Genomic DNA, 54694 nt, shown 5'->3' on the forward strand with positions numbered 1-54694 from the left:
TGCCTGGATCGAGCTGGCGGCCCGTCGTCGTGCGGCGTTCCTGGCCGCGGCGCTGCCGGCCTGGATCGGCGCCCTGGCGGTGTTCGTCGGCCTGGAAGCGGTGCCGCTGATCCTGCTGGCGCTGTCCACCGCCGTGCTGTTCTACCTCTACCGCATTCCGCGTCAGCTCGGTTGATGTCTCGCTGGCTGGCAGTCCTGCTGCTGGCCCTCGGCGGCCCGGCGCTGGCCGTGGAGCGCGTGGTCAGCCTGGCGCCTTCACTGTCGGAAATCGTCGTCGAACTGGATTCCGCCGATCTGCTGGTCGGCGTGCTGGATGCTGGCGAGCGTCCCCCTCAATTGCACAACCTGCCGTCGGTGGGCCGCTACGGCCAGCTGGACATGGAGCGGCTGCTCAGCCTCAAGCCGGATCTGCTCCTGCTCTGGCCCGGCAGCGTCGGCCCGGCCCAGCGCGAGCAGCTCAGCCGGCTGGGTATCCCGACCCTGGTGGCCGAACCCCACAGCCTCGACCAGCTCATCACCCAGATCGAAACCATCGCCGCCCGGCTAGGGCGCCCACAACGCGGCCTGGAACGTGCCCATACGTTACGGCGGCAGTTGGCCAACCTGCGTCAGCGCTATGCCCGCAGCGCGCCTCTGGCGGTGTTTTATCAAGTCTGGGATCAGCCGCTGTACACCGTGGGCGGCGGGCAAATCATCAGTGATGCCTTGAGTGTGTGCGGCGCGCGCAACGTGTTTGCCGACCTGCCGCTGCCGGCGCCCCAGGTCAGCGTCGAGGCGGTGCTGCAGCGCAACCCTGAAGTGATCCTGGCCAGCACCCAGGCCCAGCTGGATGCCTGGAAAGCCTGGCCGCAGCTGAAGGCTGTGGCCCAAGGCCGGTTGTTGCTGATCAGCGATAAAGGCCTGGAGCGGCCGAGCGGGCAGATGATCGCCGCGACGGCCAAGCTCTGCCAATTGCTTGATCCTGAGTAGCCGCGGCTAGCGCATCGCGGGCAAGCCTCGTTGAGTCTGTAGGAGCGAGGCTTGCCCGCGGGCGCCCTCACTGGCGCCGCATGACTAAAGCTCCGGCGTCCAGGTCACCCCGAACATCCAGGCCCGGCCTGGCTCCCGATACCCGTATTGCGCGCCGTCATGGCTGTACAGCACCCGGCTGTAGGACTTATCCAGCAGATTGTCGACCTTCAATTCCAGCCGGACCTCGCGATTCAGCGCCCAGCTGCTGCGCAAGCCCAGCAGGGCATAACCGCCGAGGCGTTGCTGGTTGGCCAGGTCGTCATAGCTGCTGCTCACCGCCTGCCAGCTGGCGCCGAGGCCCAGGCGGTCGAACTGCCGGTCCAGGTCCAGGCTCAGGGTGCGCCGGGCGCGGCGGGCCAGGGTGTGGCCGGTGTCGCGGTCGCGGGGATCGATGATTGCCAGCCCCAGATTGCTCTGCCAGCCAAACAGCTCCTGGCGCAGCGCCGCCTCGAAGCCGTTGATGCGTGCCGAGGCGACGTTCTGCGGGCGCGAGTTGCTGCCGAAGATAATCGCGTCTTCCAGGTCGGTGCGGTACAGCGAGGTTTCCAGGCGCGTGCTTTCGCTCAACTGGCTGCGCCATTGCAGCTCGTAGCTTTTCGAGGTCTCGGGCTTGAGGTCGGGGTTGCTGAAGTCGGGGTAATACAGGTCGTTGAAGGTCGGGGCGCGGAAGCCTTCGCTGTAGGTCAGCAGGACATCATTGTCGGCATTCAGCGGCAAGGTGAGGGTGCCGCTCCAACTGTTCTGGCCGCCGAACTGCTGGTTCTGGTCGCGACGCAGGCCCAGCTCGGTGGAGAAACTGTCGGCCTTGAAGCGATGCTGGACAAAGGCCGCGCGGTTCCAGCGGCTGTCCTCGGCGAAGGCGGTGCTGCTATTGACCCGGTCTTGATACCAGTCGCCGCCGACGATCAGGCTGTTGCGTTCGTCGAGGGTCAGGTCGTTCTGCCAGTTGACCGAGTCGCGATAGGTGTTGAACACCGTGCGTTCGTCGCTGAGCTTGTCGAAGGTCTTCTCGCGGTTCTCGCTGTGGCCCAGTTCCAGGCGCGACTTCCAGGCTTCGTCGATGCGGCCGTCGATATAGCTGCTGAAGCTGCTCACCGCGAATTCGCTGTAGGGCTTCTGGGGGAAGCTCTCGAAGGTGCGGCTGTCGAAGCGCCCGAAGGGGTTGTCGAACTCGCTTTTGCCGCGGTTATCCAGCAGGTTCAGGCCGGCTTCCCAGTCGTCGTTGAAGGCGTGGCTCAGGCTCAGGCTGAGGGCCTGGTTGCGGTAGGCGTCATCATCGCGATCGCTGGCATAGGACTCATGGGTGCGATTGCTCCCGGCCGTGTCGTCGAGGCTGGCGCCCAGGTTGAAGCGGGTCTGCTGGTCGCCGCCGGACAGGCCGATGCTGCGTTCCCAGCTCTGGTGGCTGCCCACCCCCAGGTGCAGGCGCGGTTGCAGGCCCTGCTCGGCGCTGCGCCGGGTGAAGATCTGGATCACCCCGCCAATGGCATCGCTGCCGTAAATCACCGAACGCGAACCGCGCAGCACTTCTACCCGTTCGATCTGCTGGATATTCAGGTGCTGCAGGTTGCTGTCGCCGGAGCTCGAACTGCCGATGCGCTGGCCGTCCACCAGCACCAGGGTCTGGGCCGACGAAGTGCCGCGGATATAGATCCCCGGCACGCTGCCCCGGCCGCCGCTCTGCGCCACCTGCACGCCAGGCACCCGTTGCAGCAGGTCGGTGACGCTGGAGGGTTGCAGGCGGTCGATATCGTCGCGGGTGAACAGGGTGTTGGCGGCGCTGCTGTCGTTGCGCGCCTCTACCTGGCGGTTGGCGCTGATCAGGGTGTCGGGCAGCTTGAGGGCCTGTTCGCGATCGAGGTTGTCGGCCAGCAGTTGGCCGGTGGGCAGCAAGGCAAGGGGCAGGGCGAGGAGGGCGGGTTTCATCGACAATCCGTGGCGCTTGGCGAGCGAGGCAGGGGCCGGGGATAACTCCTGTAGCCGCTGCCGAAGGCTGCGATCGGCCCCGAAGGGCCGTCGCTTTTGAGGCTTACAGGCCGAGCAGGCGCAGGCGTTCCCGCACGGCGGCTTCGATGCCGGCTTCGTCCAGGCCGCATTCGGCCAGCATCTGCGCAGGCTTGGCGTGCTCGACATAGAGGTCCGGCAAGCCCAGGTGCAGGATCGGCTTGAGGATCGCCTCGTGCGCCAGGAACTCGCTGACCGCGCCGCCGGCGCCGCCCATGATGGCGTTCTCTTCGACGGTCACCAGCAGTTCGTGGCTGGCGGCGATCTCGCGCACCAGGGCTTCATCCAGCGGCTTGACGAAACGCATGTCGACCACGGTGGCGTCCAGCTTGTCGGCGACTTTCAGCGCCTCGGCCAGTTGCACGCCGAACACCAGCAGGGCGACTTTGCTGCCCTGGCGGCGCACCACGCCCTTGCCGATCTCGATCGGCTGCAGGTCTTTCTCGATGGTGGCGTTCGGGCCGGTACCGCGCGGGTAACGCACGGCGGCCGGGCCGTTGTACAGGTGGCCGGTGCTGAGCATCTTGCGCAGCTCGTTCTCGTCGCTCGGGGTCATCACCACCATGCCGGGGATGCAGCGCAGGAACGACAGGTCGAAGCTGCCGGCGTGGGTCGGGCCGTCTTCGCCCACCAGGCCGGCGCGGTCGATGGCGAACAGCACGTCGAGGTTCTGCACCGCTACGTCATGCACAAGCTGGTCGTAACCGCGCTGCAGGAAGGTCGAATAGATCGCCACCACCGGCTTGGCGCCTTCGCAGGCCATGCCGGCCGCCAGGGTCACGGCGTGCTGCTCGGCAATCGCCACGTCGAAGTAGCGCAGCGGGAAACGCTCGCTGAAGGCCACCAGGTCCGAGCCTTCCTTCATCGCCGGGGTAATGCCCACCAGGCGCGGGTCGGCGGCGGCCATGTCGCACAGCCATTCGCCGAACACACCGGAGTACTTCGGCCCGCCGGCCTTTTTCGGCGCGGCGGCGGGACTGTCCAGGGGATCGAGCTTGGTGATGGCGTGGTAGCCGATCGGGTCGACTTCCGCCGGGGCGAAACCTTTGCCCTTTTTGGTCACCACGTGCAGGAACTGCGGGCCCTTGAGGTCGCGCATGTTGCGCAGGGTGGCGATCAGGGTCGGCAGGTCGTGGCCATCGATCGGGCCGATGTAGTTCCAGCCCAGTTCTTCGAACAGGGTGCCGGGAACCAGCATGCCTTTTGCGTATTCTTCGGTGCGGCGGGCGATTTCCCAGGCGCCGGGCAGGCGCGACAGTACCTTCTTGCTGCCTTCGCGCATGCTGGCGTAGGTGCGGCTGGAGAGGATCTTGGCCAGGTAGTTGGACAGGCCGCCGACGTTACGCGAGATCGACATGTCGTTGTCGTTGAGGATCACCAGCATGTTGGCGTCCACTTCCGGCGCGTGGTTCAGCGCCTCGAAGGCCATGCCCGCGGTCAGGGCGCCGTCGCCGATCACCGCGATCGCCTTGCGCTCGCTGTTCTGCAGGCGGGCGGCAATGGCCATGCCCAGCGCCGCACTGATCGAGGTGCTGGAATGGCCGACGCCAAAGGTGTCGTACTCGCTCTCGGAACGCCGTGGGAAGGCGGCCAGGCCGTCCTTCTGGCGCAGGCTGGCCATGCGCTCGCGGCGACCGGTGAGGATCTTGTGCGGATAAGCCTGATGACCCACGTCCCACACCAGACGGTCGTCCGGCGTGTCGAAGACGTAATGCAGCGCGATGGTCAGCTCGATGACGCCCAGGCCGGCACCGAAATGCCCACCGGTCTGGCCGACCGTATAGAGCAATTCCAGGCGCAACTCATCGGCCAGGGTTTCCAGCTCGGCTTCGCCTAACCGGCGCAGGCCGTCCGGCGTGTTGGCACGGTCGAGCAGGGGCGTGGTCGGGCGCTTGCGGGGAATCTCATGAAACGTCGTGGGCATCAGGCGAATCGTTATAGGTATAAAAGAGGCGGCAGTTTACCTTATGCATCGCAAGCTGCCCACGCAGAGCGCGGAACTTGGCCGATATGCGGTCTGCCGCGCCGGGGTCGATCAACTGCGTCGTTCGACGATATAACGCGCCAGCTCCCGCAGGGGCTCGGCGCCCGCGTCAAAGGGTCGCAGTGCGTGCAGGGCCTGATCGCGCAGTTCCAGGGCATAGGCCTTGGCCGCTTCCAGGCCAAGCAGGGCCGGGTAGGTCGGTTTGTCCCGCGCGATGTCGGCACCCTGGCGTTTGCCGAGGGTCGCGGTATCGCTTTCCACGTCGAGAATGTCGTCCTGCACCTGGAACGCCAGGCCGATGGCCTGGGCATAGGTCTGCAGGGACTTGAGCTCGTCTTTTTCGGCCCGGCCGCTGGCCAGGGCGCCGAGCTTGACGCTGGCCTCGATCAGCGCGCCGGTCTTGTGCCGGTGCATGTATTCCAGGGCTTTCTGGTCGAGCTTGAGGCCCACCGAACCGAGGTCGATGGCCTGGCCGCCGACCATGCCCGCCGGGCCCGCCGCCAGCGCCAGGGCGCTGACCATCTGCAGGCGGATCTCGGCGCTCGAATCGCTCAGGCGCGGGTCGAGCAGGGCGCTGAAGGCCAGGCTCTGCAAACCGTCGCCAGCGAGAATCGCGCAGGCTTCATCGAAGGCTTTGTGGGTGGTCGGCTGGCCGCGACGCAGGTCGTCGTCGTCCATCGCCGGCAAATCGTCGTGCACCAGGGAATAGGCGTGGATCAGCTCCACCGCGCAGGCGGCGCCGTTGGCTTGCTCCGGCCGGGCGCCGAGGGCTTCGCAGGCGGCGTAGGCCAGCAGCGGGCGTACGCGCTTGCCGCCGTTCATCACGCTGTAGCGCATGGCCTCGTAAAGACGGGCCAGCTCCGGGCTTGGCGCGTGGAACAGGGTTTCCAGTGCAGCATTGACCCGGGCCTGACTGCTGGCCTGATAGGCCGCGATCATTCTGGCTGTTCCGCGTCGAAGGGTTCTTCGGCCAGCTCGCCATCGCGTTCCAGCAGGATCTGCACCTTCTGCTCGGCCTGGGCCAGCGCCGCCTGGCAATCGCGGGTCAGGCCGATGCCTTGCTCGAAGGCGGTCAACGAGTCTTCCAGCGACAGCTCGCCGTTCTCCAGACGCTCGACCAGCGTTTGCAGGTCGGCGAGGGATTGTTCGAAATCTAAGGCAGCTTTTTTGCGGGCCATGGCGGCTATCCCGGTTGACGTTAAACCGGCGCGACACTAGCAGACATGGGGGTTTGGGGCAAATGAGCGGCGCCTGCCGAACGGGTCGAGAGGGCGATTTTCTGCCCTGGGTCAGGGGACGGTGCGCGGGTTGACCTTCTGTCGCCATTTCTTGCTTTACGACAAGGAAAGTTGCGCGCACTTGCCTTGCAATGCCCCATCGTTGATTGGCAAGGAGAAGCTGCAATGAGTGTTTTTCGAAGTGTATTGGGGGCCTGTGTGCTGCTTGGCAGCTGTGCCAGCAGCCTGGCGCTGGCCGGTGGGGCCGAGGGTTTGCAGCGGGTGAAGGTCGACCTGGTCGCGCCGCCGCTGGTGCATCCCCATGAGCAGGTGGTCAGCGGGCCGCCCAAGGTGGTGCAGTTCCGCATGAGTATCGAAGAGAAAAAAATGGTCATCGACGACCAGGGCACCACGCTCCAGGCCATGACCTTCAATGGCTCCATGCCCGGCCCGACCCTGGTGGTGCACGAGGGTGACTATATAGAGCTGACGCTGGTCAATCCGGCGACCAACAGCATGCCCCACAATGTCGACTTTCACGCGGCCACCGGCGCCCTGGGCGGGGCGGGCCTGACCCAGGTGGTGCCAGGGCAGGAAGTGGTGCTGCGCTTCAAGGCCGACCGCAGCGGCACCTTTGTCTATCACTGCGCGCCGCAAGGCATGGTGCCGTGGCACGTGGTGTCGGGCATGAACGGCGCGCTGATGGTGCTGCCCCGTGACGGCCTGCGCGACCCGCAGGGCAAACCCCTGCATTACGACCGCGTCTACACCATCGGCGAGTCCGACCTGTATATCCCCAAGGACAAGGACGGCCACTACAAGGACTACCCGGACCTGGCGTCCAGTTACCAGGACACCCGCGCGGTCATGCGCACCCTGACCCCGAGCCACGTGGTGTTCAACGGCCGTGTCGGCGCCCTGACCGGGGCCAACGCGCTGACCTCCAAGGTTGGGGAGAGCGTGCTGTTCATCCATTCCCAGGCCAACCGCGACAGCCGTCCGCACCTGATTGGCGGCCACGGCGACTGGGTCTGGACCACCGGCAAGTTCGCCAACCCGCCGCAACGCAACATGGAAACCTGGTTTATCCCCGGCGGCTCCGCGGTCGCAGCGCTCTATACCTTCAAGCAGCCGGGGACCTACGTGTACCTCAGCCACAACCTGATCGAGGCCATGGAACTGGGGGCCCTGGCCCAGATCAAGGTGGAGGGGCAGTGGGACGATGACCTGATGACCCAGGTGAAAGCGCCGGGTCCAATCGTCGAGCCCAAGCAATAGGAAGAGGGGCGGGGATATTGCTCAGGTCTTGATCATTTCGTAAAAGTCCGTAATATCCCCGCCATGCTCATCGATCAAATCAAAGCGCTGGCCAGCGACATCCGCATGCAGATGCTTGAATGGCTGAAGGACCCGGAAGGCAATTTTCCGCCCCAGGGGCATGACGCGCCGAAAGAAATCGGCATCTGCATGACTCACCTGCAGCACAAGGCCGCGCTTTCGGCGTCCAGCACCTCCAGCCATTTGGCGATCCTGCAGCAGGCGGGTCTGGTCGAGGCCACGCGCATTGGCAAGTGGACTTACTTTCGCCGTAACGAAGCCGCTATTGCCGCCCTTACCGAGCAACTGAAGCGCGAACTCTGAGTTTTTTTACTTGAACATTTCGTTATTTTTCGAAATGAAAAGGCAACCCAGGAGGATCTGTTCATGAAAGCAATCTACGTACAACCCGGTGGTGGCTACGATAAAGTAGTGGTCGGCGAGGCTCCGGCCGCGGCGCCACAAGCGGGCGAAATTACCGTGCGCCTGCGCGCCAGTTCCCTCAACTACCACGATTTCGCGGTGGTCAGCGGCATGTGGGGCCCGACTGAGTCGCGCATCCCGATGGCCGATGGCGCCGGCGAAGTGATCGCCGTGGGCGAGGGGGTCAGTGAATTCGCCGTTGGCGACTCGGTGGTCAGCACCTTTTTCCCCGAATGGTTGGATGGCAGGCCCAATGTCGTCGGCTTTGCCACGGTGCCGGGCGACGGCCTGGACGGTTACGCCCGTGAAGTCGTTACCGCTCGCGCCACCGCCTTCACCCGTGCGCCCAAGGGCTGGAGCCACGCCGAAGCCGCGACCCTGACCACCGCCGGTCTCACTGCCTGGCGTGCGCTGGTGGACGACGGCCGGGTGACTGCTGGCGACACCGTGCTGGTGCAAGGCACCGGCGGCGTGTCGATCTTCGCCCTGCAATTCGCCAAGATGCTCGGCGCCACCGTGATCGCCACCTCGTCCAGCGATGCCAAGCTGGAACGGCTGAAAGCCCTCGGTGCCGATCACCTGATCAACTACCGCGAGGACCCTACCTGGGGCGAAACCGTGCAGAAACTCACTGCCGGCCGTGGCGTCGACCACGTGATCGAAGTCGGCGGCCCGGCCACCCTGGAACAGTCGATGATCGCCGCCCGGGCCGGTGGCCATATCTCGGTGATAGGCATCCTGACCGGCGTGGCGGGTGAGTTCCCGATCGTCACCGCGCTGGTCAAGCAACTGCGCCTGCAAGGCGTGCTGGTGGGTAACCGCCGGCAGCAGCAGGACATGGTCCGCGCCATCGATGCCAACGGCATGCATCCGATCCTCGACAAGCATTTCGCCCTGGAGGCGATAGTCGATGCCTTCCGCTACCAGGAAAGCAACCAGCACTTCGGCAAGATCATTCTCGATATCTGACCCTGCCTGGCCGGCCGCTGCGGATCACTCGCTCTGATCCGTGGTGGCCAGCACCTCGTTGATCTTCCAGCAGCCTTTGTCCTTGACCAGCAGCAGGTCGACGATCTGCGTGGTGTCCGGCGTATTGCCCAGGGTCACCGACTCGCGCGCCGAGGCGCCTTGCACCTGCGGTTCGCTGACCTTGATTTGGGTCAGCCACTCATCCATGTAGTCCTGGGTCTTGAGGAAGTAGTCCTCTTCCAGCCCTTCGGGGCTGCTCATCTGCTTCTTGATCCGTTCGATCAGCGTTTGGGTGACGTACTGCTGCAGGTGCGGCAGGTCATCGGTGATCGGGTCTTTTTCGTTGCTGAAACTTTCCAGGTACCAGTTGTAGAAGGCCTCGGCCACCGGCTTGGGCGAGCTGGCGCAGTCGGCGAGGGCGAGGGGTTGATGGAAAGCCGCGGCGAGGAGCAGCAGGGGGAACAGCTTTCTCATGGGGACGTCCTTACAAGGAGTTAAGACATTGAGCCGTTGAGACATCAGGTTGTGGCCGAGTGCTCGATTTCAACACGCTGTGGCCCGGATCGCTATCGGCCTGTGCGCTGGCAGTGCCTTGCAATACAAATACGCTTTCAAATGATGTAGTCTTTAAACTACGGTCGCGGCATGATCGAGATCAAACAGATCGCGACCTTTATGGAGTGGGAAAACAGGCTCAAGGATCCCAGAGCCAGGGCGTTGATCGCTGCGCGGATTTTTCGCCTGGCCAACGGCCTTGCCGGTGACGTGTCTCCGGTGGGCGAAGGCGTCAGTGAGTTGCGCATCCATTACGGGCCGGGCTACCGGGTTTACTTCCAGCCGTGCGGCCTGCAACTCGTCATCCTGTTATGCGGCGGCGACAAGAGTCGCCAGAGCCGAGATATCGAACTGGCCAAACACCTGGCCCGTCGTTGGAGCCGATCATGAACGAACCGCTTTTCGACTATGACCCCGCCACGGCCTTGCGCGACCCGCAAGCCATTGCCCTGTTCATGGCGGACGCCTTCGAGACCGGCGATGCCGGCTACATCGCCAAAGCCCTGGGCGTGGTGGCGCGGGCCAAGGGCATGACCGAACTGGCCCATGAAACCGGGCTGTCCCGCGAGCAGCTGTACCGCTCGTTCAGCGACAAGGGCAACCCGACCCTGAAGACCCTGCTGGCGGTGATGCGCGCCCTGGGGCTGGAGATGACGGCGCGGGTGCATGGGGCGTCTTGATGAGGGTGGCGGTCGCATCCAGCCCCATAAAGGTTTTACTTCAGGCTTGCAGAGGGCCGATCAATAAGAGCGCCTCTATAAAGAGGGGCGAATGAATATTCGCCCCGTTCCTGCCTTCGGCTACTTGAGCCTTTAACGCAAGGCCGTGGCCTCGGTCGGCCGATTGGCATCGAGCAGTGCGTTCACTACGGCATTGGCCATTTCCACCGAGTGGATCATCGACCAGATCAGCCCGCGTTCCACACCGCTGGCGCGTTCGCTGATTTCATCGCTGACCTGCACCGCGCAATCGAGCAGCAGCGCCACGTGGACCAAGGCTTCTTCGGCGCTGACGCCGGGGCGGACGTCGAACAGTGAGTCGTGGCCCACGACTGTCGCGGCTGTGTCTTTCAGGTTGTTGAGGATCGAGGGTCCAGGGTTGTTCGCGGCCAGGGCCAGGCGGATGCGTTGGGTGGCGAGGTCGTGTTCGGGGGTTCTGAATTGCCCGGGCAGGGGCATGGGTGGATCGGGGACGAGCTTTTTCATGGTTTAACTCCTAGTACAGATTAGGAGCCATCACCATCGCTGCTAAACGATAGGGTGGCAGCCGTTTGCAGGTTAGCAGACCGGTGACTAGGAAAACCGGCGCACCCGAGGGTGCCCTGCGCACGGCCACCATAAAAGCTTGGGCCGAATAAAAGCGCCTCGCTGAGGGGGCACTTTGCGCCTAGTCCGGTGGGCTGCTAAACCCGATCACTGAATTGGCAGTGACAGGCCGAGCCTAGGCAGCAGGTTTGGCAGGCGCAAGCGGGTTGGAGATTCTAGGAAAAGTCGCTCAATAGAAAGCGAAGAGCCTTACATCTGGACCTGGCCAAGCCAAAGGCCGCCTCGATGTTTCGAACGCTGCACGGGCTGCCAAAAGGCCAGCAACCCTCACCCCCGCCCCCCGCCGTCACAGATAAAGTCAATGAACGCCCGCAGTTTCGGCGTCAGGTGGCGGCTCGATGGCCATACCACCTGGATGTTCAGGGTGCGCTGCACCCGATCGGGCAGGATCGATTCCAGTTCGCCGGCATCCAGTGCCTCGCACACCGCGAATTCGGGGACGCAGGCGATGCCCAGGCCTTGCCTGGCCATGTGGATCAGCATGTCCAGGTTATTGCAGACCATGGTCGCCGGCACTTTCAGCTCGGCGCCTTCGGCGAGGCCCGTCAGCGGCCATTTTTCCAGCTTGCCTGTCGACGGCAGTTTGTAATGCAGGCAGTGGTGTTCCTGCAGCTGCTCGACCGTGGCCGGGTAGCCGTGGCTGGCAAAGTAGCTGGGGGCGCCCACCAGGTAGAAGCCGAAGCTGTCGAGTTTCCTGGCCATCAAGCGGGAGTCGTGCAACTGGCCGGTGCGCAGCACGGCGTCGAAGCCTTCCTCGACCACGTCCACCAGCCGGTCGGTGAAGTCCAGCTCCAGCTGGATGTCCGGATAACGCTGCATGAAGCGCGACAGGTGCATGAACAAAACGTTGCCCAGCAGCGGCAGGCTGATGCGCAGCTTGCCGCGTGGCGTCTCGCTGGAGCTGGAGAGTTCCTGCTCCGCGGCTTCCAGCTCGTTGAGCACCCGGCGGCAGCGTTCCAGGAACAGCGAGCCCTCGCTGGTCAGGTTGATGCTGCGGGTATTGCGGTGGAATAGCCGGGTGCCGAGTTTCTCTTCCATGCGGGCGATGCTCTTGCCCACGGCCGAGGCGGAGATCCCGAGCAAGCGGCCCGCCGCGACGAAACTGCGGCTTTCGGCGACCTGGACGAACACGGTGATGCCATTGAGCTTATCCAACACTCACTCCTTTGATTGCGGACAAAAATGTCCGTGGACCCCGGAATTGTAACCTCTGTTTCCCTACCGTGGCCGGTTCTACCATCGCTGCATCCAGTTCAACCATTCAGCAATTTGGGGTCAGCTATGTCAGTCAACGAACCGCTTCGCCCGCTACAGTCTCTTCGCTCGTTCGAGTCCACCCAGGTGGCCTCACGGATCGATGCCGTGCTCGAGCAGACCCTGCACGACCAGCGCCTGGTGGGCGCCGTGGTGCTGGTGGCTCATCGCGGCGAGCTCATCTATCGCCGCGCGGCGGGCCTGGCCGACCGGGAAGCGCAAGTGCCGATGCGTGAAGATGCCTTGTTCCGGCTGTCTTCGGTCTCCAAGCCGATCGCTTCGGTGGCGGCGCTGGTGCTGGTCGCCCAGGGCAAGATCCAGCTGGACGATGACATCAGCCGCTGGTTGCCGTATTTCAAGCCAACCCTGAACGACGGCCAGCCCGCGACCATTACCCTGCGCCAGCTGCTGAGCCATACCGCCGGTCTTTCCTATGGCTTCCTGGAAAGCGCCGAGGGCGGCCCTTATCACGCCGCCGGGGTGTCCGACGGGCTGGAGCGCAGCGAGCTTTCGCTGGAAGAGAACCTGCGCCGCCTGGGCCAGATTCCATTGCAGTACAAGCCCGGCAGCAACTGGGGCTACTCGATCGCCACCGACGTCCTGGGCGGGCTGATCGCCGCCGTGCATGGCACGACCCTCGCCGTGGCGATCGATCAATTGGTGGTCCAGCCACTGCAGTTGCACGACACCAGTTTCAAGGTTTCAGACGTCAGCCGCCTGACCGCGGCGTACCTGAACGATCAGCCACGGCCGCATCGTATCGAGGCGCTGGAAGTGGTCCCGGTCTTCGAGGGCACCGCGGGCATCAAGCTGGACCCGGCCCGGGCCCTGGACCCGCATGCCTATGACTCCGGTGGCTCGGGCCTGATCGGTAGCGCCGGTGAGTTCCTGACGCTGCTCGAAACCCTGCGCAAGGGTGGCGCGCCGCTGCTGCCTCAAGCCCTGGTCGATGAAATGACCAGCAACCAGACCGCCGATCTGGAGCTGGAAAACTGGCCCGGACGCGGCTTTGGCCTGGGCTTCACGGTGCTCAAGGACCCGGCGGCGGCGCAGACCGCCGAGTCGGCCGGCAGCTGGCGGCTGGGCGGCGCCTATGGGCATTCGTGGTTCGTCGACCCGGCCGAGCAATTGACGGTGGTCGCCTTCACCAACACCGCCTTCGAAGGCATGTTCGGGCAGTTCACCGTAGACCTGTGCAACGCCGTCTACGGCCAGTGAACAGGTGCCGGCCCCTGCCAGCTGGGGGCCGGCACGCAAACATCGAATAAAGACGGTTCGCTCAGCGATCTGCATTGCCGTACCCCTCGCAACATTGCCTGCAAGTTCGCAACGCCATTGATGGTTTTTATCGGGAGCACGCTCGGCACGCGCACGCGTCGTCGGGCGCGCCGTGACTCTATGGGGATCGGATAATGAAAAAAGCAGAGTTCTACCATTCGCATGTGCACAGCAAACTCGATTCGCTCACGGGAATACGCTTTTTCGCCGCGGCTATGGTGTTCATGTTCCACGCGTCGCTGACCCGGATCATCGGTTTCAACCCCTACGCCGACAGCGATGTGATCGATGCCTTCCAGCGCATCTTCAGCGGTGGCGGCTGGCTCGGCGTGTCGTTCTTTTTCGTGCTCAGTGGCTTTGTCATCACCTGGTCGGCGCGCAAGGGCGACAGCCTGACCGGCTTCTGGAAGCGCCGCTTACTGAAGATCTACCCCAACCACATCGCCACCTGGCTGCTGGCGATGCTGCTGTTCAGCGTGCCGGCGGCCAGCGTGGCGATCTGGCTGCCCAATCTGTTGCTGGTGCATTCCTGGATTCCACGGATGGACACCTTCCTCAGCGTCAACGGCCCGTCCTGGTCGCTGTGCTGCGAGATGTTCTTCTATCTGCTGTTTCCCCTGGCGCTCAAGCTGGTCTGGAACATTGCCGAGCAGCGGCTGTGGCGCTGGGCCTGGGCGATGGTCGCGGGCCTGGCCCTGACGCAAGTCGCCATACGCCTGCTGGCCCCGGCCACGCCACTGATCAATGAGTACCCGATTTCCCTGAGCCAGTGGTGGTGGGCCTACTACTTCCCGCCCGCGCGGCTGTTCGAGTTCGTGCTGGGCATGCTCATGGCGCGGATCCTCATGGCCGGCCGCTGGATCGACCTGAGCGTGCCCTGGGCCTTCGCGCTGCTGGTCGGCAGCTACGTGGCGGCCATGTATGTGCCTTTCCAGTACAGCCTCAACCTGGTGACGCTGGTGCCGGTCGCGGCGCTGATCACCGCGATCGCCGCCAGCGACCTGAAGGATCGCAAAGGGTTGCTCAACACGCGCTGGATGGTCTGGCTGGGGGAGATCTCGTTCGGCTTCTACATGATCCACCTGCTGATCATGACCCTGGCGACCCAGCTGCTTGGCGGCCGCCTGTTCGATAACGGCACCGCCACGCTGATCGTCGCGCTCACCTTCGCGCTCTCCATCTTCGGCGGCTGGCTGCTGTTCAACTTTATCGAGCGCCCCGTCATGCAGCGTTGGGGCCGGACCGGCAAGGCCAGGGTGCTGGGCGGCAGCCTGGCCCAGCCCGAAGCCACGTCCTGACCCTCTCTCAACCGATGGCCTCATAACAGGGAAGTTGTTTTATGGACTCGATACGATCCGGGCGCTCGGGCAGCGCTCTCATGATTCGCGCCACGCTGGCCTGCGCCGTGGTGGTCGCGCTGGTAGTCGTGCTGCGCGGCGAACCGTCCACCACCGCGAAGGCCAGCGTGGCGCCGCCGGCCGCCGAAGTCGACGTGGCCATGGTGCTGTCCAGGCCCGTGACGGACTGGCAGAACTATTCCGGGCGGCTGGAGGCGGTCGAAAAGGTCGTCATCCGCCCCCTGGTATCGGGGACGATCGTCGCCGTGCATTTCAAGGACGGGGCGATCGTCAAGGAGGGCGACCTGCTGTTTGAAATCGACGCCAGGCCCTATGCCGCACGGGTCGAGGAAGCCCAGGCGAGCCTGGCCGCGGCCAAGTCGCGAAGCCAGTACACCGCCACCGACCTGGGCCGGGCCCAGCGGCTGATCAACTCCAATGCCATCGCCATGCGCGACCTGGACGAAAAGCAGAACGCCGCCAGCGAAGCCCAGGCCAATGTCAGGCAGGCCCAGGCGATACTCGACAGCGCTCGGCTGGACCTGGCCCACACCCGGATTACCGCCCCGGTCAGCGGGCGCATGTCCAATGCCCTGGTGACGACAGGCAATATCGTCAGCGCCGGTGAAAATGCCGCGCCGCTGAGCACCCTGGTATCGCTGTCGCCGATCTACGCCGCGTTCGATGTCGACGAGCAGACGTTCCTGCGCTACCTCAACCAAAGCAGTGCCCGGCCGGATGCGGTGCCGGTCATGCTCGGGCTGTCCAACGAAACGGATTTCCCGCGGGTGGGCAAACTGGCCTCGCTGGACAACCAGCTCGACCTGCAGTCGGCCACGTTGCGCGTGCGCGCCAGTTTCGACAACGCCGACGGCCTGCTCAGGCCCGGCATGCTGGCCCGGATCAAGCTTGGCGGTGGCCCTGAGCGCCAGGCGGTGTTGATCGATGACAGTGCGATAGGCACCGATCAAGACAAGAAATTCGTGCTGGTGGTGACCGCCAATGATCAGGTGGAGTACCGCCGCATCAGCCCCGGCAACCTGGTCGGCAATCTGCGCATCATCGATTCCGGCCTGCAGCCCGGCGAGCGGGTGGTGATCAACGGCCTGCACCGGGCACGGCCTGGGGATACCGTCAGGCCGCTGCTGGCCCAGCGCGCGGACGCGAGCACCCAGCCATGAATTTCTCCCGTTTCTTCATCGACCGGCCGATCTTCGCCGGCGCCCTGTCGACCCTGATCCTGCTGGCCGGGATCATCTCGCTGTTCCGCCTACCGGTCTCGGAGTATCCCGATGTGGTGCCGCCGCTGATCGTGGTCAACGCCCAGTACCCGGGCGCCAACCCAGCGGTGGTGGCGCAGACGGTCGCGGCGCCGCTCGAGGAGCAGATCAACGGTGTCGAGGACATGCTGTACATGCAGTCGCAGGCCAACAGCGACGGCAACCTCACACTCAGCGTCACGTTCAAGGTCGGCACCGATCCGGACAAGGCCCAGCAACTGGTGCAGAACCGGGTCTCGCAAGCGCTGCCGCGGCTGCCCGAGGACGTGCGCCGGCTGGGGGTGGTGACGATGAAGTCGTCGTCGACCCAGACGCTGGCCATCCACCTGGTTTCCCCCGATGACCAGTACAACGCTACCTACCTGCGCAACTACGGCATTCTCAATATCAAGAACCAGCTGGAGCGTATCCCGGGCGTCGGCGAGGTGCGCATCTGGGGCGGTGGCGACTACGCGATGCGCATCTGGCTGGACCCGCAGAAAGTCGCCCAGCGCGGCTTGAGCGCCAACGATGTGGTCGCGGCGATCCGCGAACAGAACGTCCAGGTGGCCGCCGGGGTCATCGGCGGTCAGCCGATGCGCACGGATGTCGCGCAACAACTGTCGGTCAATACCCAGGGGCGCCTGAAATCGGAAAAGGAATTCGGCGACATCATCCTCAAGAGCTCTGCCGGCGGCGCGGTGACGTTCCTGCGCGATGTGGCCCGGGTCGAACTGGCGGCTTCGGACTACGGCTTGCGCTCACTGGTCGACGGCAAGCCAGCGGTGGGTTTCGGGGTGTTCCAGATGGCTGGCGGCAATGCCCTGGCGATCTCCGCGCAGGCGCGCGAAATCATGCGCCAGGCCAAGGAAGACATGCCTGCCGGGGTCGACTACAAGATCGTGTTCGACCCCACCCAGTTCGTTCGCTCCAGCATTCTGGCGGTGATCCAGACCCTGCTCGAATCGACGCTGCTGGTGGTGCTGGTGGTCATCCTGTTCCTGCAGACCTGGCGCGCCTCGATCATCCCGCTGCTGGCCATGCCCGTGTCGATCATCGGCACGCTCTCGCTGATGCTGGCCTGCGGTTTTTCGATCAATGCGCTGTCGCTGTTCGGGATGGTGCTGGCCATCGGCATCGTCGTCGACGATGCGATCGTGGTGGTCGAGAACGTCGAGCGCAACATTGCCCTGGGTCTTACGCCCAAGGCCGCCTCCTATAAGGCGATGGACGAAGTCAGCAAGCCGATCATCGCGATCACCCTGACCCTGGTGAGTGTGTTCGTGCCGCTGGCGTTCATGCCTGGGTTGACCGGGCAGTTCTATCAGCAGTTCGCGTTGACCATCGCCATCTCGACCCTGATCTCGGCGTTCAACTCCCTGACCTTGTCGCCCGCCCTGTGTGCGCTGTTGCTCAAGGGCCATGACCAGCCGCGGGATCGGCTCAGCCGCGGGATCGACCGGCTGCTGGGGCCCTTGTTCAGCCGCTTCAACCGGCTGTCGGCGCGAGGCGAGCAGTCCTACGGCAATAACCTGGGCCGGGTCATCCAGCGCAAAAGCATGACCCTGGGCCTGTACGCCGTGTTGCTCGGCCTGACGGCCTGGCTCGGCCATTCGTTGCCCGGCGGTTTCGTCCCGGCCCAGGACAAGGAGTTCCTGGTCGGCCTGGCCCAGCTGCCCAACGGCTCCTCGCTCGAGCGCACCGAGCAGGTGATCCAGCGGATGAACGAAATCGCCCTGAAACAACCGGGCGTGGCCCACACCCTGGAATTTCCCGGCATGTCGGTCAATGGCCTGATGAACTCGTCAAGCGCGGGCATCATCTTTGTCATCCTCGAACCGTTCGCCGACCGGCACGGTTCGCAAACCAGCGCCACGGCCATCGCGGCGGCGTTGAACCAGCAATTCTCCGCCATCAAGGAGGCGTTCACCGGGGTCTTTCCGCCGCCTCCGGTGTTGGGGCTGGGGACCCTGGGCGGGTTCAAGCTGCAACTGGAAGACCGTGGCGCGCTGGGCTTCGAAAAGCTCGATGCAGCGGTACGCGCCTTCCTCAAGCAAGCCGCGCAGGCACCCGAGCTGGGGCCGAGCTTTTCCAGCTACCAGATCGACGTTCCGCAACTGAAGGTCGATCTGGACCGGATCAAGGCCAAGCAATCGAATGTCGCGATGACCGATGTGTTCGACACCTTGCAGGTCTATCTGGGCTCGCTGTACGTCAACGATTTCAACCTGCTGGGGCGGGTCTACCAGGTGCGGGTGCAGGCCGATGCGCCGTTCCGGGCCCATGCCGACGATATCGGCCAGCTGAAGGCGCGCAACGCCGACGGCAACATGGTGCCGCTGGGCAGCCTGGTGGAGGTCCATCCCACGTACGGGCCGGAAATGGTGGTGCGCTACAACGGCTACACCGCCGCCGACCTGAACGGTGGCCCGGCTCCCGGTTATTCGTCCGGCCAGGCCCAGGCCGCGGTGGAGCGAATTGCCGCCGAGACGTTGCCCAAGGGCATCAAGTTCGAATGGACCGAGCTGACCTACCAACAGATCATTTCCGGCGACTCCACCGTGTGGATCCTGCTGATCTGCATGCTGCTGGTGTACCTGGTGCTGGCGGCGCTGTACGAAAGCCTGCTGCTGCCGGTGGCCATCCTGCTGATCGTGCCCATGGGCATCATGTCGGCGCTGCTGGGTGTCTGGCTGACCCAGGGCGACAACAACATCTTTACCCAGATCGGCCTGATGGTCCTGGTGGGGCTGGCCAGCAAGAACGCCATCCTGATCGTCGAGTTCGCCCGGGAACTCGAACTGCAGGGGCAGGGCATCGTCCGCGCCGCCGTCCAGGCCAGCCAGCTGCGCCTGCGCCCGATCCTGATGACCTCCATCGCTTTCATCATGGGCGTCGTGCCCCTGGTGCTCTCCACCGGCGCCGGTGCCGAGATGCGCCATGCCATGGGCGTCGCGGTGTTCTTCGGCATGCTCGGGGTAACCCTGTTCGGGCTGTTGTTCACCCCGGTGTTCTATGTCGCGCTGCGGCTGCTCGCCACCCGCCGGACCCCTGCGGTCCAGGCCGCGCCCGAGCCGCCCATTGCGGAGCTGACGGTCCGTTGAGAACGGAACGGGAGGCGGTTTTTCAGGATTCGCAAGCACTCTACAGTCATCTGCAATCAATGAAACAAGGGGACAGTCAATGACACGCGTCGTGCGTTTTAGCCAATACGGTGGTCCTGAAGTACTCAGGATCGATGACATCGAGGTTCCCGCTCCGGGGCCCGATGAGGTACGGATCAGCGTCAAGGCGATCGGCCTGAACCGGGCGGAGTCGATGTTCCGTTCCGGCCAGTACCTGGAACAGGCCGAGTTTCCTTCCCGACTGGGGTATGAGGCGGCGGGCATCGTCGAGGCCGTCGGTGCCCGGGCCGGCGAGTTCGCGGTGGGCGATATCGTCAGCCTTGTGCCGCCGATCTCGATCGCGCAGTGGGGCACCTATGCCGAACTCGCGGTGCTGCCGGCCGCGATGCTGGTCAAGCATCCCGCCAGCCTGTCGTTCGCCGAGGCCTCGGCGGTATGGATGCAGTACGTCACGGCCTGGGGCGCGTTGATCCAGGTTGCCGCCCTGCAGCCGGGGGAATTCGTGCTGATCACGGCCGCTTCGAGCAGTGTCGGCCTGGCGGCGATCCAGATTGCCAACCAGGTCGGGGCGATCCCGATCGCCGTCAGCCGCACCGCGGCCAAGCACGAACAGTTGCTGGCGGCCGGCGCGGCGCATGTGCTGACCAGCGAGCAGGCGGACTTCAATCGACAGGTCGAGCGGATTACCTCGGGCCAGGGCGCCCGGGTGATCTTCGATCCGGTGGGTGGGCCGTTCCTGGAACAACTGGTCGATGCCGCGGCCCGCGGCGGGATCATCCTGGTGTATGGCGCCTTGAGCAGCGAGCCGTCGCCTTTCCCGCTGTTCAAGGTCCTGAGCAAGAGCCTGACGCTGCGCGGCTACCTGCTGCACGAGATCACCTCCCGGCCTGAGTTGCTCGAGGCTGGCAAGGCCTATGTGATCGCCGGCCTGGAGGCGGGGACGTTGCGCCCGGTGATTGCCCGGACCTTCGCCTTCGAGCAGATCGTCGATGCCCACCGTTACCTGGAGGCCGGCGATCAGTTCGGCAAGGTGGTGGTCACGCTGGAGTCCGCGTCATGAAAATGCTCCATCCGATCTACTTCCTGGCCCTGGGCCTGTTCGGCGTCTACACCATCGAGTTCGGCGTGGTCGGGATCCTGCCGGTGATCATCGAGCGCTTCGCCATCAGTGCTTCGCAGGCGGGGCTGCTGGTAGGGCTGTTCGCGCTGATCATCGCGGCCTGCGGCCCGATCATGGTGTTGCTGCTGTCGCGCTTCAACCGCAAGAAGGTCCTGACCCTCGCGCTGTTCGTCTTTGCCGGCACCAGCGTGTTGTCGGCCTATGCGCCGAACTTCGAATCGCTGATGGTGCTGCGCATCATCCCGGCGCTGTTTCACCCGGTGTATTTTTCCCTGGCCTTCGTCGCGGCCACCTCGCTCTATCCGCCTGGAGAGTCGACCCGTGCCGCGGCCAAGGCGTTCGTCGGCACCAGCATGGGCATGGTGCTGGGGGTGCCGCTGACGACGCTGGTCGCCGCGCAATTCTCCTACGAGGCGTCGTTCCTGTTCTGCGCCCTGGTCAACTGCATCGCCGGCCTGGGGATCATCGCCAGGCTGCCGGACGCGCCCGGCAATCGGGCCGTGTCCTATGGCGACCAACTGGCCATCCTGCGCAAATTCCCGCTGTGGCTGAACATTACCGCCTCGACGCTGATCTTTGCCGCGATGTTCTCCGTGTACAGCTATTCGGCCGAGTACCTGGCCCGGGAAGCCGGGATGAGCGCGCAACTGATCAGCATCCTGCTGGTGGTCTTCGGTATCGGCGGCGTTGCCGGCAACCTGTATGCCGGCAAGCTGATCGGCCAGAACATGGTCCGCACGACGATCCTGCACCCGATCCTGCTGGCGGGCGCCTACGGCTTGCTGTACCTGTTCGCCGGCCCGTCGCTGCTGACCATGCTGGTGATCGTGGTGATCTGGGGCGCGACCCATACCAGCGGGCTGATCGTCACGCAGATCTGGCTGACCTCCGAAGCGCCGGAGGCCCCGGAGTTCGCCACCGGCATCTATATCTCGTTCATCAATCTGGGCGTGACCATAGGGTCGACAACTGGCGGCTGGTTTCTGGCGCGCCTGGGCTTGCAGGGCACTCTCTACAGTGGTTTGCTGTTCGCCGCGCTGGCCTTGATGGTCATCGTGGTCAAAGTCCTGTTTTTCAGTGCCGCACCGCGCAAGGGAGGCGCGCCCGTCGCGGCAGACTGAGTTCTACGATGCAGGGTGGCCCGCACGGATGAGGGTTTTTTCATCCGTGCGCGGCTGGCATCGGCTTTACGTTCCCAACCAAGGATCTCCAGGATGGAAGCCTTTGGGTCGACCGCCTGGGTTGTTTTTCCATTGAGAATCGATCGAGGCCTCATGAATCCCTTGACTGTGTCCAACCCCTCCTGCAACTGGCCCACGGGGCTGGAGTCGCGCGACAGCAGCATGTTCGACTGGGAAAACCTTCGCCATTACGTCACCTTCGCCCGCACCCAGTCGCTCAGCAGCGCGGCACGCGAGCTGGGCGTCGAGCATGCCACGGTGGCGCGACGGATAGCGGCGCTGGAATCGTCGCTGAACCTCAAGCTGGTCGACCGGCGCAAACGCAACTACGAGATCACGCCGTTCGGCCACCGCATCGCGGAAATCGCCGGGCGGATGCAGAAGGACGCCAAGGCGATTTCCAAGGTGGCGCTCTCCGTGCAGACCGAGATGGTCGCCGATCTCGCGGTCAGCGCGCCGCCGTTGCTGACCTCGGAATTCATCGCCCCGCACCTGGGGCGCCTGCGCCGTGAACACCCGTCGATCAATGTCAGCCTGTTGATGCAGGACGATATCGGCACGCTGTGCAATCCCGAGCCGGACCTGATGATCCGCCTGTGCCGGCCGACCCAGATGGACCTGGTGGCGCGCAAGATAGGGACGGTGTCTTTCGGCCTGTACGGCAGCCAGGGCTACCTGGCGGAGCACACCAGCGAGCAGTACGAATACATCGTCTATGACGACAGCATGGAGCACTCCCGGCAACAGATGTGGTTGCGCGAGGTCGCCGGGGAGCGCCCGGTAGTGCTGCGCGCCAGAAGTCTCGAAGTCCAGGCCTCGGCGGCCCGCGCCGGCATCGGCATTGCCTTGCTGCCCAACTTCTATGGCCTGAAAGACCCCGAATTGGCAAAGGCGCAGTTTCATTATGCGGACTTGATGATCGATATCTGGCTAGTGGTTCATGAGGATTTGCGCAAAGAGGCACCCATTCGTTCGTTAATGGACTTCCTGGTCAGCTGCTTTCCAACTGAGCAATTCTTTTAAAAGCGTTTTTACAGGGGGGCGTAGTTCAGTCTGGTGTTAACACAAGGTGAATTTTTTAACCCCCCAGGGTAAATACGGGGAGTTTACAAACAAGCGGGCAGATTTCAGTATCAGCCCCATAACAAGAAACATGCTTGCTCCCCCGACGGTTGAAAACCCATGCCAGGGTTTTCAAAAGTCCCCCACCCGGATACGGCACACGCTTCTCCGGTTGCGGTCTGAAACCATAATAAAAAAAACAGCGAAGAATTCGATTGTCCAACGATATTGATTCGCTGGCCGTCGAAGCTCTGATGTTGAAAAAACATTTATCAAGTTCTGCTCTTGGCCTCTCTGGCCCTCGACTCATGCCTGTAAAAAGCGTTTGGGAATAATCCTGCATTACGGTCACGTTACTACTAACGAAACCCGGGACGTACTTGCGTGCGCTTCCAGAGTTTTATAGCGAGCTCACAGAAGGAATTGGGATCATGAATAACGTAAAGATTATTGATGTAACGCTCCGTGATGGTGGTTATCGTAACAACTTCGAGTTCACCACCGATTATGCCGCCAATGCCGTCGGACACCTTGTCGACGTGGGGGTTGGGCATGCCGAGATCGGTTATTGCAACGGTTCTTTCATACGCAAGAAAGAACACGGACTGAGCAGTTCGGTCAGCCCTGAATATATTGAATCGCTGCGTCGTGCCGCGCGCGGTCAACTAGGGCTGTGTGTCATGGTGCATCCGCGTAATGTGACGGGCGAAGACTTTGAAATGCTCGCCGAACATGGCGTCGGAATGATCCGGGTGTGTTTGCGTGCCGAGCAACTTGAACAAGGCGTGGCAACTATCGAGTTGGCCAAGTCGTTCAACTTTCAGGCCAGCGCCAATATCACCCACATCACCACGCAAACACCGGGAACCGTGACGGATATGGCATTGCGCGCGGAAGGCGCCGGGGCCGATGTCATTTATTTCGCCGACTCTAATGGCAATATGATTCCGGATGATGTCGAACGGCTAGTCAGTCGGATATCCAGAAGAGTCCATGTGCCCCTGGGGTTCCATGCGCACAATAATCTTTCCCTGGCGCTTTCCAACTCCATCGCGGCCGTCGAGGCCGGTGCCGAATATATCGACACTTCGATTTGCGGCATGGGCAAGGGCGCGGGCAACTTGCACCTGGGCATGTTTATCGCCTATCTGGAACGGGTCGGAAGTGCCAATGGCTACGACTTGGTCAAGGCCCTGCAGTTGTCCGAATACACCGCGCAGAGCGTTCCACTGAGCAGCCTGCCGACCCCGCTCATGGATGTGATGCTGGGTGCCTACAACTTGCCTTTCGATGTTCAGCAGCGGCTGGAGGACACCATGTCCCGGCTGCAGATCAGCTCGACATTCCAGGCGCTCCGGGCGATGCACGAGCAGGACCTGATCCAGCGGCACGCGGTACGGCCGCTGGTGATTTCCCGGTCCAGCTTCCCGGCTCATCTGTCCGCCGAAGGAAAGATGTGATGAGCGCACTCCAGCAATCGGCGCAGTCGGGCAAACCGACGCGTCATCGAGTCTGCGTGCTGCCCGGGGACGGCATCGGCAGTGAAGTCGTCGAGGCCATACTGCCGATCTTCGATGCCCTGGAGCTGCCCATCGACCTGGACTTCGGCCAGATCGGCTGGGAGTGCTGGCGCACCGGCGGGGATCCGGTCCCGGCCGAGACCTGGGCGAAGATCGCCGCGGCCGACGCCACGCTGCTCGGCGCCATCACCAGCAAGGCCCTGCAGGAAGCCGAGAAGGAATTGCCCGAGGCCCTGCGCAACACCTCGCGGGTGTACGTCTCGCCGGTGATCCAGCTACGCCAGCGCCTGAGCCTGTATGCCAACGTGCGGCCGGTCACCGATGTACTCGGTGAGGGGCGGTTCCGTTTCACGGTAATCCGCGAGAACACCGAGGGGCTTTACGCCGGTCTCGACTTTGCCTCGATCCCCGCCGAATTCGAGCCGCTGCTCAAGGCACGGGAACTGGCCGGGGCGCCGTGGAGCCGCGATAGCGCCGAGGACGCGACCATGACGGTGCGGCTGCAGACCCGGGCCGGCCTGACCCGGCTGTTTCGCTTCGCCTTCGAATACGCCCGCCAGCATGACTACCAGCGCGTGACCCTGGCGGACAAGCCCAATGTGCTGCGCTACAGCGGTGCGTTCGCCAGGGGGATCCTCGAGGAGGTGGCCGCGCACTACCCGGATATCGCCTACAACATCGACAACGTCGACGCCGTGGCGCTGTGGATGATCCGTCGTCCGGAGCGCTTTGGAGTGATCGTCGCGGAGAACATGTTCGGCGACATCCTTTCCGACCTCGGGGCCGGGGTCATGGGCGGGCTGGGGTTCGCGCCCAGCGCGAACATCGGCGACGCCGGGGCCTACTTCGAGCCGGTGCATGGCAGCGCCCCGGCCCATGTCGGCCAGGACAAGGCCAACCCCAGCGCGATGTTCCTGTCCCTGGCCCTGCTGCTCGAACACCTGGGTTACCACGCCCAGGCCCAGGCCATCGAGCAGGCGGTGACGCAGGTGGTCAGGCACGACTGCCAGACCTACGACAGTGGCGGCCAGGCGACCACCGGGCAATGCGCCGCGGCCATCATCCGGCGGAGCGTGGCCAACCTTCGCCAACTCATCCCGAATACCGAAAACGCTCGGGCTTTGCCCGCAAGGAGTCATGCATGAGCACCTCTTCACTCTCGGAGCAACAGCGCGCCTCCCTGCTGGAACAATGTGCCGCGCTGGATACCGCCTCGCTGAGCGATGCCCTCGACAGCCTCGGCATCGACGCCGGGTTGCTGGGCATCATCCAGCAAGTGCCCGGCACCCGGTGCAGCGGCTTCGCCTTTACCGTGCTCTACGAGCCGGTCAACCAGAACGACGGTTTCAAGAACGCCGCCAACTACATCGATGAGGTGCCGCCTGGCTCGGTGGTGGTTTCCAGCAACGCCGGGCGGCTGGACGCCACGGTCTGGGGCGACATCCTGACCCACGTGGCGGTGCAGCGGAACGTGCGCGGCACCTTGATCGACGGGGTCGCGCGGGATATCGACACCGTGACCCGCCTCAATTACCCGCTGTTCAGCCGCGGGCGGTTCATGCAGTCGGGCAAGAACCGCGTGCAGCTCAAGGCCACCCAGGTGGCGGTCGAGGTCAGCGGCGTGACCATCCATCCCGGCGATCTGATCGTCGGCGATGCCAGCGGTTGCCTGGTGATCCCCATCGACAAGGCCGAAGAGGTCATCAAGCGCGCCATTGCCGTGGAAAAGACCGAGCGCGACATCATCGCGTCGGTCAGCCAGGGCCTGTCGCTGGCGGAGGCGCGCCGCCTGCACCGCTATGACCAGCCATGGCTCGCGGCCGAGGCGAAAACCCCGAGTGCCGCCTGAGCGGCAACCTGCGTGCGATGCACAGGCGTGATGCGAAACGACGCGTCACGTTCCTCGATCAAGGAGAGCAGTAATGACTTCGAATCATCCGGCAAAGATCAAGACCAACCCGATGCGCAGCAGCACCAACAAAATCAAGCTGGGGGTCTTCGCCCTCAATATCGAGGGTGGCTGCACCCTGACCACGGTCCCGGAGCGCCTGGACGCCTCTGACTGGAGCGGCAACCTGGAAGTCGCCAGGAAAGCCGACAAGGCTGGTCTGGAACTGCTGCTGCCGGTGGGCCGCTGGCGCGGCTGGGGCGGTGCCAGCGATCCGATGGGGGTGTCGTTCGAAACCTATACCTGGGCGGCGGGGCTGGCGTCGGTGACCGAACAGATCGCGCTGTTCACCACCTCGCACCTGTCGACCGTGCATCCGCTGTTCGCTGCCAAGCAGGCCGCGACCATCGACCATATCAGCGGCGGTCGCTTCGGCCTGAACATGATCTGCGGCTGGTACGGCAAGGAGATGGGCATGTTCAACGGCGGGGTGCAGCTGGAGCATGACCGGCGCTACGACCACGCCGACGAGTGGCTGAAAATCGCCCGGCTGGCCTGGAACGAACCGGGCAACTTCGACCACAAGGGCGACTTCTTCAATATCGCCCAGGGCTTTGCCCAGCCCAAGCCGCTGAACCAGCCGTTCCTGATGAATGCCGGGGGTTCCGAGCGCGGCCGCAGGTTCTGCGCCGAGCATTGCGACGCGGCGTTCCTGATCCTCAAGCACGAGGATGACGACGACACCATTCGCGCGCAGATCAAGGCCTACCGCGACCTGGCTCGCCTGGAATTCGGCCGCGAGATCCAGATCTGGGTCTACTCCTACGTGGTGCAGAAGGACAGCCTGGAAGAAGCCGAGAAGTACCTCGACTACTACGTCAATCAGCACGGCGATGAAGTCGCCCTGGATAACGTCACCTCGGAGATCGGCATCCAGAGCGGCATGTTCGCCAACACCGAGGACGCCGAGCGCTTCCGCTTCCACTTCAAGGCCGGGTTCGCCGGGGTGCCCCTGGTCGGGACCGCGGAAATGATCACCGAGCAGTTCCAGCGCTACAGCGACCTGGGCATCGATGGCATCTGCCTGACCTGGCTCGACTACAAGAGCGGCCTCGACGAGTTTCTCCAGGACGTCCTGCCGCGCATGGAAGAGGCCGGCCTGCGCCAGCCCCATAACAGCTCCAGGGTCATCATCGGAGCGGTCGCATGAGTGCCCGCAGCGCTTTGGCGCTGGCCGTCGAGCCCTCCGAGCAGGCGCTGGCCGAGGACTTCAAGCGCGCCATGCGGCGCCTGACCAGCACGGTTTCCATCATCGCCACCGGCGTCGATGGCACGCGCAGCGGCATGGTCGCCACGGCGGTCAGCTCGCTGTGCACCGAACCGCCGTCGCTGCTGATCTGCATCAACCGCACGGCCAGCCTGTACCAGCCGCTGCTGGCCAACCAGCGTTTCAGCGTGAACCTGCTCGATGCCACGCAAAGCCGGCTGGTCGGCATCTTCGCCGGCCAGCTCAAGGGCAGTGCGCGCTTCGAACATGGCCAATGGGAGTCTGCCGACGACTTGCCGTATCTGTCGGATGCCCAGGCGACGCTGTTCTGCAGCGTCGATGCGCGGCTGTCCTACGCCACCCACGAGGTGATTGTCGGACGGGTCGAGAAGTCGCGCGTCAACGAGCGCATTTCGCCCCTGCTCTGGCAGGACGGCAAGCCGGCCCAGTCCTGCGAGCTGATTCACTGATCTGGCCCCGACCATTCTGTTTTTTGCCTGGAGGCAACATGAGCAACCTGACTGCATTCGATGCACCTACCGCCGATGAGAGCGATGCGATTTTCCTGGTCAACGTCGTACATGTATTCGAGGGGCAGCAGGACGCCGCCCTCGACGTACTGCGTTCGGCCGTGGGTTATGTGGCGCAGAACTATCCGTCGTTCCAGTGGAGCCGCCTGTTCAAGAGTATCGACGGCAAGACCGTGATCAATCAGGCGCAATGGAGCAGCAAGGAGGAGTTTGACTCTCTGTTCTCCGATGAGCAGTTCATGTCGCGTTATTCCCGGCTGAAGGAAACCGGCACCTGGGAGTTCCACCTCTACAAGGTCAACGACTACATTCCGGCCGCCACTGCCCCGGTGGCCGCGGCGCTCGCCTGAGGGGAAGGCGGGCCCGCCCATGCTGGGTGTCGCGGGCCCGTCGTTCAGCGACTTTTATCGGTACATCAAGGAGATACACCGTGAGCAATTTTGATTCCGCGCTGACCCGACTGTTGAACATCAGCCATCCGGTGGTGCTGGCGCCCATGGGCGGTGCTGCTGGCGGGCGACTCGCCGCCGCGGTTTCCCGGGCCGGCGGGCTTGGCCTGGTCGGGGCCAGCTATGGCGATCCGGACTGGATGAAAACCGAGCTGGCGCTGATGAGCGACGTCGAGGAACCCTGGGGCGTCGGCCTGGTGATGTTCACCGTGGCCAAGCGCTTCGAACTGCTGGACCTGGCCCTGTCCTATGGGCCCGACGTGGTCGCCTTGTCGTTTGGCGATGCCCGGCCCTTTATTGCCCCGATCAAGGACAGCGGTGCGCTGGCCATCGTTCAGGTGCATGACGTCGATCAGGCGCTGGCCGCGCTGGATGCCGGGGCCGATGCCTTGATCGTGCAGGGTGCCGAAGCCGGCGGGCATAGCTTGCGGCGAGCCTCCTTGCCTTTGCTGCCGGCCGTGCGCGATGCGGTGGGCGAGGATGCGGTACTGATCGCCGCCGGCGGCATCGCCGATGGCCGGGGGCTGGCCGCGGCACTTTTGCTGGGGGCCGACGGGGCCATGCTGGGCACGCGTTTCCTGGCCAGCGACGAAGCGCTGCCGTCCGCCAAGGTCAAGCAGCGCCTGCTCCAGGCCACCGCTGGCGACCTGGTGCGCACCCGTGCGTTCGATCTGGTGCGCGGTATCGAATGGCCCGAGCAGTACAGCGGTCGGGCCCTGGCCAACGACTTCACCGCACGCTGGGTGGGGTTCGAGCAGGAACTGGTGCGGGCGCCGGCCAGCGTGGCCGAGGACTACGCGCAAGCGCTGCGCGAAGACAACACCGACGTGCGCGCCATCTGGACCGGTGAAGTCGCCGACCTGATCAACGATGTCCTGCCCGCCGCCACCATCGTCGAGCAGACCGTGCGGGGCGCGGAGCAGGCGCTGCGTGTTGCCGGCCGACGGTTCGCCTGAGCCGCACGCCCTGTGTTCTTGCCCAAAGGAATCGATATGAACAGCAATGCTCCCGTACATGTGCAGTTTGGCCTGGGCCCGGAACTGGTGGTGGTGATGTCGCCGGTCATGCCCACCTGGGACGAAGGCCAGTTTTTTGCCCCCCTGACCCAGTCGCTGGTCGATAAAGGCTATCGGGTGGTCATCTTCGACACGCTCTCGCTGCTGACCGACGACGATGAGCCGTTTGCCGACTTCACCCAGCGCTGGGCCGGGGTGCTCGAACCGCTGGGGCCGATCGCCCTGATCGCCGGGTCCGCCCTGGGCGGTGCGGTGGTCCAGGGGCTGCTGGCGACCGCTGTGGGCCGGCAGGCGGCGCAGGCGCTACTGATTTCCTCGCCGACCCGGGCCGACAAGATCCTCGACCGGCGCCTGGGGGCTATGGCCGACCTGGCCAGCGCCGGGGATGTCGATACCGCCCTGATGCTGCTCGATCAATGGGTGTTGCCGGCCCGGGCGAAACCGGCGGCGCGCCAGCCGGCGTCAGCGGCGACGGCCGACGAGCAGGCCGGGCGGCGCCTGAACCAGGGGTTCCGCCTGTTGAACGAACTCAATGTGGAGCCGCAGGTCTCGGCCTGGCCGGGGCGCTTGTTGAGCATCTTCGGCGAGAGTTCGCAGCTGGTCAGGGCGACCAATGTCAGTTTCCAGGCGTCCGCGCAGCATCTGGCGGTGGGCGTTCCCGGTGCGGGCATGCGTCCGCTGCTGGATGACCTGGCGCGGGTGCGCGCCAGCGTGCGCAGCCATCTGGGGATCGACCTGGAGGCCCATGCATGAGCGCGTCGACAGCGGTAACCGAGCCCGCCCGGGCACGCTTCATCGATGTCCATTACCATGCCGGCCCTGATGCTTATCTGCGGCGTCACAGCGCGCTGCGGGCCGGTAGCGAGTATCAGGCGCAGGACGGCTGGGTGGTGCTCAAGAACCACCTGGGCTGTACCGCGGCCCAGGCCTGGGAGGCCCGCCAGCAAGGGTTGCCGGTGTCCGGTTCGATCGTGCTCAACGAGATTGCCGGCGGCATCGACTGGCGGGTGGTCGAACGCTCGCTGTGCCAGCATGGCGCCGCCGACCTGCGTTTTATCGTGCATTTGCCCACTGTGACGGGACGCTCGCATACCAGCCGGCTGGCTAGGGAGTTGAGCCACCCGATCCTTGGCCAGCGCCCCGTGAAGCCGCTGACCGTCAGCGATGACCGCCAGCGATTGAACCGCGCCACCCTGGATGTGTTGCGGATGAGCCGGGATTATCCGGTGGTGATCTCCACCGGCCACGCCAATCGCGAGGAGGTGCTTTTGCTGGTAGCGGCGGCGGATCGGCTGCAGGTGCCGCGGTTGATGCTCAACCAGCCGGCCAATCCGCTGACCGGGCTGAGTGCGGCCGACCTTCTTGAGCTCAAGAGCCTGCCTTCGCTCTACATCGAGCAGACCGCGCTGACCTACTTGCTGGGCTACCAGAGCAAGGAGGATTTCGGCGAGGTATTGCGCGAGTTGCCACGGGTGGTCTACAGCTCGGACCTGGGCCAGACCAGCCAGCCGGACATTCGCCCATGGCTGGACCTGAGCCGCCAATGGTTCAAGGAGTTCGGGCTTGGCGCGCAGCGCATAGAGTCGATTACCCGCAGCGCCCCGTTGCAGATGCTCAGCCATTGACGGCCTAACGGCGCGCAGCGGCTGCCGCTCCGGGCGCTGAGGGCCGTTCGCGCAGGGGAGGGCAAATTCCAGGCATTAAAAAGCCGGCTTGTGGCCGGCTTCTCGGGGACTGGCTTGGTTCATTTTTGGTAAACCGCACCAGCCTGCAAAACGTACACCCAGCTCTTGCGGCTGGCTGTGGGACTTGGCGAGAAAATCATCTGCCGCGTCGGGCGGATCTGACCGGTTGAACAGGTCGATGCGCAAAGGTGGGGCGCAGCATACTGATATTCGAGGAGAATTCCCAGCGCGAAGAGCTGTTGGCGGGCAGAAAACCCAGGTGTTTGGCGTTTGAGGGAGGGGCAATATTCGGCAGGCATAAAAAAGCCCCGGATGACCGGGGCTTTTTCTTGAGGCTTGTCGCTGCAAGCGTGCAGCTGCTTTTTAGCCTTTGTAGGCGGCAACCGACTTCGTGATCGCGGCGCGGGCGGCGTCTGCGCCGTCCCAGCCTTCGATCTTCACCCACTTGCCTTTTTCGAGATCCTTGTAGTTCGCGAAGAAGTGCTCGATCTGCTGAATCAGCAGTGCTGGCAGGTCGGTGTATTCCTTCACGTCGACATACAGCTGGGACAGCTTGTCGTGAGGAACAGCGATGACTTTGGCGTCGCCGCCGCCGTCGTCGGTCATGTTCAGGATGCCGACCGGACGGGCGCGGATCACCGAGCCTGGAGCAACCGGGTAAGGAGTGACTACCAGCACGTCGAGGGGGTCACCGTCGTCGGCCAGGGTGTTCGGGATGTAGCCGTAGTTGGCCGGGTAGAACATCGGGGTGGCCATGAAACGGTCAACGAACAGGCAATCGCTGTCTTTGTCGATTTCGTATTTGATCGGCGCGTGGTTGGCCGGAATCTCGATTGCGACGTAGATGTCGTTCGGCAGGTCTTTGCCAGCCGGAATCTTGCTGTAGCTCATTGGGCGATGCCCCCGTTAGTTGACCAAAATGTCTTGGCCGGATTGACCAAAAAGTGGCGGCGATTATAGGCATATTCCAAGGGCTATGCCACGTACCGAAGGACGTATGGACGCCTTGGGCCAAACGCCGAAAACCCTGCGCAGGAGCGGCTCGCGACGCTCGATTGCTTGCGAAAAGAAGAGTCGCTGCGGCGCGTTTAGTTCAGAGGCACTCGTCAGGGCCGGCGATTATTTCGCCAGCGGACTGGCTCTGGTGGACACCTCAGTGTTGCTGGTAGTGCGGGTCGCTGGCCTGCAGTTGCTGGAGCCGGGCCAGGGGATTCTGCCGGTAAAACAGCTGCAGTTGCTCGTAGACCTTCGGATAGGCCTCATGGAGCAGGTCCGGGGCACTGAAGAAGTATTCGCTGGTGACGGCGAAGAATTCCGCGGGGTTTTCCGCGGCGTAAGGATCGATGGCGGTTTCGGCGTCCGGGTTGTGGTCGAGCTGGCGATTGAGGTCGTCGTAGGCCGCCTGCATTACCTGGGCCCAGTCGCTGATGCGCATGTCGCTGTGCAGCGGCGGCAGGCCGTTGGCATCGCCGTTGAGCATGTCCAGCTTGTGCGCCAGCTCGTGGATCACCAGGTTGTAGGCTTCCCAGCCGCCGCTGGCGAGCACGCCGGGCCAGGCCAGGATGATCGGGCCCTGTTGCCAGGCTTCACCGCTGTGTTCGCCGTCCCATTCATGTTCGACACCGCTGGCATCGCGATGGCGCTGGGGGCTGAGGAAGTCGTCGGGGTAGAGGACGATTTCGTGAAAGCCCTGGTACCAGTTCAAATCCCCCAGGTGCAGCAGCGGCAACTGGGCCTGGGCGGCCAGCAGCAGGCGCTCGAACTGGTGCAGCTCGACCCCGGGCAGGGCGCTCAGGTGCTTGTCGGAGAGAAACAGGACGCTGGTTTCCCGCAGCCATTGGTCCTCGGCAGCGCTCAGGCCATCGAGAAAGGGCAGGTGCTGGCGCACCCGTTGCCACATTTCATCGGCAATCGGGTGCTTGGCCAGCCGACGCCGGCGGCGCCAGGTGCTGAGGGGCCACATACCGATCAGTGGCTTTCGGCCTTTGCTGCCGAGCGGCCCAGGCGGCTGCGCACCACGCCGATGATCATCGGCACCAGCGACAGCAGGATGATGCCCACCACCAGCAGCGACAGGTTTTTCTTGATGAACGGTACGTTGCCGAAGAAGTAGCCGAGGGTCACCAGGCCGCCGACCCAGAGGATGGTGCCGGCCACGCTGAAGGCGAAGAAACGCGGGTAAGGCATCTTGGCCACGCCGGCGACGAACGGGGCGAAGGTGCGGATGATCGGCAGGAAACGCGCCAGGGTCACGGTTTTGCCGCCGTGGCGGTCGTAGAAGTCGTGGGTTTTTTGCAGGTAGTCGCGGCGGAAGATCTTCGAGTTCGGGTTGCTGAACAAACGCTCGCCGACCGTTCGGCCGATGATGTAGTTGGTGCTGTCGCCGAGGATCGCCGCCAGCATCAGCAGGCCGCCGAGCAGCACCGGGTCCATGGCGCCACCGGCGGCGACCGCGCCGGCGATGAACAGCAGGGAGTCGCCAGGCAGGAACGGCGTCACCACCAGGCCGGTTTCACAGAAAATCACCAGGAACAGGATGGCGTAGATCCATGGCCCGTAGTTGGTCACCAACATGTCGAGGTAAACGTCGAGATGGAGGATGAGGTCGATCGGGTTGAAATCCATTGAGGCACCTGTGGTGACGGCCCGACTCGGCGGGTCTGTGCAATGACTGGGGCAAAAACTTACAGCTGGCGCAGATTCATCTTACGCCCCGAAAAGGTCGGCATTATAAGACCTGATAGGTGAAATGGGCGTTGAGTTTGTAGCGGGGAGTGTCTTGGCGGCGCTGACTGGCCAGAGGCGAAAGAGCATGGCCTTCGACAGCGTCTTGGCAGGCGCTGTCGAAGGGGGGATGGGGGTGTTCCAGATGGGGGCTTAGTCGTCGCTGATCGGCAATATGTAGTTCTTGAACTCGGTATCTTCGCGAAAACCGATGGATTCATAGGTTTTCTGCGCCACTTCGTTATCACTGCTGGTGGAAACACGCATGCGCACGGCATGGGTGTCCTTGGCCATTTTCTTCGCGGTGCGGATCAGGTTGTCGGCCACCAGCTGGCGGCGAGCGTCTTCGGCGACATAGATGTCGTTGAGGATCCATACGCGCTTGAGGGACAGGGAGGAGAAGCTGGGGTAGAGCTGGCAGAAACCGAGGAGTTTCTTGTCGTCATCGTCGGGCAGGGCCAGGTAGATCACCGACTCCTTGCGGCGCAGGCGCTTTTCCAGGAAGGCCCGGGACGAGTCCGGAAAAGGCAGGGCGCCATAGAACTCGCGGTATTTGACGAACAGGGGGGTCAACAGATCCAGGTGTTCGAGGGTCGCTTGAGTAATCCGCATGAGTTGTCCTCAACTTCGAATGGATACGACGGCAAACGGTTCATTACTCGGGCAGCCGTGTTTCGATGCTGCCTAAAGCGTGGAAAAAGCGCAATCGTCTCGAAAAGTCACGGCTTTGCAGGCCCCAGCAGGAAATTGCCCTTGAGGGTGTCGGGCGCGTCGCTGTCCAGGGTGTTCACCTGGGCCTCGTCTTTCAGGTTGACCCCCGAGAGCTGCCGCCTGCAGGCCTCGCGCATCAGGTACAGCAAACGGTGGGCCGCCATGCCGTAGCCCAGGCCTTCCAGGCGCACGTTGGAGATGCAGTTGCGATAGGCATCGGTGAGCCCGACCTTCGGGTTGTAGGTGAAATACAGCCCCAGGCTGTCCGGTGAGCTGAGGCCTGGGCGTTCGCCGATCAGGATCACGGTCATTTTCGCGCCGAGCAGCTCGCCGATTTCGTCGGCCACCGCCACCCGGCCCTGTTCCACCAGGATGACCGGTGACAGCGACCAGCCCTCGGCCTCGGTCTGCTCTTCAAAACGGGCGAGAAACGGCAGGGTATGGCGATGCACTGCCAGTGCCGACAGACCGTCTGCTACCACCACCGCCAGATCCACCCCGCCCGGGTTGGCGCAGGCGTGCTCGCGCAGGGCCTGGGCCGACGCGTCGCTGAGCTTGCGCCCCAGGTCCGGGCGTTGCAGGTAGCTGTGGCGATCGCTGGCGGCGCTGTGCAGCAGCAGGCTGTCGCGACCGCGTTCGGCCAGTTGGCTGCTCAACCCGGCATGGTCGAAGGGCAGGTGCACCGCATCGCGGGCCTGGGCGTGGGCGAACTGGAAGTCCAGCTGGGCGCCGGTGGGCAGGCTGGTGCCGGTGCGGCCCAGGGCGATGCGCGCCGGGGTCAGGCGGCGCAGCTCCAGCCAGGGGTTCTGGCTGTCGGTCGGGTGTTTGTCCATAAGCCTGTCCTTACTGAAGCTGCGCCAGTGCCTGGCGGAAGGCCGGCGGCAGGTTGTGGCCGAACTGCACCTTGCCGTCGGGCTGGGTGAAGATGCCGGTTTTCGCCAGCCACTGCTCGAACTCCGGCGCCGGTTTCAGGCCCAGGGTCTGGCGGGCGTAGAGCGCGTCGTGAAAGGAGGTGGTCTGGTAGTTGAGCATGATGTCGTCGGAGCCGGGGATGCCCATGATGAAGTTGATCCCGGCCACGCCCAGCAGGGTTAGCAGGGTGTCCATGTCGTCCTGGTCGGCTTCGGCGTGGTTGGTGTAGCAGATGTCGCAACCCATGGGTACGCCCAGCAGCTTGCCGCAGAAGTGGTCTTCCAGGCCGGCGCGGATGATCTGCTTGCCGTTGTACAGGTACTCCGGGCCGATGAAGCCGACCACGGTGTTCACCAGGAACGGCTTGAAGTGCCGGGCCACCGCATAGGCGCGGGTTTCGCAGGTCTGCTGGTCGACGCCGAAGTGCGCGTTGGCCGACAGTGCGCTGCCCTGGCCGGTTTCGAAATACATCAGGTTCTGCCCCAGGGTGCCGCGCTTGAGGCTCAGGCCAGCCTCGTAGCCTTCCTGCAAGACATTGAGGTTGATGCCGAAACTGGCGTTGGCCGCCTCGGTGCCGGCGATCGACTGGAACACCAGGTCCAGCGGCACGCCACGGTTGATCGCCTCGATGGAGGTGGTGACGTGGGTCAGCACGCAGGCCTGGGTGGGGATTTCATAACGCTGGATGATCGCGTCGAGCATTTCCAGCAGGGCGCAGATCGAGGCGATGCTGTCGGTGGCCGGGTTGATGCCGATCATGGCGTCGCCGTTGCCGTAGAGCAGGCCGTCGAGAATGCTCGCGGCGATGCCGGCCGGTTCGTCGGTCGGGTGGTTGGGTTGCAGGCGCGTCGACAGCCGCCCGCGCAGTCCCAGGGTGCCGCGGAACCGGGTGACCACGCGGATCTTTTGCGCCACCAGCACCAGGTCCTGGACGCGCATGATCTTCGACACGGCGGCGGCCATTTCCGGGGTCAGCCCGGGGGCCAGGGCACGCAGGCTCTGTTCGTCGGCGGCGTCGCTGAGCAGCCAGTCGCGGAAACCGCCGACCGTGAGGTGGCTGACGGTGGCGAAGGCGGCTTTGTCGTGGGTGTCGATGATCAACCGGGTGACTTCATCGGTTTCGTAGGGAATCAGTGCTTCTTCGAGGAAATGCTTGAGCGGAATGTCCGCCAGGGTCATTTGCGCGGCGACCCGCTCGCCGTCGTTGAGGGCGGCGACGCCGGCCAGGAAGTCCCCGGAGCGTGCCGGGCTGGCCTTGGCCATGACGTCCTTGAGGCTGTCGAAGCGGTAGGTCTGGGCGCCGACGGTGTGGGCGAAACTTGCCATACAGGTTCTCCGTGACGACGCAGGGAACCAACCCTGCGTCGAGGTTTTCGGCGGTTAGTGCAAGGCTTCTTCAGCTTTCTGAATGGCCGCGAATTCTTCTTCGGGCGTGCCTGCTACCAAGTGATGCCGACTGTAGAAAGCAAAGTAAGCAATTAATACTCCATAGATGATCGCGGCGCCAATGACCACCCGCGGATCCACCAGGAAGCCCGCCACCACGGCGATGCAGGCCAGTACCAGGGCCACGCCGGAGGTGAAGATGCCGCCCGGGGTGCGGTACGGACGATCCATTTTGGGGCGACGGATGCGCAGGGTGATGTGCGCGGCCATCATCAGCACGTAGGAGATGGTCGCGCCGAACACCGCCACCAGGATCAGCAGGTCGCCCTGGCCGGTCAGCGACAGGCCGAAGCCGATGATCCCGGGGATCACCAGCGCCAGGACCGGCGCCTTGCTCTTGTTGGTTTCCGACAGCTTGCGCGGCAGGTAGCCGGCGCGGGACAGGGCGAAAATCTGCCGCGAGTAGGCGTAGATGATCGAGAAGAAACTGGCGATCAAGCCGGCCAGGCCCACCAGGTTGACGAAGCTGCCCATCCAGGTCGAACCGCCGTAGGCCTTGGCCAGGGCTTCCACCAGCGGGTTGCCCGAGGTCAGCAGGGCGTTGGCCCCCGCGCCGCCCGGGCCGATCACCAGGATCAGCAGGGCGAAGCTCAGCAGCACCAGCATGGCGCCGATCAGGCCGCGCGGCAGGTCGCGTTTGGGGTTCTTGGTTTCTTCCGCGGCCAGCGGCACGCCTTCGACCGCCAGGAAGAACCAGATGGCGTAGGGAATCGCCGCCCACACGCCGACATAACCGAACGGCAGGAAGCTGCTGGCGCCCACGGCCTCGGTGACCGGGATGTCCAGCAGGTTGGCGACGGAGAAGTGCGGCACCATCGCCACCAGGAACACGCCCAGGGCCAGGGCGGCGACGGCGGTGATGATGAACATCAGCTTCAGCGCCTCGCCGACCCCGAAGATGTGGATGGCGATGAACACGATGTAGAACACCAGATAGATCATCCAGCCGCCGATGCCGAACAGCGACTGGCAATAGGCGCCGATAAACACCGCGATTGCCGCCGGGGCGATGGCGTATTCGATGAGGATCGCGGTCCCGGTGAGAAAGCCGCCCCAGGGGCCGAAGGCACTGCGGGCAAAACCGTAGCCGCCGCCGGCGGTAGGGATCATCGAGGACAGTTCGGCCAGGGAAAAGCACATGCACAGGTACATGGTGGCCATCAGCAAGGTGGCGAGGAACATGCCGCCCCAGCCGCCCTGGGCCAGGCCGAAGTTCCAGCCGGCATAGTCGCCGGAGATGACGTAGGCCACACCCAGGCCCACCAGCAGGACCCAGCCTGCCGCGCCTTTTTTCAGTTCGCGTTGTTGGAAATAGTCGGAGCCGACTTTTTCAAAGTCGACCGAAGAGCCAGCCGGCTGCACGCCGGTATGTTCGCTAGGCATAAGGGTTCACCTGTTCTTATTGTTGTGCCCGGTCGGCAGACCGGATCGGTGTTGCAAGGCGATGGTGTGTTTTGCCTTGAGGCCGTCATCGCAAGCGTGTTCGCGACCGGCCCCCAAGGGTGAAGCCGCACTGGCGGCTCCACCCTTGTCCCTGGCTTGATTGGCTTTAGAAGAAGCCCAGCGGATTGATGTCGTAGCTCACCAGCAGGTTTTTGGTCTGCTGGTAGTGGTCGAGCATCATCTTGTGGGTTTCACGGCCGACGCCGGACTTCTTGTAACCGCCGAACGCCGCGTGGGCGGGGTACAGGTGGTAGCAGTTGGTCCACACACGACCGGCCTTGATCGCCCGGCCCATGCGGTAGGCGCGGTTGATGTCGCGGGTCCAGAGGCCGGCGCCGAGGCCGAACTCGGTGTCGTTGGCGATGGCCAGGGCTTCGGCTTCGTCCTTGAAGGTGGTGATGCTCACCACCGGGCCGAAGATTTCTTCCTGGAACACGCGCATCTTGTTGTTGCCCTTGAGCAGGGTCGGCTGGATGTAATAACCACTGGCCAGGTTGCCCTCGAGTTTTTCCACCTTGCCGCCGGTCAGCAGCTGCGCGCCTTCGCCCTTGGCGATTTCCAGGTACGAGAGGATCTTGTCGAACTGCTGCTCGGATGCCTGGGCACCGACCATGGTGTCGGTATCCAGCGGGTCGCCGCGCTTGATCTGTTCGACCTTTTTCATCACCACTTGCATGAACTCGTCGTAGATCGACTCTTCCACCAGGGCGCGGGACGGGCAGGTGCAGACTTCGCCCTGGTTGAAGAACGCCAGCACCAGGCCTTCGGCGGCCTTTTCGATGAAGCTCGGTTCGGCCTGCATGATGTCGGCGAAGAAGATGTTCGGTGACTTGCCGCCCAGTTCCACGGTGGACGGGATGATGTTCTCGGCGGCGCATTTCATGATGTGCGAGCCCACCGGGGTCGAACCGGTGAAGGCGATCTTGGCGATGCGCTTGCTGGTCGCCAGGGCTTCGCCCGCTTCCTTGCCGAAGCCTTGCACCACGTTGAGCACGCCCGGCGGCAGCAGGTCGCCGATCAGCTCCATCAGCACGCAGATGCCCAGCGGGGTCTGCTCGGCCGGCTTGAGTACCACGCAGTTACCGGCGGCCAGGGCGGGCGCGAGTTTCCAGGCGGCCATCAGCAGCGGGAAGTTCCACGGGATGATCTGCCCGACCACGCCCAGCGGTTCGTGAATGTGATAGGCCACGGTGTTGCCGTCGATTTCCGCGGCGCTGCCTTCCTGGGCCCGCAGGCAGCCAGCGAAGTAACGGAAGTGGTCGGCGGCCAGGGGGATGTCGGCGTTGAGGGTTTCGCGCACGGCCTTGCCGTTGTCCCAGGTTTCGGTGATGGCCAGCAGTTCGAGGTTCTGCTCGATGCGGTCGGCGATTTTCAGCAGGATCAGCGAGCGGGCCTGTGCCGAGGTGGCACCCCAGGCATCGGCGGCGGCATGGGCGGCGTCCAGGGCTTTCTCGATGTCTTCGGCGGTGGAGCGCGGGAATTCGGCGATCGGTTGGCCGTTTACTGGCGAGGTATTGGTGAAGTACTGACCTTTGACAGGCGCGACGAATTCGCCGCCGATGTAGTTACCGTATTTGCTCTTGAACGAAACGATAGCGCCTTCAGTACCGGGGTGTGCATAACGCATGGTGGGTATCTCCTGGCTTTTGTGCTTATAGGGGAGGACGCGCTGTTGCGCTTGTAAAAGCGTAGAGCAAAGCCCGGGCCACTGCGTTGCAGGCCAGGTAAATCAAGGGTTTGCGAATGTTTCAGCGGCCCTGCGCCGAGTGTCTGTGGCAGTTGTGGCACAGGGTGGGTGACACTTTGTACCCTTTATGGCACAGCCCGTGACTCATTGGTCGAAGCGGCATTGCAATGCATCCATGGCTGGAGGATGCTGGGCTTCGCCTTGATCTGAAGGGGTCGATGTAGCCGCTGCCGAAGGCTGCGATCGACCGCAAAGCGGGCGTCGTTCTGGCAACCGCTAAAGGCCCTGCGGACCTTATCGCAGCCTTCGGCAGCGGCTACAGGGTTCGCTTGACGAGCGATCCGGGTCTTACCTCTCGGGGAGAACAATAAGAAATGCACAGCAATCACCTCACCCGGCACGCCCAGCAAGTGCTGACCGTGACCCAAGGCAAGGCCCATCTGCAGGGGCCTGGCAGCGATCCTTCCATCGCCCGTTCCTGGCTGCGTTGCCTGGAGGACTATCACCTCGACCCGGCGCTGAGCATGGCGCCTACCGTGCTCGAACATGGCCGCCTGCTGGAAAGCCGCGAACGCCTGCAGCAGGTGCTGCAGATCGCTGGCAACGAGATGACCAGCCTGCACCAGCAATTATCCGGCGCTGGCCATGCGGTGCTGCTGACCGACGCCCGCGGGGTGATCCTCAACTGCGTCACCGCGCCCACCGAGCGCAAGATTTTCGAACGCGCCGGGCTCTGGCTCGGCGCCGACTGGAGCGAGGCTTGCGAGGGCACCAATGGCATCGGCACCTGCCTGGTGGAGCGCCAGTCCCTGACCATCCATCAGGACGAGCATTTCCGTGGCCGTCACACCGGCCTGACCTGCTCGGCCAGCCCGGTGTTCGACCCCCACGGCGAACTGCTGGCGGTGCTCGACGTTTCCTCGGCGCGCCCGGATGTGTCGCGGCAGAGCCAGTTCCACACCATGGCCCTGGTCAATCTCTCGGCGAAGATGATCGAGAGCTGCTATTTCCTGCGCTATTTCGACAATCAATGGTTGCTGCGTTTTCACCTGCAGGCCGAGTCCGTCGGCTTGTTCAGCGAAGGCCTGCTGGCGTTCGACGGGGAAGGGCGGATCAGCGCGGTGAACCAGAGCGCCTTGAACCTGCTGGGGCATATTCGCGGTGGCTTGCTGGGCAAACCGGTGGAAGCCTTTTTCGACTGCTCGCTGGACGAGTTGCTGGGCCGCGCCAGTATCAATGCCAGCGCCAGCTGGCCGCTGCGTACCCGCGATGGCCGGCATCTGTTCGCGGTGTTGCGCGGCCAGCCGCGCAGCGTGCCGAAACCGTTGCCGCCGAGGGCGCTGGTGGAAGAGCGGCCGCGCCTGTCCGGGATCTGCCTGGGCGATGCGGCCCTGCAAGAAGACTTCCGCAAATCCTTGCGCGTGTTCGAGCGCGATGTGCCGCTGCTGATCAACGGCGAGACCGGCTCCGGCAAGGAGGCGTTCGCCAAGGCGGTGCACCAGGCCAGCCAGCGGGCGGAGAAAGCCTTCGTTGCCTTGAACTGCGCGGCGATTCCCGAAAGCCTGATCGAAAGCGAGCTGTTCGGTTATCGCGGCGGCAGCTTCACCGGGGCGCGCAAGGAAGGCATGCGCGGCAAGTTGCAGCAGGCCGATGGCGGCACGCTGTTCCTCGATGAAATCGGCGATATGCCGCTGGCCTTGCAGACCCGTCTGCTGCGGGTGCTGGAAGATCGCATGGTGGTGCCTATCGGCGGCGAGCCGCAGGCGGTCAACGTGCGCATCATCAGCGCCACCCACCGAGACCTGCTGGAGCGGGTACGGGATGGCAGCTTCCGCGAGGATCTGTACTACCGGCTCAATGGCCTGGAAATCGCCTTGCCGGCACTGCGCGAGCGCAGCGACAAATCCCAGCTGCTGGACTTTCTCCTGGCGGAGGAAGCCGGCGATCAGCAGGTGTCGCTCGACGGCCCGGCGCGCCAGGCCCTGCTGGACTTCCATTGGCCAGGCAATGTGCGGCAACTGCGCAACGTGTTGCGCACCCTGGCGGCGCTCTGCGACCACGGGCGAATCGGCCTGGAGGATATACCGGCGATGATTCGCCAGGGCCGCCCGGCGCCGGTGCCGGCAGCTGTCGAGGAGGCGGGCGAATACCCGCTGGACGATGCCGAACGCCTGGCCTTGCTCAACGCCCTGGAACAACAGCGCTGGCATATGACCCACACCGCCGAGCAGTTGGGGGTGAGCCGCAACACCCTCTATAGAAAGCTGCGCAAGCATGGGATCGCTCGCTAGGCCTGGCACCGTGTCATCGTTCATCGCGGGCAAGCCTCGCTCCTACAGAAGATGCGCATTCCTCTGTAGGAGCAGCCGGTCGACGCTCGATTGCTCGCGACAGGCGGCGCAGCCGCCGATACATCGGTAACCGCGGTCCAAGCCTCCAGCCGCGTTCGGGCGATTCCCCGGCAAAAGCCCCACAGAACTCGTCATAGCCTCCGGCAGTGACAACCGCGTGTTCCCCCATCAGCTAAAGAGTGCGATTTGCAGCCCTCTACGCTAACCTGCCTCGATGTTTTACGAGGCCTTCTATGCACATTCATATTCTCGGTATTTGCGGCACCTTCATGGGCTCGATGGCGGTTCTGGCCAAAGAGCTGGGCCATCATGTCACCGGCTCCGATGCCAACGTCTACCCGCCGATGAGCACCCAGCTCGAAGCCCAGGGCATCGAGTTGACCCAGGGCTACGACCCGGCCCAGCTTGACCCGGCGCCGGACCTGGTGGTGATCGGCAACGCCATGTCCCGCGGCAACCCGGCGGTGGAGTATGTGCTGAACAAGGGCCTGCCCTATGTTTCCGGCCCGCAATGGCTGGCCGACCATGTGCTGCAAGGCCGCTGGGTCCTGGCGGTCGCCGGCACCCACGGCAAGACCACCACCAGCAGCATGCTGGCCTGGGTGCTGGAGCATGCGGGCATGAGCCCTGGCTTCCTGATCGGCGGCGTGCCGCAGAACTTCTCGGTGTCGGCCCGCCTGGGTGGCACACCGTTCTTCGTGATCGAGGCCGATGAATACGACAGTGCCTTCTTCGACAAGCGCTCGAAGTTCGTGCACTACCGTCCGCGCACGGCGATCCTGAACAACCTCGAGTTCGATCACGCAGACATCTTCCCCGATCTGCCGGCTATCGAACGGCAGTTCCACCACCTGGTGCGGACCATCCCGAGCGAAGGCCTGGTCATCCACCCGACCACCGAACCGGCCTTGTTGCGGGTGATCGACATGGGCTGCTGGACCCCGGTGCAAACCACCGGCGCGGGCGGCCAATGGCAGGTCAAGCTGCTCAGCGAAGACGGCTCGAAGTTCGAAGTGATGTTCGAGGGCGAGGCCCAAGGCGTGGTCGAGTGGGACCTGACCGGCCAGCACAACGTTGCCAACGCCCTGGCCACCCTGGCCGCGGCGCGCCATGTCGGTGTGGTGCCGGCCATGGGCATCGCTGCGCTGAGCGCATTCAAGAGCGTCAAGCGGCGGATGGAGAAGGTCGCTGAAGTCCATGGCATCACCATCTATGACGACTTCGCTCACCACCCGACCGCCATCGCCACTACTCTGGACGGCCTGCGCAAGCGCATCGGCGATGCGCCGTTGATTGCGATCATCGAGCCGCGCTCCAACTCCATGAAGCTCGGCGCTCACCGTGACGGGCTGCCGGAAAGCGTCAACCAGGCCGATCAAGTGGTCTGGTATTCGCCGGCCAACCTTGGCTGGGACCTGGGCGCCACCGCCGCGCTGTGCACCGTGCCATCGATTGTCAGCGATTCCCTGGAAGGCATCATCGAGCGGGTGAAGAGCCAGGCCAAGCCGGGCACTCACGTGGTGATCATGAGCAATGGCGGCTTCGGTGGCCTGCACGGCAAACTGGCCGAGGCACTGCGATGAACAACGGCCCGGAACGCATCACCCTGGCGATGACCGGCGCCTCGGGCGCCCAGTATGGCCTGCGCCTGCTGGATTGCCTGGTGCGCGAAGACCGTGAAGTGCACTTCCTGATCTCCAAGGCCGCGCAGCTGGTGATGGCGACCGAGACCGACGTGACCCTGCCGTCCAAGCCGCAGACCATGCAGGCCTTCCTCACCGAGTACACCGGTGCTGCTGCCGGGCAGATCCGCGTGTATGGCAAGGAAGACTGGATGTCGCCGGTGGCCTCGGGCTCCGGCTCGCCGGCGGCGATGGTGGTGGTGCCTTGCTCCACCGGCACCTTGTCGGCCATCGCCACAGGCGCCTGCAACAACCTGATCGAGCGCGCGGCGGACGTCACCCTGAAGGAGCGCCGCCAGTTGATCCTGGTGCCGCGCGAGGCGCCTTACTCCAGCATCCACCTGGAGAACATGCTCAAGCTGTCGAACATGGGCGTGACCATTCTGCCGGCCTCTCCGGGTTTCTATCACCAGCCGCAGACCATTGACGACCTGGTGGATTTTGTCGTGGCGCGGATTCTCAACCTGCTGAACATCCCGCAGGACATGTTGCCGCGGTGGGGCGAGCATCATCTGAGCAGCGATGAGTAAGTCGCTGCTGATCCTGCTGGTCGCCCTGCAGCTGGGCGGTTGCGCCACGGCGCGTACGCTGAACGCGGCCAAGCCGGGGGCGCCGGTGGTGTATTCCGGGACGCGCCTGGATCTGTATGTGATGCAGGGCGGCTGTTGCCCGATGGATCGTTTCGGGGCTGAAGCGCCGAGCTATCCGGGTGTCGACCTGCCGGCCAGCGCCTTGCTCGACACGCTGCTGTTGCCGCTGTCGGTACTGACGGTATTGGGGGTTGGGTTTCAGGCTACAGGCGGGTTGTAGTTCCTTCGCGGGCAAGTCGGATCGCCGCCCGCTCGCTCCTGCAGAAAAGCATATGCTTGTGTAGGAGCGGAGCTTGCCCGCGATGCTGTCTGATGCCCGTTATTTACCCAGCTTGCGCAATTCGTCGGACTCAACGATCCGCACGCCATCCTGTTCTTCCAGTGCCAGGCGCCACATGGCCCGGGCCAGATGGCAGGCTTCGATGCCATGGTATTTGCCGGGAATCAGCTTGGACAGCGGCCCGGCCAACTGTTCGGCGAGACGCGGTTCGATACGTTCGCCGAGCAGCAGCGATGGCCGGCAAATGGTCAGTTGCGGCCAGTCCTGGGCCTTCAGCGCCTGTTCCATTTCGCCTTTGACCCGGTTGTAGAAAATCGAGGATTTCGCGTCCGCGCCCAGGGCGCTGATCACGACTAGGTGCCGCGCGCCCATCTCCCGTGCGCGCTTGCCGAAGGCCACCACCAGGTCCAGGTCGACGGCACGGAACGCCTGTTCGGAGCCGGCTTTCTTGAGGGTGGTGCCCAGGCAGCAGAACGCCAGGTCCACCCGGCCGCTGAGTTGCGGCAGGAGTACCGCCGGGTCGCCGACCGGGTTTTGCAGGCGTGGGTGTTCGCTCAAGGGACGCCGGCTGGGCGCCAGTACGCGGGTTACCGTGGGTTCGTTGAGCAGGCGGTCGAGCAAGTGCTCGCCAGTCAGGCCGGTCGCGCCGGCGAGCAAGATATGCTGAGGCGTCAAGTACATAGTGTTTCCCCCTTGATACTGTTTCAGCTTAGTTGCTCTTTGCTTCCTTGCTGTCGTTGGCGGCGCTTTGCAGCGCCTTTCGTGCTTGCTGCTTGCGCAGATGCTGCCAGTGCGCCAAGACCCCCTTGGGCGCCCAGATCTGCGGTTCGGAGGCTTCGAAGTTATCCGCCAGTTCGCGTTCGGCCACGGTCGCCCGGGCCAGTTTGAAGGCCTGTTCCAGGTCGTCGGTCTGGTTCAGCGCCTGGGCGAACAGGGCATCGCCGAAGTAGGTGAAGTCGGCCTCTTCCGAGCAGCCGAACGATACGCGGTCGGCCTGTGAAGCGGTCATGATCAGGGTCCGCTCATCCTTGAGCGCGGGAATGAATCCGCCGGAATAACAGGCCGAGATCACGATGATCTTGTCGCGGTTTTTCAGGGGCGCCAGCACCGCGGCCAACTCGTCGGCCGGCAGGTCGGCCAGCTCCAGGCGTGGCTGGTCGAGCACCAGTTCGTGTTCGCTGGTGCCGTGGCTGGTCAGGTAGATGAACAGCAGGTCTTCCGGGCCGCTGCGTTCGGCCAGGACCTGTACCGCGCGCCGCAGGTTTTCCCGGGTGGCCATAGGGCGGCTGTCGAGGCGGTCGCGGTGGTTGACCAGGCGGATCTGCCCATAGGCGCCGAAGCGGGTGGCGAGCATGTTGCTGACATAGTCGGCCTCGCGCAGAAATACGCTTTGCTTGCCATCGCCGGCCAGCGTCAGGCTATAGAGCTCGATGGCGGGCGTCGACGCCGGCACCGCGCCGAGGGCGTCGTCGAGCAGGCGGCCCTGGGCCAGGAGGCCGGTCTCCAACGGGTCGGGCAACAGTCGGCCGTCGGCATCGCGAACCCGCAGGCCGTTGATCCAGTCGCCGCTTTGCACGGTGCCATCGCGCAGTACCAGCACGCCGTGGCCCTGGTAGTTGTCGCCTTCGAAGCCACCGATATAGAAGCTGCCGTCGCTGAGGTTCAGGCGGCCCTGGCCGCTGAAGCGCCAGTCGCTGAAACGGCCAATGTAATGGCTGCCGTCGACGCCGATCAGTTCACCCTTGCCACTGAGGGCGCCTTCCTTGAACTGGCCGATCCAGACATCGCCGTCGGCGTTTTCGTAGCGACCCTTACCGCTGAGCTGGTTCTGTTTGAAGCCGCCAACGTAGAGATCGCCCTCGGCGCTGCTGAAAGTGCCGTTGCCTTCCAGCTGGCCGTCGACGAACTGGCCGCTGAACTGGTTGCCGCTGGCATCGCTGCGCTGGCCCTGGCCGTTGGGCTTGCCGCGGGAGAACTGGCCCTGGTACTGGCTGCCGTCTTCCAGCTCGAGGCGGCCGAGCCCGGAATACAGGTCGGACTTGAATTCGCCGCGGTAGGTCATGCCGCGTTCCTTGAGGGTGCCTTCACCGTCGCGCCGGCCCAGTTTGAAACCACCGGTGTAGCTGCTGTCCTTGGTGGTCAGGCTGCCCTGGCCGTGGAACAGGCCCTGCTGGAATTGTCCGCGGTAGACCTCGCCGTCACTGCCGTGCCATTCGCCCTGGCCATGCCACTGGCCGCTGTCGAACTGGCCGGCATACCAACTGCCGTTGGGGTAGTCGATGCGGCCTTGTCCCTGCAACAACCCGTTGACCACATCGCCGCGGTAGCGACCACCGTCCGGCAGACGGGCATCGGGAGGCAGCAGCGATTCGCCGTCTCCACATGCGGTGAGCAACAGGGTCAGAGCCAGGGGTACAAGTGGGCGCATAGCGGGATCCGGATAATTAGGGGACCGAGTATGCCGCAGCAACGAGGCTTATATATAGAGAGGCTGCGCGAAACAGCATGAGCTGTTTCGCATCAGGAAGGTTTCAGACAAAGCAGAGGGACAATGGCTCGGCGATGTAGGCTGGTTTTTCCTGGCCTTCGATTTCCAGTGTGGCGGTGGCCTTGAGCAGCCATTGGCCGGGTTTCTTCTCGGTGACGTCCACCAGGTCGACCTTGAGGCGGACCCTGGAATCGACCTTGACCGGCTGGATGAAGCGCACGCTGTCCAGGCCGTAGTTGACCACCATCTTCAGACCCTCGGGCAGGATCAGGATGTCTTCCATCAGTTTCGGGATCAGCGACAGCGACAGGAAACCGTGGGCAATGGTGCCGCCGAACGGTGTCTGGGCGGCTTTTACCGGGTCTACGTGGATGAACTGGAAGTCACCCGTGGCTTCAGCGAACAGGTTGATACGCTGCTGATCGATGGTGAGCCATTCGGAACGTCCTAGTTCCTTTCCGACATAATCTTTGAGCTCTGCAACAGGAACATACGGCATTGAGACTCTCCTTGGGTTCATCGGTTTTATCGTTCTAAAGGGGCGGGGGCGTACCCCCTGACAACCCACTGTAGATCATCATGGGGGTTTGCTCCGGTCAACCTTCCATGCTTTTGGCGAATGCCGGTGCATAGCGTTCGCGTGCTTATAATGCCCGGCGTTTTTTCGGGGGGGGATGAGAGATGTTGTTACGCGGTCTGACATGGCTGGTGCTGTTTCAATTGCTCGGCACGGCGATCAATCATCTGTTGTTGCCGATCCTGCCGGGGCCGATTGTTGGTCTGCTGTTGCTGCTGATTTTCCTGGTGGCGCGCGGCGAGGTAGGCGAGCCGCTGAACCTGGCCGCCTCCAGCCTCCTGCGTTACCTGCCGCTGTTGCTGGTGCCGCCCGCGGTGGGGGTGATGGTGTACGCGGCGGATATCGCTGCGGATTTCTGGGCGATAGTCGGCGCCCTGGTGTTGTCGCTGGTGATCTCCATGGCTTTCGTCGGCGTGTTGATGCAGCGGCTGGTCAAGCGCCACGGACATCGGGAGGGCGGCCAATGATGTTCGACTGGCAGGGCGCCTGGGCGTCGGTGATCCACCATCCCTTGTTCGGCATCGGCATTACCCTGGGCGCCTATCAACTGGTGCTCGCGGCCTTCGAGAAAACCCGCTGGATCTTTCTGCAACCGGTGCTGGTCTCCATGTTGCTGGTGATCGGTGTGCTGCTGGGCTGTGGCTTGAGCTACGCCGAGTACCGCAAGAGCACGGAGATCCTCAGTATTCTCCTGGGCCCGGCCACAGTGGCGCTGGCCGTACCGCTGTACCTCAACCTGCGGCGGATTCGGCAGTTGTTCTGGCCGATATTTACTACGCTGGTGATTGGAGGGGTGGTCGCCACCGGCCTGGGCGTACTGCTGGGGTGGTGGTTCGGTGCCGAGAACATGATCCTGATGACCATGGCGCCGAAATCGGTGACCTCGCCGATCGCCATGCTGGTGGCCGAACAGATTGGCGGGGTCGCAGCGCTGGCCGCGGTGTTCGTATTGATCACCGGGGTGATCGGGGCGATTTTCGGTCCGGCCATCCTCAATCGCTTGCAGGTGCACAGCCCGGAAGCCCGAGGCATGGCGCTGGGCATGACGGCTCACGCGGTGGGCACTTCGGTGGCCTTGCAGGAAAGTGACGAGTGCGGTGCTTTCGCGGCGCTGGCGATGAGTCTGATGGGTGTGGCCACGGCGGTCTTCCTGCCGTTGGCGGTGTCGTTGGTGGTTTAAGGAAACCTGTATGAGCCTGGCGCTTTTCCCGCTGAACACGGTGCTGTTCCCCGACTGCATTCTCGATTTGCAGATTTTCGAGGCGCGCTACCTGGACATGATCGGTCGCTGCATGAAACAGGGCAGTGGCTTCGGCGTGGTGTGCATCCTTGAGGGCGAAGAGGTGGGCATCGCCCCGGAAGGTTTCGCGCGGGTGGGCTGCGAAGCGCTGATCACCGACTTCCATCAGCAGGACAACGGCCTGCTGGGGATCCGGGTCAAGGGCGGGCGGCGTTTTCGGGTGCTGAGCAGCGAAGTGCAGCGCGATCAGTTGCGGGTGGCTGAAGTCGAGTGGCTGGGCGAGGCGCCGGAGCGGCCGCTGCAGGAGGAAGACGGGGACCTGATCGCCTTGCTCAAGGCGCTGGCCGAGCACCCGATGGTCGAAGCCCTGAACATGGGTACCGAAGCCACTGGCCAGCAGTCGCTGGCCAACCAGTTGGCTTATCTGTTGCCATTCTCCGAACTGGACAAGATCGACCTGTTGCAACTGGACGATCCGCAACAACGCCTGGATGCGATCCAGGCCTTGCTGGACGAATTGCAGGGCGAGCTGTTCGCCTGATCCTCGCGGCTACAACACCTCAATACGCATAACGCAGCATGGCGTGCGGTAGATGCCTGACTGCCTCGAAACCGAACAACGCGATCAGCGCTGGCAATACCAGCCACCAGATCTTGGCCGGCATGGGTTCCAGCGGGGTCTGGCGCTGGGCGACCCACAGGCTGGCGGCGCACACGCAGGCGGCAAGCATGGCGCCGGCGAGGATGTCGGAGGGCCAATGTGCACCCAGGTAAATCCGCGACACGGCAATCGCGGCCGCCGGCAGACAGCCCAGCAGCAGCCAGGTCAGGCGCATGCGTGGCGGTTGGCCGCGACCGGCGAGCACCGCCAGGGTCAGGAACAGGGCGAACGAGCCGGAACTGTGGCCGCTGGGCATGCTGTAGCTGGTCAGTGGGTCGGTCAGGACTTCCGGGCGCATGCGGGCGAAGAACAGCTTGGTGCCGGTGTTGGCCAGCGCAGTGCACAGCAGCGTGGCGCCCGCAAAAATCGCCTGCCGCCATTGCCGGGCAACCAGCAACAGCAGGGTGACCAGGGCGCTGGCGAGCAGCATGGTGCGGAATTCGCCGAACTGGGTGAGCACCACCATCACCTCGTCCATTGCCGGGCTGCGGTGCTCCTGGACCAGGGCCATCAGGCCCTGGTCGAAATGGTTCAGGTAGGGGTAACCAATGAACAGCCCAGCCAGGATCGCCAGGCTGAGGCCGGCCACCAACGGGCTGGCCTTGCGATGGCGGCGCACGGTGCTGTTGATGCTCAGGCCCAGCAGCAGGGCGATGCTGGCGGCGACTATTCCCGCTTGCGGCCAGAAACCTTCAGGCAAGGGCAGGCGGATCGCCGCGCCCGTGGCCCAGCCCGGCAGCAGGTAGGCGACTGTCCAGCCGGCCGCGGCCAGCAGGCTGACGGCGAAAAAACGCGGGAACGACATGTCGAACATGCCGGCGACCATCGGCAGCATGGGGCGCAAGGGACCGATAAAGCGTCCGACCAACAGGCTGGCGATACCGTAACGCTGGAAATAGGCTTCGGCGCCGTTGATCCATTCCGGGTGATGGCGCAGCCCCGGCAGGCGGCGGATGTTCTGGTGAAAACGCCGGCCCAGCAGGTAGGACACCACGTCCCCGAGCAAACCGCCGAAGAACCCCAGCGCCAGGGTTTCACCCAGGGACAGAGCGCCGCTGCCGGCCATCACGGCAATGGCGAACAGCAGCACGGTGCCAGGCACGATCAGGCCGGCAATCGCCAGGCATTCGACGCAGGCGACGATGAACACGGCTGCCGCCAGCCATTGGGGATTCATCGTCAGCCAGCCGGTTATTCCGTCGAGCCATTGGCCCATAGGTTTTCAACTCCGATTATTCGGTGGGTTAACTGTAGAAGCGGACTTGCTCGCGATAAAACCATCCGCGGGCACGCCGGTTCCTGCGAAAGGGATCAATCGAGCAGCAAATAGTCGCGACCTTCGACCTGCCCGCGACGTAGCGGGTTCCGGGTGCAGTAGGGGGCGTAGGCGGCGTCGACAAAGCGGTACATCAAGTGCTCATCGCGGCCGTGAGGGATGCCCAGGCGGGTGGTCTGGATGACGCTGGCGACGGGCGTGCCGACATCCTCGACGAACAGCACTTCATGGTCGAAGCGCTTGGCATCCCACACCGGGACTTTCAGGCCCAGTGCCTTGCACAGCAGGGTCTGGCCGGCGCAGAGCTTCTGCGAGGGGCGCGGCCGGCCGCTGGCGTCGGGATTGTTCAGGAGCATCTGCGCCAGGCTGGCGGGGCCCGAGACTTCGTCGACCCAGGGGTAGGCCGACTTGATCAGCACCGCGTTGCCCGGCCCCTGGGCGCTGAAGTTCAGCGAGTCGCCGCCGCGGGCGTAGTACATATAGATGTGGCCACCGTCCAGAAACAAAGCCTTACGCTTTTCTGTGTAGCCAAGGGAGGCATGGCTGCCTTTTTCCTCGCAGTAATAGGCTTCTGTTTCGATAATGCGCGCCGACAGCCACAGATCGCCGACCCGATGGCGGATGATTTTGCCGAGCAGTTCACGGGCCAGGACCTGGGCGTCTCGATCGAAAAAGCTGTCGGGCAGGGCCTTGGGCAGCGTCGGAGTGGACAGAATGGACATGGTGGCCAGGAGCGATGACGGGAATTGGGTCGGAATGATATCAATTCCAGGCTTAATTCAGGCTGAACGAGAGGTATTTGCCGTCCATTTCGACCATCCGCCCGTGACCGCTGTCCGTGGACCGGCGCGACAGCTATAATCAGCCGCTTTCCTCTTTGCCAAGACCACAGCAGACCATGACTGAGTCCGTTCTTGACTACATGACCCGTTTGGGTCGCGCTGCCCGCGAAGCCTCGCGGGTAATCGCCCGTGCCACCACTGCGCAGAAAAACCGCGCATTGCTGGCGGCTGCCGATGCATTGGACGCTGCTCGCCCCGAGCTGAGCGCAGCCAATGAGCAGGACCTGGCCAACGGCCGGGCCAATGGTCTGGAACCGGCATTGCTCGATCGTCTGGCGCTGACCCCGGTGCGTATCGACGAAATGATCGAAGGCCTGCGTCAGGTGGCCAAGCTGCCTGACCCCATCGGTGAAATCCGCGATATGCGCTACCTGCCTTCGGGCATCCAGGTCGGCAAGATGCGCGTGCCCCTGGGCGTGATCGGCATCATCTACGAGTCGCGTCCCAACGTGACCATCGATGCTGCCAGCCTGTGCCTGAAGTCCGGCAACGCGACCATCCTGCGTGGCGGCTCCGAGGCGATCAATTCCAATCGCGCCATTGCCACCTGCATCCAGCAAGGGCTGGCGGTGGCCGGCCTGCCGGCGCAAGTGGTGCAGGTGGTGGAAACCACCGATCGCGCGGCCGTTGGCGCGCTGATCACCATGCCCGAGTTCGTCGACGTGATCGTGCCGCGTGGCGGCAAGAGCCTGATCGAGCGGGTCAGCCGCGACGCCAAGGTGCCGGTGATCAAGCACCTGGACGGCGTCTGCCATGTGTTCATCGACGTGGCGGCCGACCTGGACAAGGCGATTCGCATCGCCGATAACGCCAAGACCCAGCGTTACGCGCCCTGCAACACCATGGAGACCCTGCTGGTCCACGCCGGTATTGCCGAGCGCGTATTGCCGCCGCTGGCGGCGATCTATCGCGACAAGAAGGTCGAGCTGCGCGGTTGCCCGCGTACCCGTGCCTTGCTGGGCGACGATGTGATCGAGGCCACCGAAGAAGACTGGCGCACCGAATACACCGCGCCAATCCTGTCGATCCTGGTGGTCGACAGCCTGGACGCGGCCATCGAGCACATCAACACCTACGGTTCGCAGCACACCGACGCCATCGTCACCGAGAACTTCACCGACGCCCGGCGTTTCCTCAACGAGGTGGATTCCAGCTCGGTGATGGTCAATGCCTCGACCCGGTTTGCCGACGGTTTCGAATATGGCCTGGGCGCGGAGATCGGTATTTCCACCGATAAGCTGCACGCCCGTGGTCCGGTCGGCCTGGAAGGGCTGACCAGCGAGAAATATGTCGTCTTCGGCGACGGCCATGTGCGCACTTGATGAGCAAACGTATCGGTCTGCTGGGCGGTACCTTCGACCCCGTGCACATCGGTCACCTGCGCAGCGCGCTGGAGGTGGCCGATTCGCTGGGGCTCGATGAGCTGCGGCTGACGCCCAGCGCGCGGCCACCGCATCGCGATACGCCGCAGGTGTCGGCCCTGGACCGTCTGGCGATGGTCGAGTGCGCGGTGGCGGGCGTTTCACCTCTGGTGGTGGACGACCGTGAGCTGAAACGGGACAAGCCGTCCTACACCATAGACACCCTGGAACAGATGCGGGCCGAGATGGCCGCGGATGACCAGTTGTTCCTGTTGCTGGGCTGGGACGCTTTTTGCGGCCTGCCTACCTGGCATCGCTGGGAAGAGTTGCTCCAGCATTGCCACATCCTGGTGCTGCAACGCCCGGATGCCGACAGCGAGCCGCCGGATGCGTTGCGCAACCTGCTGGCGGCGCGCTCGGTGAGCGATCCCCTGGCCCTGCAAGGGCCTGGAGGACACATTGCATTCGTCTGGCAGACACCGCTCGCGGTGTCCGCCACCCAGATCCGTCAACTGCTGGCCAGCGGTAAGTCGGTACGTTTCCTGGTGCCTGATGCGGTCCTGGCCTATATCGATGCACACGGTCTTTACCGTGGGCCGAACTGAAGGCGCGCTGCCGGCCGATGCCGTGCAACGCGCCAAACATACGAGCTGAACGAGTTTTATATGACTAACCAAGTAATGAAAGGCGAAGATCTGGTCAAGGTGGCAGTCGCCGCGCTGGAAGACGTCAAGGCCCAGGACGTCCTGGTGATCGATGTTCGCGACAAGCAGAGCATCACCGACTACATGATCATCGCCACCGGTACTTCCAACCGCCAGATCGGCGCGATGCTGGAAAAGGTCCGCGAGATGGTCAAGGCCCAGGGCGTCAAGCCGCTGGGTGAAGAAGGCAAGGGCGACAGCGACTGGGTGCTGCTGGACCTGGACGACGTGATCGTGCACATGATGACCGCCTCCGCACGCCAGTTCTACGACCTGGAACGCCTGTGGCAGGGCGCCGAGCAGAGCCGTGCGGCCGATGGCAAGCACCACAGCCCGGAACACACCCATGAGCACTTCACCAAGCTCAACAAAGACCAGCAATAAGGGACGGCTGTGCGCCTGCGTCTGATCGCTGTCGGTTCACGCATGCCCAAGTGGGTGGAAGAGGGTTGGCACGAGTATGCCAAGCGTCTGCCATCCGAACTGGCGCTGGAACTGGTGGAAATACCGCTCAATACCCGTGGCAAGAACGCCGATGTGGCCCGTTTCATCCGTCAGGAAGGCGAAGCCATGCTGGCCAAGGTCGGCCAGAACGAGCGGATCGTCACCCTCGAGGTCCACGGCAAGCCCTGGAGCACCGAGCAGCTGGCGGTGGAACTGGATCGCTGGCGCCTCGACTCGCGCACCGTGAACTTCATGGTCGGCGGCCCCGAGGGGCTGGCGCCGGAAGTCTGCGCGCGGGCGGACCAGCGCTGGTCGCTGTCGCCTTTGACCTTGCCGCACCCGTTGGTACGGATCCTGATCGGTGAACAGCTGTATCGCGCCTGGACAGTCCTGTCCGGGCACCCTTATCACAAATAGCCCGCGCCCCTAATGTCCCAGCCGATCCGTATCAAGGACCACGAAAAAGACGCCCGTCTGGTGCGTGGCCGGGTCGTGTTCG

General features: G+C 63.9%; 56 protein-coding genes (2 of these 56 cut by a window edge). 35 read left to right on the forward strand and 21 right to left on the reverse strand.

What is annotated here, in order from left to right:
- Both PVZ78_RS27615 and PVZ78_RS27620 read left to right on the forward strand, forming a co-directional pair.
- Positions 1 to 175, forward strand: partial view of a hypothetical protein gene (locus PVZ78_RS27615; protein WP_016702669.1) — the 3' end only. It extends 245 nt beyond the left edge of the window; the window shows 175 of its 420 coding nt (coding positions 246-420); its start codon lies off the left edge, out of view; it ends in the stop codon at positions 173 to 175.
- A complete protein-coding gene (locus PVZ78_RS27620; protein WP_009051086.1) occupies positions 175 to 969 on the forward strand; it encodes a cobalamin-binding protein in 795 nt (264 codons plus the stop codon). The genes PVZ78_RS27615 and PVZ78_RS27620 overlap by 1 nt, the downstream gene beginning before the upstream one ends.
- Positions 970 to 1053: 84 nt before the next feature.
- On the opposite strand, the gene PVZ78_RS27625 is transcribed toward PVZ78_RS27620, so the two are convergent.
- From PVZ78_RS27625 to PVZ78_RS27640, 4 genes are all read right to left on the reverse strand, one after another.
- The gene (locus PVZ78_RS27625) at positions 1054 to 2937 is read right to left on the reverse strand and encodes a TonB-dependent receptor domain-containing protein (RefSeq protein WP_273829589.1); all 1884 of its coding nucleotides are present in this window, start codon (positions 2935 to 2937) and stop codon (positions 1054 to 1056) included.
- 103 nt (positions 2938 to 3040) lie between these two features.
- Entirely contained in the window at positions 3041 to 4939 is a 1899-nt protein-coding gene (dxs, locus tag PVZ78_RS27630) for a 1-deoxy-D-xylulose-5-phosphate synthase (protein ID WP_041987464.1), read from the reverse strand.
- A gap of 111 nt (positions 4940 to 5050) precedes the next feature.
- The gene (gene ispA, locus PVZ78_RS27635; protein ID WP_038575447.1) at positions 5051 to 5938 is read right to left on the reverse strand and encodes a (2E,6E)-farnesyl diphosphate synthase; all 888 of its coding nucleotides are present in this window, start codon (positions 5936 to 5938) and stop codon (positions 5051 to 5053) included.
- Positions 5935 to 6177 carry an exodeoxyribonuclease VII small subunit gene (locus tag PVZ78_RS27640; RefSeq protein ID WP_007924102.1) on the reverse strand — a complete coding sequence of 81 codons (243 nt, stop codon included), beginning with the start codon at positions 6175 to 6177 and terminating at the stop codon, positions 5935 to 5937. Before PVZ78_RS27640 ends, ispA begins: the two co-directional genes overlap by 4 nt.
- Positions 6178 to 6402: 225 nt before the next feature.
- Between PVZ78_RS27640 and nirK the strand changes: the two genes are divergently transcribed.
- From nirK to PVZ78_RS27655, 3 genes are all read left to right on the forward strand, one after another.
- Entirely contained in the window at positions 6403 to 7494 is a 1092-nt protein-coding gene (gene nirK, locus PVZ78_RS27645; RefSeq protein ID WP_009051081.1) for a copper-containing nitrite reductase, read from the forward strand.
- Positions 7495 to 7557: 63 nt separating this feature from the next.
- Entirely contained in the window at positions 7558 to 7857 is a 300-nt protein-coding gene (locus tag PVZ78_RS27650; RefSeq protein ID WP_273829590.1) for an ArsR/SmtB family transcription factor, read from the forward strand.
- 63 nt (positions 7858 to 7920) lie between these two features.
- Positions 7921 to 8925 (forward strand): zinc-dependent alcohol dehydrogenase family protein, encoded by a 1005-nt coding sequence (locus PVZ78_RS27655; RefSeq protein ID WP_124340800.1) that lies wholly within the window; start codon positions 7921 to 7923, stop codon positions 8923 to 8925.
- 24 nt (positions 8926 to 8949) lie between these two features.
- Here PVZ78_RS27655 and PVZ78_RS27660 read toward each other — a convergent pair whose 3' ends face one another.
- On the reverse strand, positions 8950 to 9399 hold the full coding sequence (locus tag PVZ78_RS27660; protein ID WP_009051078.1) for a DUF3828 domain-containing protein: 450 nt from the start codon (positions 9397 to 9399) through the stop codon (positions 8950 to 8952).
- A 171-nt stretch (positions 9400 to 9570) separates the two neighbouring features.
- Between PVZ78_RS27660 and PVZ78_RS27665 the strand changes: the two genes are divergently transcribed.
- Entirely contained in the window at positions 9571 to 9870 is a 300-nt protein-coding gene (locus PVZ78_RS27665; RefSeq protein ID WP_273829591.1) for a type II toxin-antitoxin system RelE/ParE family toxin, read from the forward strand.
- Positions 9867 to 10160 (forward strand): addiction module antidote protein, encoded by a 294-nt coding sequence (locus PVZ78_RS27670; protein ID WP_028683469.1) that lies wholly within the window; start codon positions 9867 to 9869, stop codon positions 10158 to 10160. Before PVZ78_RS27665 ends, PVZ78_RS27670 begins: the two co-directional genes overlap by 4 nt.
- 132 nt (positions 10161 to 10292) lie before the next feature.
- Here PVZ78_RS27670 and PVZ78_RS27675 read toward each other — a convergent pair whose 3' ends face one another.
- Positions 10293 to 10685: a DUF6124 family protein gene (locus PVZ78_RS27675; RefSeq protein ID WP_016702675.1), complete on the reverse strand. Its 393-nt coding sequence runs from the start codon at positions 10683 to 10685 to the stop codon at positions 10293 to 10295.
- Positions 10686 to 11072: 387 nt separating this feature from the next.
- Complete coding sequence (locus tag PVZ78_RS27680; protein WP_028683471.1) at positions 11073 to 11960, reverse strand: LysR family transcriptional regulator; 888 nt, start codon at positions 11958 to 11960, stop codon at positions 11073 to 11075.
- A 126-nt stretch (positions 11961 to 12086) separates the two neighbouring features.
- Between PVZ78_RS27680 and PVZ78_RS27685 the strand changes: the two genes are divergently transcribed.
- The 16 genes from PVZ78_RS27685 to PVZ78_RS27760 all read left to right on the forward strand — a co-directional run bounded on the left by PVZ78_RS27685 (position 12087) and on the right by PVZ78_RS27760 (position 30716).
- On the forward strand, positions 12087 to 13277 hold the full coding sequence (locus PVZ78_RS27685; RefSeq protein WP_028683472.1) for a serine hydrolase domain-containing protein: 1191 nt from the start codon (positions 12087 to 12089) through the stop codon (positions 13275 to 13277).
- Positions 13278 to 13471: 194 nt separating this feature from the next.
- Positions 13472 to 14635, forward strand: a complete 1164-nt coding sequence (locus PVZ78_RS27690; protein ID WP_273829592.1) for an acyltransferase family protein — start codon at positions 13472 to 13474, stop codon at positions 14633 to 14635.
- A 41-nt stretch (positions 14636 to 14676) separates the two neighbouring features.
- Entirely contained in the window at positions 14677 to 15855 is a 1179-nt protein-coding gene (locus PVZ78_RS27695) for an efflux RND transporter periplasmic adaptor subunit (RefSeq protein ID WP_039968246.1), read from the forward strand.
- Positions 15852 to 19037 (forward strand): efflux RND transporter permease subunit, encoded by a 3186-nt coding sequence (locus tag PVZ78_RS27700; protein WP_009051070.1) that lies wholly within the window; start codon positions 15852 to 15854, stop codon positions 19035 to 19037. Before PVZ78_RS27695 ends, PVZ78_RS27700 begins: the two co-directional genes overlap by 4 nt.
- A gap of 79 nt (positions 19038 to 19116) precedes the next feature.
- The gene (locus tag PVZ78_RS27705; protein WP_016702680.1) at positions 19117 to 20118 is read left to right on the forward strand and encodes a zinc-dependent alcohol dehydrogenase family protein; all 1002 of its coding nucleotides are present in this window, start codon (positions 19117 to 19119) and stop codon (positions 20116 to 20118) included.
- Positions 20115 to 21299: an MFS transporter gene (locus PVZ78_RS27710; protein ID WP_009051068.1), complete on the forward strand. Its 1185-nt coding sequence runs from the start codon at positions 20115 to 20117 to the stop codon at positions 21297 to 21299. Before PVZ78_RS27705 ends, PVZ78_RS27710 begins: the two co-directional genes overlap by 4 nt.
- Positions 21300 to 21452: 153 nt before the next feature.
- Positions 21453 to 22382 (forward strand): LysR family transcriptional regulator, encoded by a 930-nt coding sequence (locus PVZ78_RS27715; protein ID WP_016702681.1) that lies wholly within the window; start codon positions 21453 to 21455, stop codon positions 22380 to 22382.
- A gap of 470 nt (positions 22383 to 22852) precedes the next feature.
- Positions 22853 to 23881 carry a nucleoid-structuring protein H-NS gene (locus PVZ78_RS27720; protein WP_009051066.1) on the forward strand — a complete coding sequence of 343 codons (1029 nt, stop codon included), beginning with the start codon at positions 22853 to 22855 and terminating at the stop codon, positions 23879 to 23881.
- The gene (locus PVZ78_RS27725) at positions 23881 to 25086 is read left to right on the forward strand and encodes an isocitrate/isopropylmalate dehydrogenase family protein (protein WP_016702682.1); all 1206 of its coding nucleotides are present in this window, start codon (positions 23881 to 23883) and stop codon (positions 25084 to 25086) included. Before PVZ78_RS27720 ends, PVZ78_RS27725 begins: the two co-directional genes overlap by 1 nt.
- Positions 25083 to 25790 carry an RraA family protein gene (locus PVZ78_RS27730; RefSeq protein WP_009051064.1) on the forward strand — a complete coding sequence of 236 codons (708 nt, stop codon included), beginning with the start codon at positions 25083 to 25085 and terminating at the stop codon, positions 25788 to 25790. Before PVZ78_RS27725 ends, PVZ78_RS27730 begins: the two co-directional genes overlap by 4 nt.
- A gap of 73 nt (positions 25791 to 25863) precedes the next feature.
- Positions 25864 to 27039 (forward strand): LLM class flavin-dependent oxidoreductase, encoded by a 1176-nt coding sequence (locus tag PVZ78_RS27735; RefSeq protein ID WP_053270033.1) that lies wholly within the window; start codon positions 25864 to 25866, stop codon positions 27037 to 27039.
- Entirely contained in the window at positions 27036 to 27566 is a 531-nt protein-coding gene (locus tag PVZ78_RS27740; protein WP_009051062.1) for a flavin reductase family protein, read from the forward strand. Before PVZ78_RS27735 ends, PVZ78_RS27740 begins: the two co-directional genes overlap by 4 nt.
- A gap of 38 nt (positions 27567 to 27604) precedes the next feature.
- Positions 27605 to 27976, forward strand: a complete 372-nt coding sequence (locus PVZ78_RS27745; RefSeq protein ID WP_009051061.1) for an antibiotic biosynthesis monooxygenase family protein — start codon at positions 27605 to 27607, stop codon at positions 27974 to 27976.
- Between the two features lie 80 nt (positions 27977 to 28056).
- Positions 28057 to 29031 (forward strand): NAD(P)H-dependent flavin oxidoreductase, encoded by a 975-nt coding sequence (locus tag PVZ78_RS27750; RefSeq protein WP_009051060.1) that lies wholly within the window; start codon positions 28057 to 28059, stop codon positions 29029 to 29031.
- A gap of 36 nt (positions 29032 to 29067) precedes the next feature.
- Entirely contained in the window at positions 29068 to 29844 is a 777-nt protein-coding gene (locus PVZ78_RS27755) for an alpha/beta hydrolase (RefSeq protein ID WP_037006020.1), read from the forward strand.
- The gene (locus PVZ78_RS27760; RefSeq protein WP_038635522.1) at positions 29841 to 30716 is read left to right on the forward strand and encodes a DUF6282 family protein; all 876 of its coding nucleotides are present in this window, start codon (positions 29841 to 29843) and stop codon (positions 30714 to 30716) included. The genes PVZ78_RS27755 and PVZ78_RS27760 overlap by 4 nt, the downstream gene beginning before the upstream one ends.
- Before the next feature lie 119 nt (positions 30717 to 30835).
- Here the strand turns inward: PVZ78_RS27760 and PVZ78_RS27765 are convergent, their stop codons facing one another.
- From PVZ78_RS27765 to exaC, 9 genes are all read right to left on the reverse strand, one after another.
- A complete protein-coding gene (locus tag PVZ78_RS27765) occupies positions 30836 to 31159 on the reverse strand; it encodes a hypothetical protein (protein WP_273829610.1) in 324 nt (107 codons plus the stop codon).
- The gene (ppa, locus tag PVZ78_RS27770) at positions 31140 to 31667 is read right to left on the reverse strand and encodes an inorganic diphosphatase (RefSeq protein WP_007933577.1); all 528 of its coding nucleotides are present in this window, start codon (positions 31665 to 31667) and stop codon (positions 31140 to 31142) included. Before ppa ends, PVZ78_RS27765 begins: the two co-directional genes overlap by 20 nt.
- Before the next feature lie 262 nt (positions 31668 to 31929).
- Positions 31930 to 32739, reverse strand: a complete 810-nt coding sequence (locus PVZ78_RS27775) for a zinc-dependent peptidase (RefSeq protein WP_053270003.1) — start codon at positions 32737 to 32739, stop codon at positions 31930 to 31932.
- Positions 32740 to 32744: 5 nt separating this feature from the next.
- Positions 32745 to 33401 (reverse strand): DedA family protein, encoded by a 657-nt coding sequence (locus PVZ78_RS27780; protein WP_007924093.1) that lies wholly within the window; start codon positions 33399 to 33401, stop codon positions 32745 to 32747.
- Positions 33402 to 33653: 252 nt separating this feature from the next.
- Positions 33654 to 34112, reverse strand: coding sequence for a GNAT family N-acetyltransferase (locus PVZ78_RS27785; RefSeq protein ID WP_009051056.1), 459 nt, complete (start codon positions 34110 to 34112; stop codon positions 33654 to 33656).
- A gap of 107 nt (positions 34113 to 34219) precedes the next feature.
- Positions 34220 to 35044, reverse strand: coding sequence for an ethanolamine ammonia-lyase subunit EutC (eutC, locus tag PVZ78_RS27790; protein WP_038635520.1), 825 nt, complete (start codon positions 35042 to 35044; stop codon positions 34220 to 34222).
- A gap of 10 nt (positions 35045 to 35054) precedes the next feature.
- Complete coding sequence (locus tag PVZ78_RS27795; protein WP_009051054.1) at positions 35055 to 36449, reverse strand: ethanolamine ammonia-lyase subunit EutB; 1395 nt, start codon at positions 36447 to 36449, stop codon at positions 35055 to 35057.
- A gap of 54 nt (positions 36450 to 36503) precedes the next feature.
- Entirely contained in the window at positions 36504 to 37952 is a 1449-nt protein-coding gene (gene eat / locus PVZ78_RS27800) for an ethanolamine permease (RefSeq protein WP_101283685.1), read from the reverse strand.
- 166 nt (positions 37953 to 38118) lie between these two features.
- A complete protein-coding gene (gene exaC / locus PVZ78_RS27805) occupies positions 38119 to 39639 on the reverse strand; it encodes an acetaldehyde dehydrogenase ExaC (protein WP_007924088.1) in 1521 nt (506 codons plus the stop codon).
- Between the two features lie 434 nt (positions 39640 to 40073).
- Between exaC and PVZ78_RS27810 the strand changes: the two genes are divergently transcribed.
- From PVZ78_RS27810 to PVZ78_RS27825, 4 genes are all read left to right on the forward strand, one after another.
- The gene (locus tag PVZ78_RS27810) at positions 40074 to 41990 is read left to right on the forward strand and encodes a sigma-54-dependent Fis family transcriptional regulator (protein ID WP_110175889.1); all 1917 of its coding nucleotides are present in this window, start codon (positions 40074 to 40076) and stop codon (positions 41988 to 41990) included.
- Between the two features lie 293 nt (positions 41991 to 42283).
- Positions 42284 to 43633 carry a UDP-N-acetylmuramate:L-alanyl-gamma-D-glutamyl-meso-diaminopimelate ligase gene (gene mpl, locus PVZ78_RS27815; protein WP_016702691.1) on the forward strand — a complete coding sequence of 450 codons (1350 nt, stop codon included), beginning with the start codon at positions 42284 to 42286 and terminating at the stop codon, positions 43631 to 43633.
- Positions 43630 to 44262 (forward strand): flavin prenyltransferase UbiX, encoded by a 633-nt coding sequence (gene ubiX, locus PVZ78_RS27820; RefSeq protein WP_007927126.1) that lies wholly within the window; start codon positions 43630 to 43632, stop codon positions 44260 to 44262. The genes mpl and ubiX overlap by 4 nt, the downstream gene beginning before the upstream one ends.
- The gene (locus tag PVZ78_RS27825) at positions 44255 to 44542 is read left to right on the forward strand and encodes a YceK/YidQ family lipoprotein (protein ID WP_009051050.1); all 288 of its coding nucleotides are present in this window, start codon (positions 44255 to 44257) and stop codon (positions 44540 to 44542) included. Before ubiX ends, PVZ78_RS27825 begins: the two co-directional genes overlap by 8 nt.
- A 99-nt stretch (positions 44543 to 44641) precedes the next feature.
- Here the strand turns inward: PVZ78_RS27825 and PVZ78_RS27830 are convergent, their stop codons facing one another.
- The 3 genes from PVZ78_RS27830 to PVZ78_RS27840 form a co-directional block, all read right to left on the reverse strand.
- Positions 44642 to 45283 (reverse strand): oxidoreductase, encoded by a 642-nt coding sequence (locus PVZ78_RS27830; RefSeq protein ID WP_009051049.1) that lies wholly within the window; start codon positions 45281 to 45283, stop codon positions 44642 to 44644.
- Between the two features lie 28 nt (positions 45284 to 45311).
- On the reverse strand, positions 45312 to 47030 hold the full coding sequence (locus PVZ78_RS27835) for a C13 family peptidase (protein ID WP_038635515.1): 1719 nt from the start codon (positions 47028 to 47030) through the stop codon (positions 45312 to 45314).
- A gap of 103 nt (positions 47031 to 47133) precedes the next feature.
- Positions 47134 to 47589, reverse strand: coding sequence for a MaoC family dehydratase (locus PVZ78_RS27840; RefSeq protein WP_009051047.1), 456 nt, complete (start codon positions 47587 to 47589; stop codon positions 47134 to 47136).
- A gap of 182 nt (positions 47590 to 47771) precedes the next feature.
- On the opposite strand from PVZ78_RS27840, the gene PVZ78_RS27845 reads away from it, so the two are divergent.
- The 3 genes from PVZ78_RS27845 to PVZ78_RS27855 are packed head-to-tail and all read left to right on the forward strand — an operon-like array spanning position 47772 to position 49448.
- Complete coding sequence (locus PVZ78_RS27845; protein WP_053269999.1) at positions 47772 to 48134, forward strand: CidA/LrgA family protein; 363 nt, start codon at positions 47772 to 47774, stop codon at positions 48132 to 48134.
- The gene (locus PVZ78_RS27850) at positions 48131 to 48847 is read left to right on the forward strand and encodes an LrgB family protein (RefSeq protein ID WP_009051045.1); all 717 of its coding nucleotides are present in this window, start codon (positions 48131 to 48133) and stop codon (positions 48845 to 48847) included. Before PVZ78_RS27845 ends, PVZ78_RS27850 begins: the two co-directional genes overlap by 4 nt.
- A 10-nt stretch (positions 48848 to 48857) precedes the next feature.
- Entirely contained in the window at positions 48858 to 49448 is a 591-nt protein-coding gene (locus PVZ78_RS27855) for an LON peptidase substrate-binding domain-containing protein (protein ID WP_009051044.1), read from the forward strand.
- A 19-nt stretch (positions 49449 to 49467) separates the two neighbouring features.
- On the opposite strand, the gene PVZ78_RS27860 is transcribed toward PVZ78_RS27855, so the two are convergent.
- Positions 49468 to 50784: a bifunctional DedA family/phosphatase PAP2 family protein gene (locus PVZ78_RS27860; protein WP_124302187.1), complete on the reverse strand. Its 1317-nt coding sequence runs from the start codon at positions 50782 to 50784 to the stop codon at positions 49468 to 49470.
- Between the two features lie 95 nt (positions 50785 to 50879).
- Complete coding sequence (locus PVZ78_RS27865; RefSeq protein WP_028683488.1) at positions 50880 to 51566, reverse strand: DNA-3-methyladenine glycosylase; 687 nt, start codon at positions 51564 to 51566, stop codon at positions 50880 to 50882.
- 176 nt (positions 51567 to 51742) lie between these two features.
- Between PVZ78_RS27865 and PVZ78_RS27870 the strand changes: the two genes are divergently transcribed.
- The 5 genes in view from PVZ78_RS27870 to mrdA are tightly spaced (at most 60 nt apart) and all read left to right on the forward strand, a layout consistent with a single transcriptional unit that may run on beyond the window.
- On the forward strand, positions 51743 to 53008 hold the full coding sequence (locus PVZ78_RS27870) for a glutamate-5-semialdehyde dehydrogenase (protein WP_009051041.1): 1266 nt from the start codon (positions 51743 to 51745) through the stop codon (positions 53006 to 53008).
- Positions 53008 to 53652, forward strand: coding sequence for a nicotinate-nucleotide adenylyltransferase (gene nadD, locus PVZ78_RS27875; protein WP_009051040.1), 645 nt, complete (start codon positions 53008 to 53010; stop codon positions 53650 to 53652). The genes PVZ78_RS27870 and nadD overlap by 1 nt, the downstream gene beginning before the upstream one ends.
- Before the next feature lie 60 nt (positions 53653 to 53712).
- Positions 53713 to 54135: a ribosome silencing factor gene (rsfS, locus tag PVZ78_RS27880; protein WP_009051039.1), complete on the forward strand. Its 423-nt coding sequence runs from the start codon at positions 53713 to 53715 to the stop codon at positions 54133 to 54135.
- Positions 54136 to 54144: 9 nt separating this feature from the next.
- Entirely contained in the window at positions 54145 to 54612 is a 468-nt protein-coding gene (gene rlmH / locus PVZ78_RS27885) for a 23S rRNA (pseudouridine(1915)-N(3))-methyltransferase RlmH (RefSeq protein ID WP_009051038.1), read from the forward strand.
- 12 nt (positions 54613 to 54624) lie between these two features.
- Positions 54625 to 54694, forward strand: the 5' portion of a protein-coding gene (mrdA, locus tag PVZ78_RS27890) for a penicillin-binding protein 2 (RefSeq protein ID WP_009051037.1). It continues 1826 nt past the right edge of the window; only the first 70 of its 1896 coding nucleotides appear in the window; it begins with the start codon at positions 54625 to 54627; the stop codon falls past the right edge of the window.

Source organism: Pseudomonas sp. SBT1-2 (assembly GCF_028640875.1).
Taxonomy (GTDB): domain Bacteria; phylum Pseudomonadota; class Gammaproteobacteria; order Pseudomonadales; family Pseudomonadaceae; genus Aquipseudomonas; species Aquipseudomonas chlororaphis_I.

What these genes read in the sequence shown, in the direction of transcription:
- PVZ78_RS27865 (WP_028683488.1), bottom strand. Translation starts at nt 51,566, where the DNA reads ATGTCCATTCTGTCCACTCCGACGCTGCCCAAGGCCCTGCCCGACAGC.
- PVZ78_RS27835 (WP_038635515.1), bottom strand. Translation starts at nt 47,030, where the DNA reads ATGCGCCCACTTGTACCCCTGGCTCTGACCCTGTTGCTCACCGCATGT.
- PVZ78_RS27795 (WP_009051054.1), bottom strand. Translation starts at nt 36,449, where the DNA reads ATGGCAAGTTTCGCCCACACCGTCGGCGCCCAGACCTACCGCTTCGAC.
- PVZ78_RS27660 (WP_009051078.1), bottom strand. Translation starts at nt 9,399, where the DNA reads ATGAGAAAGCTGTTCCCCCTGCTGCTCCTCGCCGCGGCTTTCCATCAA.
- PVZ78_RS27695 (WP_039968246.1), top strand. Translation starts at nt 14,677, where the DNA reads ATGGACTCGATACGATCCGGGCGCTCGGGCAGCGCTCTCATGATTCGC.
- PVZ78_RS27640 (WP_007924102.1), bottom strand. Translation starts at nt 6,177, where the DNA reads ATGGCCCGCAAAAAAGCTGCCTTAGATTTCGAACAATCCCTCGCCGAC.
- mpl (WP_016702691.1), top strand. Translation starts at nt 42,284, where the DNA reads ATGCACATTCATATTCTCGGTATTTGCGGCACCTTCATGGGCTCGATG.
- PVZ78_RS27780 (WP_007924093.1), bottom strand. Translation starts at nt 33,401, where the DNA reads ATGGATTTCAACCCGATCGACCTCATCCTCCATCTCGACGTTTACCTC.
- PVZ78_RS27840 (WP_009051047.1), bottom strand. Translation starts at nt 47,589, where the DNA reads ATGCCGTATGTTCCTGTTGCAGAGCTCAAAGATTATGTCGGAAAGGAA.
- PVZ78_RS27620 (WP_009051086.1), top strand. Translation starts at nt 175, where the DNA reads ATGTCTCGCTGGCTGGCAGTCCTGCTGCTGGCCCTCGGCGGCCCGGCG.
- PVZ78_RS27730 (WP_009051064.1), top strand. Translation starts at nt 25,083, where the DNA reads ATGAGCACCTCTTCACTCTCGGAGCAACAGCGCGCCTCCCTGCTGGAA.
- PVZ78_RS27870 (WP_009051041.1), top strand. Translation starts at nt 51,743, where the DNA reads ATGACTGAGTCCGTTCTTGACTACATGACCCGTTTGGGTCGCGCTGCC.
- PVZ78_RS27785 (WP_009051056.1), bottom strand. Translation starts at nt 34,112, where the DNA reads ATGCGGATTACTCAAGCGACCCTCGAACACCTGGATCTGTTGACCCCC.
- PVZ78_RS27690 (WP_273829592.1), top strand. Translation starts at nt 13,472, where the DNA reads ATGAAAAAAGCAGAGTTCTACCATTCGCATGTGCACAGCAAACTCGAT.
- PVZ78_RS27710 (WP_009051068.1), top strand. Translation starts at nt 20,115, where the DNA reads ATGAAAATGCTCCATCCGATCTACTTCCTGGCCCTGGGCCTGTTCGGC.
- PVZ78_RS27755 (WP_037006020.1), top strand. Translation starts at nt 29,068, where the DNA reads ATGAACAGCAATGCTCCCGTACATGTGCAGTTTGGCCTGGGCCCGGAA.
- PVZ78_RS27855 (WP_009051044.1), top strand. Translation starts at nt 48,858, where the DNA reads ATGAGCCTGGCGCTTTTCCCGCTGAACACGGTGCTGTTCCCCGACTGC.
- nadD (WP_009051040.1), top strand. Translation starts at nt 53,008, where the DNA reads ATGAGCAAACGTATCGGTCTGCTGGGCGGTACCTTCGACCCCGTGCAC.
- PVZ78_RS27700 (WP_009051070.1), top strand. Translation starts at nt 15,852, where the DNA reads ATGAATTTCTCCCGTTTCTTCATCGACCGGCCGATCTTCGCCGGCGCC.
- eutC (WP_038635520.1), bottom strand. Translation starts at nt 35,044, where the DNA reads ATGGACAAACACCCGACCGACAGCCAGAACCCCTGGCTGGAGCTGCGC.
- PVZ78_RS27715 (WP_016702681.1), top strand. Translation starts at nt 21,453, where the DNA reads ATGAATCCCTTGACTGTGTCCAACCCCTCCTGCAACTGGCCCACGGGG.
- PVZ78_RS27810 (WP_110175889.1), top strand. Translation starts at nt 40,074, where the DNA reads ATGCACAGCAATCACCTCACCCGGCACGCCCAGCAAGTGCTGACCGTG.
- PVZ78_RS27705 (WP_016702680.1), top strand. Translation starts at nt 19,117, where the DNA reads ATGACACGCGTCGTGCGTTTTAGCCAATACGGTGGTCCTGAAGTACTC.
- PVZ78_RS27655 (WP_124340800.1), top strand. Translation starts at nt 7,921, where the DNA reads ATGAAAGCAATCTACGTACAACCCGGTGGTGGCTACGATAAAGTAGTG.
- PVZ78_RS27725 (WP_016702682.1), top strand. Translation starts at nt 23,881, where the DNA reads ATGAGCGCACTCCAGCAATCGGCGCAGTCGGGCAAACCGACGCGTCAT.
- nirK (WP_009051081.1), top strand. Translation starts at nt 6,403, where the DNA reads ATGAGTGTTTTTCGAAGTGTATTGGGGGCCTGTGTGCTGCTTGGCAGC.
- PVZ78_RS27745 (WP_009051061.1), top strand. Translation starts at nt 27,605, where the DNA reads ATGAGCAACCTGACTGCATTCGATGCACCTACCGCCGATGAGAGCGAT.
- PVZ78_RS27650 (WP_273829590.1), top strand. Translation starts at nt 7,558, where the DNA reads ATGCTCATCGATCAAATCAAAGCGCTGGCCAGCGACATCCGCATGCAG.
- dxs (WP_041987464.1), bottom strand. Translation starts at nt 4,939, where the DNA reads ATGCCCACGACGTTTCATGAGATTCCCCGCAAGCGCCCGACCACGCCC.
- ispA (WP_038575447.1), bottom strand. Translation starts at nt 5,938, where the DNA reads ATGATCGCGGCCTATCAGGCCAGCAGTCAGGCCCGGGTCAATGCTGCA.
- PVZ78_RS27675 (WP_016702675.1), bottom strand. Translation starts at nt 10,685, where the DNA reads ATGAAAAAGCTCGTCCCCGATCCACCCATGCCCCTGCCCGGGCAATTC.
- PVZ78_RS27860 (WP_124302187.1), bottom strand. Translation starts at nt 50,784, where the DNA reads ATGGGCCAATGGCTCGACGGAATAACCGGCTGGCTGACGATGAATCCC.
- PVZ78_RS27845 (WP_053269999.1), top strand. Translation starts at nt 47,772, where the DNA reads ATGTTGTTACGCGGTCTGACATGGCTGGTGCTGTTTCAATTGCTCGGC.
- exaC (WP_007924088.1), bottom strand. Translation starts at nt 39,639, where the DNA reads ATGCGTTATGCACACCCCGGTACTGAAGGCGCTATCGTTTCGTTCAAG.
- ubiX (WP_007927126.1), top strand. Translation starts at nt 43,630, where the DNA reads ATGAACAACGGCCCGGAACGCATCACCCTGGCGATGACCGGCGCCTCG.
- PVZ78_RS27830 (WP_009051049.1), bottom strand. Translation starts at nt 45,283, where the DNA reads ATGTACTTGACGCCTCAGCATATCTTGCTCGCCGGCGCGACCGGCCTG.
- PVZ78_RS27670 (WP_028683469.1), top strand. Translation starts at nt 9,867, where the DNA reads ATGAACGAACCGCTTTTCGACTATGACCCCGCCACGGCCTTGCGCGAC.
- PVZ78_RS27825 (WP_009051050.1), top strand. Translation starts at nt 44,255, where the DNA reads ATGAGTAAGTCGCTGCTGATCCTGCTGGTCGCCCTGCAGCTGGGCGGT.
- PVZ78_RS27850 (WP_009051045.1), top strand. Translation starts at nt 48,131, where the DNA reads ATGATGTTCGACTGGCAGGGCGCCTGGGCGTCGGTGATCCACCATCCC.
- PVZ78_RS27685 (WP_028683472.1), top strand. Translation starts at nt 12,087, where the DNA reads ATGTCAGTCAACGAACCGCTTCGCCCGCTACAGTCTCTTCGCTCGTTC.
- PVZ78_RS27740 (WP_009051062.1), top strand. Translation starts at nt 27,036, where the DNA reads ATGAGTGCCCGCAGCGCTTTGGCGCTGGCCGTCGAGCCCTCCGAGCAG.
- ppa (WP_007933577.1), bottom strand. Translation starts at nt 31,667, where the DNA reads ATGAGCTACAGCAAGATTCCGGCTGGCAAAGACCTGCCGAACGACATC.
- PVZ78_RS27665 (WP_273829591.1), top strand. Translation starts at nt 9,571, where the DNA reads ATGATCGAGATCAAACAGATCGCGACCTTTATGGAGTGGGAAAACAGG.
- eat (WP_101283685.1), bottom strand. Translation starts at nt 37,952, where the DNA reads ATGCCTAGCGAACATACCGGCGTGCAGCCGGCTGGCTCTTCGGTCGAC.
- PVZ78_RS27625 (WP_273829589.1), bottom strand. Translation starts at nt 2,937, where the DNA reads ATGAAACCCGCCCTCCTCGCCCTGCCCCTTGCCTTGCTGCCCACCGGC.
- PVZ78_RS27775 (WP_053270003.1), bottom strand. Translation starts at nt 32,739, where the DNA reads ATGTGGCCCCTCAGCACCTGGCGCCGCCGGCGTCGGCTGGCCAAGCAC.
- rsfS (WP_009051039.1), top strand. Translation starts at nt 53,713, where the DNA reads ATGACTAACCAAGTAATGAAAGGCGAAGATCTGGTCAAGGTGGCAGTC.
- PVZ78_RS27735 (WP_053270033.1), top strand. Translation starts at nt 25,864, where the DNA reads ATGACTTCGAATCATCCGGCAAAGATCAAGACCAACCCGATGCGCAGC.
- PVZ78_RS27720 (WP_009051066.1), top strand. Translation starts at nt 22,853, where the DNA reads ATGAATAACGTAAAGATTATTGATGTAACGCTCCGTGATGGTGGTTAT.
- PVZ78_RS27760 (WP_038635522.1), top strand. Translation starts at nt 29,841, where the DNA reads ATGAGCGCGTCGACAGCGGTAACCGAGCCCGCCCGGGCACGCTTCATC.